The sequence below is a fragment of the Subsaximicrobium wynnwilliamsii genome, assembly GCF_007997225.1.
In the GTDB taxonomy this organism is placed as follows: Bacteria; Bacteroidota; Bacteroidia; order Flavobacteriales; family Flavobacteriaceae; genus Psychroserpens; species Psychroserpens wynnwilliamsii.
In genome coordinates this window covers 1-57,671 of the sequence record NZ_VORM01000019.1, presented here as the reverse complement: position 1 = coordinate 57,671, position 57,671 = coordinate 1, and the positions used below count along the sequence as shown (strand labels likewise).

The window sequence follows — 57,671 nt, the reverse complement described above, 5'->3', positions numbered from 1 at the left end:
GCATCTTTTGAGATTCAAGATATTCCATTGATAGAATATGCTGCTTCAAAAGGGAAACCTATCATTATATCCACAGGGATTGCACAAGAGGAAGATATAAAATTAGCTGTGGAAACCTGCAGGAATGCTGGCAACAAGGAAATAATTTTATTAAAGTGCACCTCATCTTATCCTGCACCGTTGGAATTGGCCAATTTAAATACCATTCCAGACCTTAAGGAACGTTTTGGCGTAACTGCAGGCTTTAGTGATCACACCTATGGCTCTTTAGCACCAACTGTTGCCACCGCTTTGGGCGCAAAAGTGATAGAAAAGCATTTTATATTAGACAAATCCGTTGGAGGTCCAGATGCTGATTTTTCATTAGATGTCGAAGAATTTACAGAGATGGTAAACAAGGTTAGGGACACTGAAAGACTTTTGGGCCAAGTATCTTACGAGGTTTCAGAGAAAGTGGAAAAAAACAGAAAGTTTGCAAGGTCTCTTTTTGTGGTAAAAGACGCAAAAGCAGGAGAGTCAATAACTAAAGAGAATGTGCGGTCTATTAGACCTGGTTATGGGATGCATCCAAAGCATTTTGAAGCGGTCATTGGAAAGGTTTTTTGTATTGATGTTGAGAAAGGAGCGCCGCTAAGCCACAAAATGATAGAAAAGAGCTAATATGAAATTACTTTTTATAGAAAACAGATATAAAACGTTTCTACTTGATGCAGTGGCAAAAGAGTTGTCGCAAACGCATGATATCTATTGGCTGGTTCAAAATCATTCATTCAAACCGAGTTATGGAGACAGCTATATTCTTCCATACCCTTCTGCTAAGCAACTGAAAAGGGTTCATATTAATTATGATATTGATTATGATCAAATCATCCAATCGGACCGTCAAATAAATTTCTTCGAAAAAACAGATACGAGCTATCTTTACTACTATGCGAATCAAATAGGAGAACAGCTTTTAAAATTAAAACCAGACTTTGTTTTTGGTGAGGCCACTGCCTTTCACGAGCTTTTGACAATAGAATTGTGCAAAAAATTTGACATTCAGTATCTAAATCCTACAACATGTAGATATCCAACCGGACGTTTTTCATTTTATAATTACGCATCCTTAGATCCATACAAAGGCAGCGATGAATCTCTAGAAAGAGCAACTGCTTTAGAGCTTATTAAGTCTATTACAACACGGACTATAAAGCCAGATTACATGAAAAATGCTGCGATTAGTAAGGAGGGAAGCTTCAAGGATAAGCTTAAAATCATGAAATCCTATTATGTAGGAGAACGGTTTAATACGCCATCTCCAATCGTAAAATTGAAGTTGGAACGCTTCCGTAATGACAGTATCAAAAGATGGTACACTTTTGCTAAACCATCCATTGATGCTTCAAAAACTGCTATTCTGTTTCCAATGCACATGCAACCAGAATCTAACATCGATGTTTGGGGTAGAGACTATAGAGATCAATTTGATACGGTAAAGCAAATTCATTCAAACTTATTGAACGGTCAAATTTTGTATGTAAAACCAAATCCAAAATCCAAATACGAGCTTTCCACTGAGTTAATGGATTTTATAGAAGCTCATGAAAATGTAACCGCATTAAGACATGATGTATCTATGGTCGAAATTTTTGAGGATATTGATCTGGTAACAACGATTACCGGTACCATAGCCATTGAATGTATTTTAGCAAATAAGCCGGTTGTGACCTTTGTGCGTACTATTAACAACAAGGCAGCGAATTGTTTGTATATTGAAAGCTTTGATGATTTAAAAGCTGTTTTTAAACTTATAGAGACTAAGAGTTTTCCAAGTATATGTGAAGATGAAAAAATAGAATTTTTAAACATGCTTAATAGGCTTAGTTTTGCCGGTGTGATTTCAGATCCTTATCATAACCCGAATTGTGTTTCTCAAGAAAATATTAATAGTATTAAAAATGCTTTCGAGTCTGTAATTAGTATTGCTTAGATGAAAAAAATCCTAACAGGCATTATAACTTTTTTTTGCCCAAGCTTCTTAATGCGTTTTTTATTAAGATGTATGGGTCATAAGATTGGTAAAAACGTTAAAGTAGGATTCAGTTTTTTAGTAATCAAAAAAATTGAATTGGGCGATCACGTGCGCATTGGTCATTTTAATTTGTTTCTAAATGACCGTATAACGTTGCAATCCAATGTGATTATAGGGTATTTAAACATCTTTAAAGGCCCCTTTGGTTTGATACTAAGTGAAAAAGCTGCCATTGGGAATAAAAACTATTTAACCAGAGCCAGGCTAGGGATTACTTATGGAGAGAGTAATTTGAGCTTAGGCGAGCTTACAAAAGTAACCACAGGTCATCATTTAGATTTGACGAGGTCTATACGTTTTGGCGATTTTTCGATTTTAGCGGGCATTAGATCACAACTATGGACGCATGGTTATTATCATGCAGACCAGGGTAAAGATCGTGTGAGAATTGATGGGCAAATTAATATTGGCCACAATGTTTACATAGGCTCTGGATGTATTTTTAATCCTGGAGTTAACGTGGCGAATGCCGTGCACATTGGTGGCGGTTCAGTAATATCAAAAGATTTAGATCAACCTGGGATGTATGTTGGTCAAGGGTTGAGGTATTTAGAAAACAATTTAGAAACTATAAAACTTAAATTAGATAGAATAGAAGATAGCGATTTGATAGAGGAGGTTTATTCCAAAAAAGCAAATCCCAAATGATTAAAAAAAGGATATCAGTAGAGGCTTTTTCTGATGGTTTTGGAAAAATAGCGATTTTGTTGATTCTCTTAGGTTTCTATTTATCGTTTCTAGTCGAAGGATATACAGGAAACACGAGTTTTAGAAACATTATGATGCTTTGCAGTTTTGTGTTTTTTTTTATCAAAATAGCGCTCTATCCTCGACTTAAAATAAGAAGTGATTTTTTTGCTTACATTCTTTGCGGTCTCATTGTTGCTGGAATATCCTGTTGGTTTTGGTATTCGCTTGCAGAAATTAATGTTTACTTTACTTTAGTAACATTATCATTGGTTATCATTTCAGGATTTGAGTTTTTTAAAAAAGGTCTCAAATGGCTCATCCTGATAATTTTGATTATTGCGCTTTATGAGTACATTACTAAGACTTATTTATTTATCGTTTACCGCAATACAGAATGGGGTTTATTGCCAATGGACCCAAAATTCTTTGGAGGTTATGCTAAAATTATTAGGGCCAAAGGCCTTTTTGAAGGGCCATTGGCACTGGCACAATTTGCGATTGGCTGTGCATTAATTTTTAGAAAGGATCTCAAAATCTTAATTCTAACTTTTCTACTTGCGATTTTGGCAAATGGTAGGTTAGGCATCATTATTTGCGCTTCAGTTTTAATATTTCACTTTATTGAAAAGTATAGTCTTCTTAAGTTTCTTTTTAGTGCAAAAGGATTAAAGTTTTTACTCTTAGGATTTGTATCCCTAATTTTAGCTTTCAACTATTTTGTTACCGAAAAGTCTATAAAACGTTTTAAAGATATCTTTGATACAACCGGAGATTCAGGAAATAGTGCACGATTAGATTATTGGGCTCAAGCTGTTGACGTTTATTGGAATTATGATATCATTCACAAGATTTTTGGCGATAGTGGATTATATAGACATATTACTGGAAATAGTGCGGAAAATGGCTGGTTAATGCTATTGTTAAATAATGGCCTGTTGGGTTTTTTATACTATTTTATTCCAATAGTTTTGATTTTTGTTATGAGTATAACGAAAAAAACAGGACATTACTTATTCGTTTTGCTCATTATTTTTGCGATGTTCATTCAAACCTTTCATCTCGGTGCATCGGCCAATTTATTATATTGGGTCATAATTTATACGTTTTACTTAGAATTAAATCAAACAAATAATGCTTAGGATCTTCTTTCTTCTAGTTTTCGTTTTTCAGAGTTCTTGTCAAACCGGAGATGGCAAAGTATCCGTAAAGAAAAATAATAAGATTGCTAAATGTGAAAAGGATATTGCACTAAACTTGGAATTTAAAGTTGGAGATTCACGACGGTATGGGATTTTCCCAGATTCTCTCAATAACCGCTTAAACCCAAAAACCAATAAGCCTTTATTAACGAGTTTATTGGATTGTGCAGAGAAAAATCAATTTGAAATTGAGTTTATTGAAGGTTTTTATGACTTAAATTTAATTCTGGATTCAAGAAAAAACTTAAGTTTCAAATTTAATAATTCAGAATTTAAGCTTGCCCATATCACTAATGAAAAGGGGGCAAGATCTGAACATATCAATTTTAAAGGTAAATTGATTCTTAGTGATAGTTTTGGCAGTTATTATAGCGACCATATTACTGTAGATAGCTTGATTATTAAAACAAGCACAAGGAAGAGCCTTGAAGGAAGAAAGAGTAGAGGTTGTCATATCTATAAAGGAACCAATAATTTGCACATCAATTATTTAAAGATTCAAAATTTAGCTTCAGGATCAGAGGTTTATGAAAATAATCATGCTGCTCTCGCTATTGACGGTTTAAGAGAAAACCCTACCTATATTACTATTGACGAAGCAATAATTGAGTCTTCAGATAGACATGGTGTTTATATTACAGGAAGTCAGAATAGCATCAAGAAACTGAAAATTAATTCCTACGGACAAGGCACCACAGTTTACATGTCTGGAATGCAAGATTCAGATCGTGGGGAAGAACGTGTTTTATCTGGTCTATGGATTAATAGATGTAACGATTGCCAGTTTGATGAGGTTGAAATTCACACTAAAAACTCTAAAGGGTTTCCTTTGAAACTCGATGAAGGAGATGCAAGTCGTCCAACATTTATCAAGCTATTAAAAATGGATGTTCCCTATAAAGATGAGCTTATTCTAGATGATATCTTAACTAACGTATTGGTCAAAAAAATAGAACTTGTTGATTAAACTTTTTTTTAAATATAGAGAGCACGTTTATAGCACATTGATACTTTTGCTTCTCATTAGCTTTTTGGTGTCTTTCGCGATAAGTTCAATTTGTGTGTTTTTATTCTTTCTATTCTTTTTTTTAGATAGACCCACCAACATAAAACGCAAGCTAAATTCGTTAAAATCTAATAAAATCGTCATCTTATATTTTCTTTTTTTTTTAATCCAATGTATAAGTTTGGCCTATTCCGAAAATTTGGTATTTGGACTAAAAAGAATAAATGTTTTTCTACCAGTTAGTTTCTTGCCAGCCGTAATCCTTTCTGAAAAATTAAATAATAAAATGATACAAAGCGTCCTCAATATTCTTAAATATTGGGTTATTGCAGTATTCTCTTATTATATCATTTTACATGTTTTTATAGATGAAAGAGTGTTAAGCACTTTTGTTCCTTACGTAATGAATGATAGATTGGGAATTAGCCAATTTTACATACTGTTTATTGTTTTGATTCCATTTCTTAAAAGTATTAATGATATTTTCCAAAGAAAACGATTGATTTTGAATATAGCATGTTGTTGTTTTTTTACGTTTTGCATCCTCTTATTGGCCAATAAAACTGCATTAGTGATATTGTTGGCATTTACTATATTCAAAACTTTTAACGCTTTAAAACAATACAATAAAATAACAGTGTCTCTCAGTGCAGTTGCAATTATTACAATTCTTGTTGGTGTAATCTACATGACGCCAAACTTGAAAAAGAGAATCGATGTCATGATCAAAACTGTTGACTTCGATATTGAAACCATTATTACTAAAAATAGCGTAACCTTTACCAAAAACACACTGGAGCATCGCTTATTAATTAATTATATTGCTATAAGCGAGATTAAAAAAAGCTTCCCTTTTGGTGTGGGTATTGGCGATACTCAAGATGTTTTATTTTCAAACTACAAGAAAATTAATTTCAAACAAGGCATTAGGAATAATTTCAACAATCATAATCAATACATAGACGAGTTTCTAAAATCGGGAATTTTTGGAGGGTTCTATTTTTTATTTCTCATGTTTAGCCTTATTAAACTAGGCTCTGTTAGGGATCAATTTTATTCTTTTATAACAATTTTCTTTGCCTTTTCTTGTCTTTTTGAATCCTATTTATTTAGGCAGCACGGGATTATTATTTTCAGTTTCATGATTCCTCTATTTTTAAAGTATGATGAGCAGCTGAGAGTATCAAAAGAACCGATAAGCAATGAGCTAGATATTAGTTAGCTTTTATTGAGTCGAAAATATGTTTCAAGCGGTTACAAAGAGAAAACTTTTAATTACGTAGATTCTAAAGATGTAGATGTATCTCTGTCAATAAGAATTTATAATTTGCGATTTTTAGATTAATTTGGAAAGAGAACTTATTGAATTCGAGTGTACATAAAGAATGTACTTATATGATACAAAAACTTACGCTATATACTAAAAAGTACGCCATCTTTGGCATGGTGTTTTCGTTAGCGAAAGCGACTGTGTATTTTGTACCGTTGTTGCTAGCGGATGTGTTGTCAAAATCTGATTTTGGAATCTTAGAATATGCCTTGGCAGGATTGGGAATGATTGTAAATACGCTCATCAATCTTGGTGTGCCAGGAGCCTATCCTTATTTTGTGTTAAAAGATAGTCAGGATCATTTAACCCCAACTTTTAGACTTCACGCGATTGTACTTATAATACCGTTAGTGATCAACCAAATTCTGTTTTTTGGTTTTGGACTGGATGCTTCGTTCTACCTAGCCTTCAACGTATCTTATATCATCGCTAACCAAGTATTTTACTCCACACAGTTAAAATCTCATGAGCGGTCTACGGTTGCTGTAATTATAGATTCTGGAATTTATTTTTTTTTACTCTTCTATTATATCGCTTATCAACTCAAAATAATAACTTCGAGTTTGGAGTTGATCAATAAGTTCATCTTGGCTTATGCGATTATCTATGTCTTTTTTGCGATACAGAGGTACTTAAAACATAAGACTGAAGTTTCCTTTCAGCATTATAAAACCATATTAAAATTTAGTATACACCTACTAATATCTACCTTCTTAATCTATTTAATTACAAGTTCCGGACGTATTTTGGTAGAACTCTTTTTTGATTTTGAATCGGTTGGGATCTATGCCTTCTATTTTAGGCTAGCAGCTATTGTGGTTATGATCCATCAGGTGATCAATATTGCGTTTTTTAAAAAAATCTATACGTTCGAACCAAAAATATTAGATAAATACTATTTCTTGTTTTTCATTTTCATTTTCTGTCTTTCTATAATTATCTATTTTATAGCGCCTTTTGTAGTTGGACATTTCTCTGGATATTTCAACGAAACCTTTAAAGAACATAAAGCCATTTACTTTATTCTATCTGCCCAAATGGTCATGTGGATAGCTTCAGCATTAAATTCAAATATCATAGACAGAGAAAATTTGGCCTCGAAAAACAATAGCAAGTTTCTCGTCTTAGTCGTCGTAGGCGCGGGTGTGTTATATACTATAAAATCATCAATTACGCTTTCTATGCTGACCTATGTTGTCTATTCAATTATCTTTCTAGCCTGCATGATTCAGTATTTTAGTTTAAGCCGAAAAAGTATCTATTTTCAAAAGTCAGCCTTATCTTTAGCTGTCATTTATATGCTGACTAGCATTTATTATTTTATCAATTTCTAATTAATGATATATTTAAAAAATCATGCACTTTTCTTTGGAAGCCTTGGGTTTGGGATTCTAATTTGGATTTTGAGCTATGTTTGTCTTCCATTTTATGTGAATGAACCTTTCCATGCCGAAACAATCTTTTTCGTTATCTCATCCTACGGAATGCTAATCCTAGGGTTTAGCGTACTTAAACCAAGACTAAACTCAAAGGAGCTGATGGTTGGCCATGTACACAAGATTCTAAACATTTTGATAGGGATTATAATTATAAGTTATTTATTTCGGTGGATTGATCTTTTTTACCTCAGAGACCTCTCTTTTACAAACGAGCCAAAATACAACAGAGCGCTTAACGAAATGAATTCTGCTAATAGCAATCTCTTACTTATTTTGCTATCTGTACTTAAGAGCTTGTATTTTTTTCCTTATGTGATTTCTATAAAGACGAAGCAACACCGGCAGCGAATTACAACTATTTTAGCTTATTTATGTTTGTTTTTGCCACTTTTAGAAGCGGTATTAAAGGGCACAAGAAAACCATTATTTGAAATATTTTTCATAATCCTTTTGACGACACTGGTTTACAACAGGAAAATAATCACCAAACTCAGAATTGCCATTACTGCTGTTATTGTTATACTATTAATGAGTATATCAATGCTAGTTGTTTTCCAAAGAGAAAATTTATCACACGCCTTTGATACTGTTTTTTATGAGAAATTATTAGAGAGCAGATATAATGAAATTTTGGAGCCAAAACCGTCAGTCATCAGTTTTTTTGAAGATAAGCAAACCTCTCAGGTCACAAAATTTTACGCAATGGCGGCCATGCAAATAGGACAATACATTGCACACGGTGTTTTTGAGTTTAATCATATCATTAAGTTTAAAGCACTTCCTATTACTTATGGAGGTTATAGTTTTTCACCTGTAACTAGGTTCTTTAATAAAATAGGCATTTTGAATAATACCAAAATTGAAAACCCCTCACCTAGAGAATACGTTTATTTATCTTCTTTTGGAGCCATGTACATAGATTTTAGATGGTTTACCTTAATGTTTATGTTCCTTTTAGGTTGCCTTCAAAAATTTGTAACCTTTAAATCAAGAGAGAACGTCTTTTACGCGCCCATTTTAATCTACTTTTCTATAATTAATGTATTTTTGCCCATACTAAATTACATTGGAGGCTCAGGTATTTATGCTATTTTAAGTGCAGCTGTGTTGCTCCTCATATTAAAGTTGTTAGGAAAGGCGTTAAATGAAAAAAGCATTAGTACATGATTGGTATTATATTAGTGGTGGTGCAGAAAAGGTAATCCATTCTTTCAATAGTGTGTACGACGATTTTGAGCACTATGCCTTGGTTGATTTTTTAGATGAAAAGGACAGGCAATTCATTTTAAACGGAGCTTCGGTTCATACCAGTTTTATACAAAATTTACCAACAGCAAAGTCCAATCACAGAAAATTTTTGCAGTTATTCCCATATGCCATAGAGCAATTTGATCTGCAAGACTATGATTTAGTGTTGTCTTCTTCAGCTTCCATTGCCAAAGGTGTTTTGACAACCCAAGACCAGCTGCATATCTGTTATTGCCATTCGCCTATGCGTTATGCCTGGGATCTATACCATCAGTATCTGGAAGATTCCAACCTTAAAAAAGGACTTAAAGGCTTTTACGCCAAGCAAGTATTGCATAAAATGAGACAGTGGGATATTTCTACTGTAAATCGCGTTGATTTTTTTGTCGCTAATTCAAAATATATCGCCAGGCGCATTAAAAAGATCTATAATAGAGAGAGTACAGTGATTTACCCTCCTGTTGATGTCAATAGATTCACACTACAGGAAACTAAAAAAGAGTATTACCTCACTGTATCGAGAATGGTACCCTACAAAAAGTTAAAACTTATTGTTGAGACCTTTAATGAAATGCCAAATAAAAAACTCATTGTTTTAGGTGATGGGCCAGATTATAAGCATATTAAAAAAATTGCTAAGTCCAATATTGAGTTAAAGGGATTTATGGAAGCGGACGATTTAAAAGTATATATGCAGGAAGCAAAAGCTTTTGTTTTCGCTGCGAAGGAAGACTTCGGAATTGTCCCAGTCGAGGCCCAAGCCTGCGGAACTCCCGTTATCGGCTATAATGCAGGTGGCTTAAGAGAAACCGTAAAGGATGGTGAAACAGGGGTGTTTTTCGATTCTCAAACAACGGAAGCCATAAAGGCGGCCGTAGAGAAGTTTGAGTCTTTAACCTTTGACGCCAACACTATAAGAGAAAATGCCTTACGCTTTTCTACGGAAAGATTTGAACGTGAGATGAAAGCGTTTATAGAAACCAAATACAAAGAATTTAAAGAACTATAATACATAGTAATCCATGAAAACAGCAGTAATCGGCACCGGCTAGGGAAATTTGGTCACAGTAGCAGCTTTGGCAGAAACTGGCAACGAAGTGCTTTGCATCGCTATTGAAGAGCAAAAGGTCAAAAATACAAACGAAGGATCAATCGATGAGCCACACTTGCATCTTTTGTCCGCAAGAACTATTAAAGCTGGCCGATTAAAATTGTCCACCTCGTTTAATGAAGGTTTAGAGCATGCTGAAATCATTTTCTTTGCGCTACCCAGACCTGAAGCTAGAGATGGCTCTGCTAACCACAAGTCATTTTTAATGTGAGAAAATTATACAGAACTACTTATATTAGTGGTGAAGGATTTTGTTACAGCAGCATTGAGAAAGCGGTCGCGAGTTAAGTGGCCTGCCTAACTTCAAAACGATTTCCTCTAAAAGTGAGCTGTTTTTTATGTGGAGACGAAACTAATGGCTATTTTGTGTTATACTAATCAAACAATTACAAAGCAAAACATTGAGTTTATTTAAACAAGGCCGGTATTCAGGATATTTAAGACCCATTTCATACTTAATCGATTTAAGTATCTTGAATGGGTTTGCCATTCTATATTTTTTCAAAACCATAGATCCTGTGGTGTTTATTGCATTCGCTTCTATCTCTTGGATCATCTTGTCCATCTACTCCAGTTTTTACGAGGTGTATCGCTTTACAAGGGAGATAAAGATCTTATCTCTCACATTTAGGCAAATGATACTCTTTGCGCTCATTATTTTTGCGTTTTCAGGTTTCTACCAAGAGCTTAATATTTATCCGGTCACGGTGCTCAAGTACATTCTGCTGGTCTTCGTGTTGATTTCATTTTTCAAGTTCGCGGTGTATTATCTGCTTCAAAAATATCGGGTATCCTTCGGCGGAAATTACAGAAGAACCGTCATTTTTGGAGTCAATAAAAAAACAATGGCACTTGAGCATTTTTTCAATAAAAATCCAGAATACGGCTATGTGCATAGCAAAACTTTCAATTTCAAGGAGAAAAAATTGGTCAATCTACAGGAATGTTTTCGGTTTATAAAAGAAAATGACGTGGATGAGATTTACTGTTCCATTTCAGAATTGACCAACCTGCAGATTAGTGAGATCGTTAGTTTTGCCGATAACAATTTAAAGATTCTCAAGTTCTTGCCAGACAATAAGGAAATCTATTCCAAAAAGCTCAAGTATGAGTATTACGATTATATCCCAATTTTATCTTTGCGCAATATCGCTTTGGAAGATTCCTTCAACATGGTGATCAAACGCAGTTTTGACATCTTTTTTGCCAGTATGGTCATTGTCTTTATACTTTCATGGCTCACACCTATCATTGCCATTTTCATAAAGCTGGAATCCAAAGGGCCTGTGTTTTTTAAGCAATCCAGAAATGGATTCAATTTTAGGGAGTTTGACTGTTATAAGTTTCGGTCCATGATGCCTAACAAAGACGCGCATTTATATCAAGCCACACGAGGCGATCAACGCATTACCAAGATAGGTGGGTTTATTAGAAAGACCAGTATTGATGAGCTGCCACAGTTTTACAACGTACTGTTTGGCGACATGTCGGTTGTTGGTCCAAGACCACACATGGTAAGCCATACCAACATCTACGCCAAGAGAATCGATAAATTCATGGTAAGGCATTTTGTAAAACCGGGCATTACCGGTCTGGCACAAATTAGTGGCTTTAGAGGAGAGATAGAAACCGATAAAGACATCATAGGTCGGGTTAAATACGATATTTTTTACGTTGAAAACTGGTCGCTATTTCTAGATCTCAAAATCATTACAAGAACCTTCCTAAGCGCAGTAAAAGGCGATGATAAAGCGTATTAATCACGCAAGATGCTCGTTTTTAGTATAGATTTCAAGCGCAATCAAAAACTGAATGTTTTCAAATAAGTCCTGTGAATCCCTAATAAATTATTGAACTGCCAATCTCTTGGTCACAATCAAGTCTCTGTTCTTGATTCTTGGTTCTTGATGCTTTTTTCTAAAATCACACGTTCAAGCTCAAGCAACTGTTTATCAAAATCAAAATGAATGCGCGCTGTCTCTTGGATTTCTGTTCTCATTTGACCAGTAATCTGCTCTTTTTGTATTGTTGAAATCACAGTGTTTAAATGGGCATAGTTTCCTGCCTTCGCAACCCAACCCAATTCATGTTTTTTGATGAGCGTTTCGCCCTCACCACCTCCAAAATAGAGCATGGGCAATCCCAATCTGGCGTATTCGAAGATTTTGGAAGGTACTGAGCCATAGATACGGTTGAGCAATGGGATCACGGTTACGTCGTAGGCTTGTAGCACACGATGCAATTCCTGCCTCGAAACTTGCCCGTGATACACGATTGGGAGATAGGCGTGATCGGCGATAAATGCTTCTAATTTTGACTGTTCGGCGCCAGAGCCATAAATGTGCAACTCAATGCCTTCAAAGTTCAATTGTTCACACATACTGTAAATACCTTGTGCAATGCCTAAAAGACCTGCATAGACTATGCTAAGTTTTCGGGTTTCAGAATGCTGTTTGGGCAATTCGGGTAAATTGAAATTTGGGAAATTCCGATAAAGAAACAGGGCTTTCTTGGGGCAAATTGAGCCAATGTGCTCTAAGATTTCCATACTTTGACCCATGGCCAAATCGGCATTGGCGTAATTGAATTTCTCAATACGCTCTAAAATACGATAGCTAAAATTCTTTTTAAAAGCACCCAGTTCCAAGCCTGCAATTGGCCACAGGTCGCTTACATTTAGGATGAGTTTTCGTTTTTTGGAGCGTAAAAACAGCATACAGGTAAAAGCGACCAAAAGCGGAGGCGATTGTACAATAACGGTTTTGGGTAATTTGTTCCAAAGAAAAAACCAGATTAAACTGAAACTGTAAGACAGCATGGCAAATAGCCGAAAGAACTTATTTTTGGAGTTACTTGCAAAGATCCACAAGCGATGTATTGTGACCCCGTTTTCTTCGGAAACTTGTTTGAAACGGCTTCGATAACCCTCAAAAATGCGACCTGTTGGATAATTGGGCAAAGGGGTTATCACTGAAACCTTATAGTCCAAATGCTGCAACCCTTCGGCAAGATGATGGATTCGATTGGATGCAGCGCCCGGCTCTGGTGGAAAGTAACTGGTAATGATGGCAATTTCTTTCATGCCTTATCTTGATTTAACAACGAAGTGAATTGCTTCAGTTTGCCACTTTTGCTGCGTTGTAATTGTTCTTGTCGCTCAAATATCACGGTCAAACCAGGTTCTAGGTAGCGCGTCATGGCTTTGATGATGTTTTGTTGTTGTGCTTCGGAAAGTATTTCGGTGCCCACATAAGCTACCTTAAATTGATCAATTTGATGTTGTTCAATCACAAATTCCTTTACTTTTCCGTCGTTTTCAATAATGCTCTTGGTAATGTAATAAAAGGTAAGGCCGGCAGCCTGCTTTCCGCTAGGCAATAGCACAATGTCGTTGCTGCGACCCACTAATTTTTGGAGGATTGGTTTTTTGGTACTGCTATCTTTTGAGAGGCTTCCTAGGTCTCCAATGTCATAGCGTATAAAAGGATGTGCTTTGTTATAAAGTGAGCTAATCACGATGCGCCCTTCTTCGCCGTAGGGTAACACCTGATTATTGGGGTCTAGGATCTCGACAAACAGACTTTCACTGTTGACCTGCCATTGGTCATTGGGGTTTTGAAAGGCAATCAGGTCCAATTCCGAAGCACCGTATTCATTGACAATGGGGAGTCCCAATTGGGATTCTAAAAGTATTTTGTCCTGTTCGAAAAGCATTTCCGAAGTGACCACACACACGTTCAAACTCGGGCATAGATCTTTCAAAATGATGTCTCTTCGCTGTAAATACTTAGCAAATTGTACAATAGCGCTTGTGTAGCCATTGATGTAGTCAAATGCAGTGGTTCTAAATTGGTGCAGACATTTTTCAAAAGCCGCATCACTCAAATCAAATACCGAAAACCGAAACCTATTGCCAAAATAATCCTTGATACGTTCCTTATAATAGCCTTTTTTATCTAGGGGAATTCCATAGAAGCGCGCTTGTTTGGAGTGATTGAAATCCAGCCCATACCAACTAAAACGGTCTTGAATCACAGCCCAAGTCAACGCATGGCAAAATTTATCCTTGGCAAACACAAATGGATCTCCAGAGGAGCCAGAGGTTTTATTGACGTAAACCGATGCTGTGGAATAACCCTCGGAAAGTCGCTGCTTTAAAGGGACTTGCAGATCGCGTTTGGTCATCACGGGAAGTTGTTCCCAAGTCGAAACATTTGCATCGCTCACAAAATCTCTATAGTAGGCATTGTATTTCAAGTGATGTGCAAGGATTGCTTTTTTTTTGGCTTTAAGCGATGCTGCAAAATCGATCTCATTTTTTTGGTGTATGGCAACAAGGGCTTCTTTCGCTGCCTTGAGCGGAAAACCATTGAGTTTTAAAGTGAGGTCAAAAAGGTTCAAAAAATAAAAAGTCTATAAAATGAGTTGTAAAGTAAAGAAAAAAAAGTCGCCTCACGAACTTTCCTTAGCCACTTAAAACGACTATTTTTACACAAATTAAATAACTAGCATGACCATTCTTATTCTTGGTTCCGGCGGAAGGGAGCACACTTTCGCTTGGAAAATCGTTCAAAGCACAAGCTGTGAAAAACTATATGTTGCCCCGGGAAACTCAGGTACTGCACAAATTGCGACCAATGTGGATCTCAAGGTGACCGATTTTGAAGCCATAAAAAAACTGGTCATCGAGAAACAGATCAACATGGTGGTTGTTGGTCCAGAAGATCCTTTGGTACAAGGAATCCACGATTTTTTTCTCAACGATGAGCAACTCAAAAATGTGGCGGTTATTGGTCCGCAAAAAGCTGCAGCCCAGTTGGAAGGCAGTAAGGAATTTGCCAAAGAGTTTTTGATCAAACATAAAATCCCAACAGCAGCTTATCAAAGTTTTGATGCCAGCACAGTTGCCAATGGCTATGAGTTTCTGGAAACGCTTAAGCCACCTTATGTTTTAAAAGCCGATGGTTTGGCAGGCGGAAAGGGCGTTTTAATACTTCAGGATCTTGAAGAAGCCAAAGTAGAACTCAAAAACATGCTAGTGGATGCCAAGTTTGGCGCCGCGAGCTCAAAAGTGGTTATTGAAGAATTTCTTGATGGTATTGAATTGAGTTGCTTTGTGCTTACTGATGGCGAACACTATAAAATTCTTCCTACGGCCAAAGATTATAAGCGTATTGGCGAAGGTGACACCGGATTGAACACCGGCGGAATGGGTGCCATCTCACCAGTGCCTTTTGCGACGGAATCGTTTTTGAATAAAATTGAAGAACGCATTGTTAAACCCACAGTTCTAGGTTTACAAAAAGACAATTTGCCTTATAAAGGATTTATTTTTATCGGCATCATCAAAGTTGGCGATGAGCCGAAGGTGATTGAATACAACGTAAGAATGGGCGATCCAGAGACCGAAGTGGTGCTGCCTAGACTTAAAAATGATTTGGTTGAGATTTTTGAAGCCATTGCAAATGAACGTCTCCATGAGATTGAGCTTCAAATTGATGAACGCACTGCCGCAACGGTGATGCTGGTTTCTGGTGGTTATCCTGAAGCTTATGAAAAAGATAAGGAAATCACAGGATTGGATGAGCTATCAGGTTCTATCGCTTTTCATGCAGGAGCCAACTCAAAGGAGGGCAAGATTGTAACCGCTGGAGGGCGCGTTATGGCGATAACTTCTTTTGGAGACAGTTACCAGGCGGCCATAAAAAAATCTTATCAAAATATAGAAAAACTACATTTTGATAAGATGTATTACCGCAAAGATATTGGTTTTGACCTTTAGCAGGCCAAACCCGAACCCTTATTTATAGGTATGAATGTGAAGTGATGCTCTTGTTTTCCTCACCACTATCTGTGTATTTTTTAAGCTGTAACATCCAATAGACAAAAGCTGCAAAACCAACAAGGATAAAAAGCCAAGAAAAAATGTTGGCCAACCACCAACTGTCCAATTGTAAAGCTCTAAGCCAATCATAAGGTGCAAAAAGTACGTTAACGAACAAGTCTTCAATACCGTAAAAAAAATCTGTCATGATCATATTATTTTAGAAAGCAATAATCGCTTCACGGGTATAACCCTATATTTACAGCACAAATTTACATAAATTTTTGCTTTTTTATTGTAAATATTAGATGAAACACCCCAAATGAACCATTTGTTTTTGAGCCGAATAATAAAAACCAATTTTTGAATTAAACATGCTTTCCAATTTTTTCAGTAAATCAAAACCCATTCATTACCTAATTCTAGGGTTCTCGCTGTTGTTTATTTTTGCAGCGGCCAAGTTTAGCGTGCTTGAGCCCAACCTTAGCTTGCTAATGGTATCAAAACAATTGGGCTTATTTCTGGTGTGCTTGGGATCGGTTTTCATTTTCGACTTTTTTGTGACCAAAAACAAACTCACACAGAAAAATAGTTTTAAGATGCTATTATTTGTGCTGTTTATCGCTGTTTTGCCAGAGACGATCTTAAATACCAGAATCTTACTGGCTAATTTTTTCTTGATTTTGGCCTTGCGTCGCATGTTGAGTTTGAGAACGCACAAAATGGTCAAAAAAAAATTGTTTGATGCTGCATTTTGGATTGCAGTGGCCACCTTGTTTTATTTCTGGTGTATTCTGTTTTTTATATTGCTGTTTACCGCACTTTTGGTTTATAGTTTCACAGATATTAAGAACTACATCATTCCCCTAACAGGTATCGCCACCGTAGCGATTTTAGCTGTTTCTTATCAGCTTGTTTTGGGTTACGATTTGAGTGCGTATTATGAAAGTCAAACCGACTTCAGTTTTGATTTTACAGCCTTAAATTCCAAGCGCCTAATTATTGGAGCCACCCTTTTGTTCTCTTTCGGCCTATGGTCCTTGTTCTATTATTTGAGAAATATCAAATCGAAAACGAAAAGTTACAGGCCCACCTTTAAATTGATTGTGGTTACCGCGTTGTTGGCTGTGGTCATCATCGTTTTGGCGCCTTCAAAGGATGGCAGTGAGTTTATATTCCTGTTTGCGCCTTTGGCCATTATCATGACGAACTATTTGGAGCTTATTTCAGAAAAATGGTTTAAGGAAACCTTTCTATGGATTTTGGTGCTCACACCAATTTTTATCTCACTGTTGTAACTTATTCCCAAACGCCAAATCCCCAGCGTCGCCCAAACCAGGGACGATATACCCTTTGTCGCTCAAGTCTTCATCCACTGCGGCGATCCATAAATGAGTGTCTTGGGAAAAATGCTTACTTATCAAATCAACACCAGGCTGTGCGCCAATAACACTTACTATATGAATGTTCTTGGGCTTCCCAAAGGGTCTTAAGGCTTCAAAGGTGGCCACCATAGATTGGCCTGTGGCTAACATTGGGTCTGCCAAAATCAAGGTTTTGCCTTCCAAACTTGGGCAGGCCAAATATTCTACAATGATTTCGAAGGTTTCAGGGGTTTGTTTGTGATGTCTATATGCTGAAATAAAGGCGTTTTCGGCATCGTCAAAATAATTGAGCAACCCATTGTGTAAAGGCACCCCAGCTCTTAAGATGGAACAAAGCACAATTTCGTTTTGATATAGGGAAGTTTGCTTTTCTCCCAAAGGGCTCACAACGGTTTTGTCTTTGTACTGAAGCGTTTTGCTCATCTCATAACCCAACACCTCACCAATGCGTTCTATGTTGCGTCTAAAGCGCATGCGGTCTTTCTGGATGTTGACGTCTCTAAGGTCGGCAATGAAAGAGTTAAGTATGGAATTGTGTTTTGATAGATCGTGAATGTGCATCTGTGGACTTGCTTTTGTAGATGCTAAAGTTAAACTTTTTCAGACTTAATTCCTTAAAGCGAGCCTTGGTTTTATGGTTTTTGTTGCGCTTTGCAATTTGGTCCTAAGTTTCAGCCATTGAAATTTTACACTTCCCCGTCTTTGCCTCAATCTGTTTTATTTATTCCCACTATATTTGTGATACAAAATTTAGAAATTATGTTTTCAGACAAAGCCAATACCATTTTTCAAGACGTTATTTTAACCTATCATAAATTGAACAATGTAGGGCAACCCTTTACTAATTTATATGACAAGGATAAGCAATTGATTGAACATTTACTCTACAGAAAATCTTGGATCGATACCGTGCAATGGCATTACGAGGATATTATTCGCGATCCACAAATTGATCCTGACGCCGCTCTAAAACTGAAACGCCAAATAGACGCCTCCAACCAAGACCGTACAGATATGGTTGAGTATATTGACAGCTATTTTCTTGAAAAATATAAAGATGTTACCCCAAAACCAGATGCCACGATCAATACGGAAAGCCCGGCTTGGGGCATCGATCGCCTTTCAATTTTGGCACTCAAGATTTACCACATGAATGATGAGGCCATTCGTGAGGATGCTTCTGATGCACACCGCACTGCTTGTAAAACAAAATTGGACATTTTGTTGGAGCAACGCAAAGATTTATCCACAGCAATTGATACCTTATTGGAAGATATTGGTAAAGGTGATAAGTACATGAAAGTCTATAAGCAAATGAAGATGTACAACGACGATGAACTCAATCCTGTCTTGCGGTCGGGGAAATAGACAGCATTTTTTTTAAATACCGGTTTGTACGGATGCATAACAGTTTAAATAGAATTGTTTTTAGCAGTCTTAGATAAATAATGCCAACTCAAAAAAAACACATCCTCATCATCCGTCTCTCTGCCATGGGAGACGTCGCCATGACCGTACCTGTGTTGCGGGCATTGGTGGCACAATATCCCGAAGTGAGACTAAGCGTTTTGACCAGGGCATTTTTTAAACCCTTTTTTAGGGATCTGCCAAATGTGAGCGTTTTTGAAGCCGATTTAAAAGGAAGGCACAAAGGCCTCTTTGGTCTCTGGAAACTCTCACAAGAACTCAGGGCTTTGGGTTTTGATGCAGTTGCCGATTTACACAACGTTTTGCGAACCAAGATTCTGAAATGTTTTTTCTTCGGAAGGAAGGTCGTGCAAATAGATAAAGGCAGAGCCGAAAAAAAGGCGCTGGTTACTGGCCAAAAATTTGAACAGTTAAAAACAACGCACGAACGCTATGCCGATGTTTTTGAAAAACTAGGGTTTCCACTGGATCTCTCGAATCCAAGTTTTCCTGAACGGGCAAGATTAAGTCCCGAACTATTAGAAATTCTCGGCACGGATACCAAAAAATGGATTGGGATCGCCCCTTTTGCCGCATTTTCAGGCAAGATGTATCCCATAGATCTTATTGAAAAAGTGATTGAAATACTTTCCAAAACTTATAAAGTGATTCTTTTTGGTGCAGGAAAGGATGAAATCTTGCTCATAAAAAAACTTCTCAAAGGCAAAGCAAACAGCATAAATCTTGCGGGCCAATTGGCTTTTAGTGAAGAATTGGATGTGATCTCAAATTTAGACGTCATGCTTGCGATGGACTCTGGAAACGCACATATCGCGGCCATGTTGGGCGTTGAGGTGGTTACTATTTGGGGCGTCACACACCCGTTTGCGGGCTTTTATCCTTTTAATCAAAGTAAAAACAACGCCATTTTAGCCGATCGAAAACAGTTTCCGCAGATTCCTACCTCCATTTATGGCAAGGACTATCCTAAAGGCTACGATAAGGCCATGAGAAACATCTCGCCAGAGCAGGTGGTTTCGAAAATCAATTCTATTTTAGAGAACTCAGCTTTCAAATAGCGCGGTTAAAAAAAAAGGGTTTTAAAAATTGGGGACTCATCCAACTTCATGAGTACAAAGTCTTCATTTAGCAAAAAAACCCTTCAGTTTAAAACAGGCAATTAGATCTTCGTTGTATGATTTAAGTAGAAGAGCACTTAAAAAAAACCAGTAAATATAATTGCAATGCGAATGATTCTTGCGAATATAAATTAACCCACAACCCACAACCCACAACCCACAACCCACAACCCACAACCCACAACTCCCAACCTCACACGTCATCATAATCCACCGTGATCGTCTCTGTAGTGGGTTGCGCTTGGCAAGTCAAAATAAGGCCTTCCTTCAACTCGGCATCGGTAAGTATGTTGTTTTGGCGCATGGTAGCTTCACCTTCAGTAATTCGGGCGATGCAACTGCTGCAAATGCCACCTTGGCAAGAGTAGGGTGCATCAAGATCCTCATCTAAGGCAGCCTCCAAAATGGTTTGATTTTGCGACATTTCGAAATCAAAAGTCTCATCGTCTAACATTACTTTGACCTTGGTTTTGCCATCGGTTATGCCTGTATCATTGGTTTCGATGGGTTTCGCCGCTTTGAAGAGTTCAAAATGTACGCGATTCTCGTCCACATCGTTGGCGAGCAAAACATCTTTCACTGCGAAAATCATGCCTTCGGGACCGCAGAGATAGTAGGCATCCACATCAATATGCTTGTGCTTGTTCTTCATCACATAATTGACGGTGCTCTTTTCAATACGTCCAAAAATGGCGTTGTCTTCATCGGCCTGGCTAAATACAAACTGTATGGAAAACCGCTCGTGATATTGTTTTTGCAACGCTAAAAGCGATTTCAAGAACATGGTATCTTCGGTCGTTTTATTGCCATAAACCAAGATGACTTTACTGAGCACTTCTTCTTCCAAAGCACATTTGATGATGCTCAAGATTGGAGTAATCCCGCTTCCAGCTGCAAAGAGTGCTATATTTTTCGTTTTATTGTCATTGGGCTCAAATACAAACCTACCTTTAGGCGGTGCCACCTCCAATTCATCTCCTACTTGCAGGTGCGTATTGGCATGTGCAGAGAATATACCTTCGGCCACTTCTTTAACAGCAACCTGCAGGAGGCCGCTTTTTGGCGAAGAGCACAGCGAATAATCACGTCTTACTTCAATGCCATTGATATGGGTTTTTAGTGTGATGTATTGTCCGGCTTTATAGGCATAGTCTGCTTTTAAATGGGCAGGTACGTCAAAATTTAGGGTTACTGCATTGGAGGTTTCGCGAGTGACTTTCGCTATGGAAAGCTTATGGAAATGTGACATGTAAATTAATTTTATGTAAAAATAAGGAAGATGTTGGTTTCTACTTTTATTTCTGCGGAAAAATTACTGCGAAAAACACCATGCCTAAGAATTTTATGTATATTTGATTTATGGCGAACTCTAAATTGTATAAGGGAAGTTTGGTGACCATCATTTTGCGTTTGTTAAAAGAGAACGAAAAAATGTATGGTTACGAAATTACGCAAAAAGTGAAGCAAATCACACAAGGCGAGTTGCAAATCACGGAAGGCGCGCTATATCCTGCACTTCATAAATTGGAAGCCCAAGGCTTATTGGATGTTGATGTACAAAAAGTGGGTAACCGCCTGCGAAAATACTACAAATTGACCCCACAAGGCCAGAAAGAAACACACAGCAAACTGCAAGAGCTGCAAGCGTATATCAAAACCATGCAAGTATTGGTAAACCCTAAATGGAGTTTGGAATCATGAGGACAGTAAACCCCCAAGAGATCGCACAACTTTACCAATTCACAAGAGCCCATTTTGTGGAATATTATGATTTACAGACCGAGTTGGTGGACCATCTGGCGAATGATATGGAGGTGATCTGGCAAAAACAGCCAAAGCTTAGTTTTGAGCAGGCGCGAGACGCTTCCTTTAAAAAATTTGGTGTTTTTGGCTTTATGGATGTGGTGGGAGAACGTCAAAAGGCGATGACAAAACGGTACATGACCTATCTTTGGCAAGAATTTAGACAATGGCTTACACTACCAAAATTAGCCATAACGCTATGCCTATTTTTGGTATTCTATACCGCATTTTCTTCTCCTTTTGTCCCATTATTTTTGGTGCTTGTGTTTGGATATCACGCTGTATGGAGCATTTACAAATCGGTGATTTTGAGAAAACGGTTTAAGAGTCGTCGAGAAAATACGTCTAAAAAATGGATGCTGGAGGAAATGATCTTCAAGCAAGCTGGCGGTGCTGCATTGCTCTTAATGTCACAATTACCAACTTGGTATAATTTATCAGGTGCTTACCTGTCAAATCCCACGCTCGTAATAGGGATATCTTTATTTACTACCGTTTTCAGTATTTATATGTACGTAAGTTTTGAGCTTCTTCCAAATAAAGCAGAAGAACTCCTAAATCAAACCTATCCAGAATACAGTATGTAACAATTCTTTATATTTGCCTACTAACATTTCAAATAACCTAAAAACACTTAACATGAAAAAACTATTAGTTGCCATTGCTTTTGTTTGTGCCTTCTCGGTTCAGGCGCAGGAAGAAAATTCCGTATTCAAAAACCAAACCATTGAGTTTATCAAGTTAACCGGTACCGCCGATGCGTTTGATAATGCCATTGCCCAAATTGGCGCCCAGGTGCCAGAAGCTAAAATGGCTGACTTTAAAAAAGAAGCGAACGGTACACTTGATGAATTGTACTCTAAAATCGCCGATTTGTACATGAAGGAATTCACCGAAGAGGATATCGCAGAGTTGGTGGTTTTCTACAAAACAGATTTAGGAGAAAAATTAGCATCCAAACAAACCACATTGACCCAATCGGCGATGATGGTTGGCCAAACTTGGGGCATGAAAGTGGGACAAATTGCCCAAAAGTACGCTAATTAATCACTACCAAATCTCAAAGGAACATGACTCTAAAACAGTTTTTAAACCTAGAATGGAAACAATATTTTAGATCGTCTTATTGGCAAAAAAGTATTGCGATCAACATTTTATTGGTGTTTTTTGCACTGTATTTTATAGTCATGTTCTTATTTTTAGGGATTGCCCTCTATCCTGGCTTAAAAGAGGCTTTTCCCGATCAGGATCCGCTCAATATTGTCAACAGCTACATGTTTTATTACATCCTTATTGACCTTGTTCTGCGCTTCTTTTTTCAAAAATTACCGGTAATGAGTGTTAAGCCCTTGCTTACGCTACCCGTAAAACGAAGCCGGGTTGTGCATTATGTGTTGCGTAAATCGGTTTTCTCATTTTTCAATTTTTTGCCTTTGTTCGCTTTTGTGCCCTTTAGCATCATGTTATTGGTTAATGGATATCCGACGGGCTCGGTATTAGCTTGGTTTTTTCTCACGATTTTGATGAGTTTGACCATTAACTTTCTCAATTTTATCATTGAAAGTTTTTCTTCGGAAACAGAGCTGTCTTTTTTGCCCATTATTGTAATAGCGGGAGGTTTATATGCCTTGGATTTTTTTAACATAGTTTCCATTTCCGGATTGGTGGCGGAAGCTTATGCATCCATCTTCAACAATCCCATTTTTCTATTAGTACCCTTGGCGCTTTTGATAGGCGTTTACCTGCTAAATCATCGCTTGCTCAAGAGCAAACTTTATTTAGACAGTTCTTTAAAAAGCAAGGTTGAGACCGTAAATGCTTCAGCAATGGAATGGACCAAACGTTTTGGCGACATTGCACCTTTTTTGCAGCTGGATCTTAAATTGATATGGCGTAACAAACGTACCAAATCCTCTGTTTGGATGTTGGTTCTGGGGCTGCTGTACGGCCTGTTTTTTTATCCGCAAGAACAAATGAGCTCACCCCCATTTTATGCTTTTGTTGGTATTTTCGTGACGGGTATTTTCTTGATAAATTTTGGCCAATTCATCCCAGCTTGGGATAGTGGCTACTACAAAATGCTCATGAGCCAGAACATCAAATATGAGCAGTACTTGAAATCAAAATTCACCTTAATGGCGATGAGTGTTATTCTGCTTTTTGTGTTGAGTATTCCATACGTGTATTTTGGATGGGAAATTCTAGTGGCGCATTTTGCGGCAGCCATTTATAATATTGGTGTCAATACCCATGTGATTTTAATTGGAGGTTCCTATAACCGAAAAAAGATAGACCTTAACCAGAGGGCTGCTTTTAATTATCAGGGTACCGGTGCGGTGCAGTGGTTGATTGGGATTCCGCTGATGCTGTTGCCATTGGCTATTTTTGCTGGTGTCTATTACCTGGCGAATTTTGAGTTTGCCTGCGCAACATTGGCTGCCTTCGGCATTATAGGCATTGTATTGCATCCCAAATTAATGACTTACATCACCCAAAGATATACCAACTCCAAATACAAAATGATTGACGCTTTTAGTCAAGACACTTAATAAACTCACCATGATTCAAACCACAGCACTTTCTAAATCTTACGGTTCAAAAACCGTGTTAACAATCAATGAGCTTCACATCCCAAAAGGACAAAGTTTTGGATTGGTTGGAAACAACGGAGCGGGAAAAACCACTTATTTCAGTCTCTTGTTGGATTTAATAAAACCTACAACCGGTCAAATTACCAACAATGGCATCATTGTAAGTGAAAGCGAAGATTGGAAACCCTTTACATCGGCATTTATAGATGAAAGTTTCTTGATTGGCTATTTAACACCTGAGGAGTACTTCTATTTTATTGGTGAATTGCGCAATCAAAACAAAGCCGATGTTGACGCTTTGGTGGCACAGTTTGCCGATTTTTTCCACGGAGAGATTTTAAACCAGAAAAAATATTTGCGTGACTTGAGTAAAGGCAACCAGAAAAAGGTGGGCATCGTTGCCGCTTTGATTGGTAATCCTGAAGTCATCATTCTCGATGAGCCATTTGCCAACCTCGACCCCACCACCCAAATAAGACTTAAAGGCATTATCAAGGATCTAGCCGAAAAACAAGGGGTAACTGTCTTGGTTTCCAGCCACGACTTACTCCACGTAACCGATGTTTGCGAGCGCATCGTCGTCTTGGAAAAAGGAGAAGTCATAAAGGATTTAGCAACCAACGAAGCCACCCTAAAAGAATTGGAAGTGCATTTCTCAGGCGAGACGCTTGTTTGATTTTCAGTCCTCAGTCCTCAGTTGGTAGTGGGTAGTAGGTAGTAGGTAGTTTGAAATTAGGAATTGGGCGCTGCCCCCCTGCCTGCCCTTGGGTAGGTTTGTGAGGAGCTATGCTCCAATCATTGATCTTTGCGACTTTGCGAGAAAACATTAAGGCAATCCTAGGTCTCTGCCCCCCTGCCCGCCGTTGGGTAGGTTTGTGAGGAGCAATGCTCCAATCATTGATCTTTGCGTCTTTGCGAGAAAACATTAAAGCAATCCAAGGTCTCTGCCCCTCTGCCTGCCGTTAGGCAGGTTTGTGTCCCTACCTATCGGCAGGCAGGTCTGTGAGAAAATTAAACACAAGCATTCGTGAATTCGTGGCATAACCCCAGAAATCCCCAAAAACCGACCTTAAATTCAAAAAGATGCTTATTTTTACAGCATTACATAATAAATTCAGTCTGTTTTAGTTTAGGTATTACAAAATCCCAATCCTTGAAAACCACTTTAAAACCCATACTATCATTTTGTTGCGTCGCGATTTTATTGGCGAGTTGCTCCCGTAAAAAGGACACCTTCATCAATAGAAATTTCCATGCAATGGGCACCTATTACAACATTCTCTACAACGGTAACATCGCTTTAGAAAATGGTCGAGAAACCGTTGACAATGCCGCTACAGACAACTATTGGGAACTGCTTCCCATAGAGCGCATGCAGGTTAAGGAGGATGCCTTTATGCCAGGACAAGCCAAAAATCAGGATTTTGAGCGCGCTGAGGAAAAGGCCATAAAAGCGGTACAAAAACACGGGATGAATATCAAGGGCAAAGAGTTCAATCCGCAAATTGATGAAGCTTACTTGCTTTTGGGTAAATCCCGCTATTTTGACCAGCGTTTCGTGCCTGCCTTAGAGGCTTTCAACTACATTCTTTATAAATATCCAGCCAGCGACAAGATCAATACTGCAAAAGTTTGGCGTGAAAAAACCAATATTCGCTTAGAAAATAATGCACTAGCCATTCAAAATCTTAAAGAGCTTATTGAAGACGAGGTGCTGGAAGATCAGGATATGGCAGATGCCAATGCCATTTTGGCCCAAGCTTACATCAATACAAAATCTAAGGATAGTGCCCTAACCAAATTGGTGATTGCCGCAGAATTTACCAAGAAAAACAGAGAACAGGCACGGTTTAATTACATCATTGGGCAACTCTACAATGAGTTTGGAAAAATCGATAGTGCCAATATCGCTTTTGACAAAATCATTGATATGCACCGTAAAATCCCAAGACCATATTATATCAATGCCCATTTGGCAAAAGCCGCCAATTTTGACACCATCGGTGGCGATAGAATGGCGTTTGAGGAGTACCTCGCCGATTTGGAAGAAGATCGTGAGAACCGTCCGTTTTTGGATAAAATCTTTTACCGCATTGCCGAATACCACAGAGGCAACAAACACGATTCCCTTGCGGTTGCTTATTACAATAAATCCTTACGCACCAATTTGGGGGATAAAGAGCTTAGATCCAGAGATTACGAAACTTTGGGCAATATGAATTTTGACATAGCCGAGTACAAGTTGGCAGGTGCCTATTATGATAGCACCATGACCAATTTAACGATAAACTCTAAGCCCTTTCGTGTGATTGAGCGGAAACGTGAAAACCTGGAGGATGTGATTCGCTATGAGGATATTGCAAGAGCTAATGACAGCATTCTCAATCTGGTCAGTTTATCGGAAGCAGATCAGCTCGCTTTTTTTACGGAACACACCAATGAGTTGAAAGCGATAGCAGCAGCTGAAGCCGAAAAAGCGGAAGCCGAAGTACGTCGAAACACCGGCTTGCAGTCTGCTTCAAATACCATCCAAACCGCGAGGATCGAGCCTAGCACAAGGGGAGGAGCACCAGGGAAACAAACCTTTTATTTTTATAATCCCACCACTGTGGCCTATGGCAAAAACGAATTTGTCAAAATTTGGGGCGATCGTGAGTTGAAGGATAATTGGAGATTATCAGATACTAAGAGCAGCACTTTTCAAGCCATTGAAGAGCAAGAAATAACAACCAATGCTTCGGAAGATAAGCGTTTTGACCCCGAATTTTATATAGCGCAGATTCCTTCCGATCAAAAAGTATTGGATAGTTTGGCGAGAGAACGCAATTTTGCCTATTATCAACTAGGTGCCATTTATAAAGAAAAATTCAGTGAATATCAATTGGCAAGGGAAAGGCTTGAGCAATTACTGAAAAATGATCCTGAGGAGCGCTTAATCCTTCCGTCTAAATACAATCTCTATAAAATCTACATGGAACTGGGACTTGCCCAAAAAGCAGAAATGACCAAAACCGACATCATCAATAATTACCCCGATTCAAGATATGCCCAGATATTGCTAAACCCCAATTCTGGTTTAGATCAAGATGAAAACAGCCCCGAACGTTTGTATGATGGGCTCTACAAAAAATTCGGCGATCAAGATTATGAAGAGGTCATCGCAAAAACAGAGGAGTATATCAATCGCTTCGCAGGCGACCCTATGGTTCCAAAATTTGAAATTTTAAAAGCATCGGCCAAAGGCAGGCTTTTTGGATTCGAGGCCTATAAGACAGGGGTCAACTACATTGCCTTGACTTATCCCAATACTGAAGAAGGCAAAAAGGCAGACGAAATTTTAAAAACAGCCATTCCAATCTTGGCAATGAAGGAATTTAAGCCTAATGATGAGGCTAAGCACTTTAATGTGCTTTATCCGTTTTCCAGCGATGAAAAGGAAAACATCCCCGAATTTATCAAAAAGCTTGAAGAGGCTGTGGCTAAGGTTGATTATTTCGACTTGACCACATCAATCGATGTGTATGATCAAAACACAATTTTTGTTGTAGTGCATGGGCTAACAAGCGCCCAAGGTGCTTCGGGTTTTGCAGAATTACTAAAGGAAAATAAACAAAAGATCAAACGTCAATTTTGTGCTATCTCGTCCCCAAACTACGAAATCGTTCAGCGACATAAAAATTTAAGCAACTATTTAGAATTTCAATAAAATTCCAACTTATGTTTTCAGAAAAAAAATCAACAAAAATGGCAGAAAACTCCAACTCTCAACAAAACACCATAGCCAAAGGCACCCAAATCACTGGCGACATCGTTAGTGAAGGGGATTTTAGAATAGAAGGTAAGATCGAAGGCAACATCCAAACCCCTGGTAAAGTGGTAATTGGTAAAACAGGTGTTGTCAACGGGACTTTGAAGGCAGCTAATGCCGATATCGAAGGCTATTTCTCTGGCAAGTTGTTCCTAACAGACACCCTATCCCTAAAAGCCACGGCACATGTTGAAGGCGAAGTGGAAGTTGGTAAAATCGCTGTGGAGCCCGGTGCAAATTTCAACGCGACCTGCCAGATGAAAGGTGCATTGAAAGAATCTAATAGCGCTACTAACAACAACCAAAAAGGAAAAGAGAAAACTGTAGAAAAAGGACAAGTTGTCTAATAAATACATAAAATTTACTTCGGTCGCCATTCAAATGGGCGTTACCATCTGGCTTGGAAACGAGTTGGGGAAATGGCTGGACTTCAAATTTGAAAAAGATTTTTGGGCACCTACCATCACTTTGCTCGCGGTTTTTATAGCCATGTATTTGGTGATATCACAAGTCTTAAAAATGTCAAAGGAAGATGATTAATGCCGTCCTTAAATATGCACTTTACTTTACATTGGCTTTTGCGGTGGTCTACACCTTCCAGAAAATAGTTATGCGCGATAACCCCGAGGCGATGCGCTATGACTATCTTAGCGTAAATGCTTTTTTTGCGCTTACATCTTATGTGATTTGTGTTTTATTCGATGTGCTGTCTGGAAAAAAAATCTTAAAGCAACAGTTGGGCTATGCTTACTTGCCGACCCTTTTTGTTAAGGTGGGTTTATTCTACTTACTATTCAAAAACAGCATTTTTGAGCTGGCGAATTTAACCTTGATTGAGCGTCTCAATCTATTGATTCCGCTATTCCTTTTCCTAATTTTGGAAGTCATTCTAATGGCTAGAATTTTAGCTAAAAACAACAACTAAATTTTAAGCCAAAAAAAGCAATTGTTTATTTTTAAAAATTATGTACTTTTGCACGGAATTTAAAACACTGTTTTTAGACTTTAAATAATGGGAATATTTCAATACAGGTTTAGGTTTTTGTTTTTAGTGTCTTTTTTGCTGTGCGGCAGTGCTTTATTTGCTCAAGATGCTGAGCAGGCAGAAGGCATAGTCGACACTAAAAAAGAGGTGGACGATTACATACAGCACCACATACAGGATTCTCATGATTTCACTATATTCTCTTACAGCAATGATGCCGGTGAGCGTAAGCATTTTGGCTTCCCGTTGCCAGTGATTGTTTGGACTTCGGAAGGTTTGGTGACTTTTATGTCGTCTCAATTTGATCATAATGACAATGGTGAGGTCATCGTTGAAGAAGAGGGCTTGAGCTTTGCAAAGATCCATGGAAGTATTTATGAATTGGAAGGTGGAGCTACCGCAGTTAATCTTGATGAGGAGCAGCACGCTACTAATGGCGATAAAGTCATTGATTTCTCCATTACCAAAAGTGTGGTTGGTATTTTGTTGATTGGCCTGTTGATGTTTGTTTGGTTCTTTGGCTTGGCAAGACAGTATAAAAACAAAAAAATCCCTACGGGTTTTGGTCGTGTTTTAGAACCTTTGGTATTATATGTAAGAGACGAGCTTGCAAGACCAAATATTGGCGAGAAGCATTATAGAAAATTCACAGGCTATTTGCTTACCGTATTTTTCTTTATTTGGTTGCTTAACATGGCAGGCTTAACACCACTAGGTTTTAATGTGACTGGCCAAATCGCCGTAACTGCAGCATTGGCTATCTTTACCTTGATCATTTATACCATAAGTGGTAATAGAGATTACTGGATGCATATTTTATGGATGCCAGGTGTGCCAATTTTGATTCGTCCTATTTTGGCAATTATAGAATTGGTGGGCGCATTCATAATCAAACCTTTTTCGTTAATGGTTCGTTTGTTTGCTAACATTACCGCGGGGCATATCGTGATGATGAGCTTGATAGCGATCATGTTTGTGCTTAGAGCAGAACTGGGTGTTGTTGGATCAAGCGTATTATCTGTCGCTTTGTCTTTATTGTTGTTTTTCATTGAACTTTTAGTGGCCTTTTTGCAGGCTTATATTTTCACTATGTTGAGTGCCTTGTTTATCGGAATGGCGGTTGCAGAGCACGATCATGATCACGATAAAAAAGGTCATGACGGGAGTGATGTGGAAGATGTAAGGGGCGATTTTATATAAAGAGTGTTTTTTTAATTTAATATAAATCTATTTATTATGTACAATTTAATTGGAGCAGGATTAATCGTAATCGGAGCAGGTATTGGACTTGGTCAAATTGGTGGAAAAGCAATGGATGGTATTGCACGTCAACCAGAAGCATCAGGAAAAATCCAAACAGCGATGATTATCGTGGCAGCACTTTTAGAAGGTCTTGCATTTGGTGCATTGATCTTAGGACAAGGTTAATTTGCCTAAATTTTAAAAAAGAAATTGGCTTCTGCAACGGTTGGTTGCAGAGCCATTTTCAAATTAAAAAAACATTTTACTATTTTTAACGATGGGAGATTTATTTAATGACTTTTCGATAGGCCTATTTGCAATACAAACGGTATTACTCATAGTGCTAATATTATTAATGGCCAAGTTCGCTTGGAAACCAATCATGAATTCTTTAACCGAAAGAGAGGAAGGGATTCAAGGTGCATTGGATGCAGCCGACAAGGCTAGAAGAGAAATGGAGAACCTTCAGGCAGATAACCAAAGGTTATTGCAGGAAGCTAGACTAGAGCGTGATACTATGTTTAAGGAAGCGCGCGAGATCAAAGCCAAAATGATTGAAGATGCAAAAGGAGAGGCACAAGAACAAGCCAATAGCATGATCAAACAAGCGCAAGAGGCTATAGAAAGCGAAAAGCGAAATGCCATGGCCGAGCTTAAAAACCAGGTGGCAGTGCTTTCTGTGGATATAGCAGAGAAGGTTATTCGTGAAGAACTATCCAACAAAAGCAAGCAATTGGAATTGGTGGATAAAATGTTGGGAGAAGCAAGGCTCAACTAAGTTGAATTAAAAGACACCCGCTTCCGTGGGCATTATAATGGCAGGAGAAAGAGCAGCAATACGATACGCTAAAGCATTATTGAGTTTGTCTGAGGAGAAAAATGCTTCCGAAGACATCAATAAAGACATGGCCTTGATGGCAGAAACCATCTCTAAAAGTAAGGACTTAAGATTTGTTCTTGAGAGTCCGGTGCTGCAATCGTCCAAAAAACAGGGGGCTATATTAGCGATTTTTAAAGATGCAAATGCACTCACTGTAAATTTGGTTGATATCTTGAATACCAATAAGCGTATTCCGATTCTTGGAGAGGTCGCCAGCCAATACATGCGATTGTATGATGAGCTAAAAGGCATTCAAGTGGCTACAGTGACCACTGCGGTGGCTCTGGATGATGTTATGAGAGCCAAGGTCTTAGCGAAAGTGAAGGAACTTACTGGCAAACAGGCAGAGGTGACAAACAAAATAGACGAGAGTATCCTTGGGGGTTTTATCCTACGTGTGGGTGATACGCAGTATGATGCTAGTGTTGCCAATAAATTGAACAAATTAAAACGAGAGTTTACATTAAATTAAATATACAGATTCAGTAGTTTTTTAATACTGGATATCTAATACTTTTTTGAAAATGGCAGAAGTAAATCCAGCTGAAATTTCAGCAATCTTGAAACAACAACTTTCCGGTTTTGAAGCAGGTGCTTCATTGGATGAAGTTGGAACAGTATTAACAGTAGGTGACGGTATTGTGCGCGCTTACGGTCTTTCAAACGTTCAATACGGAGAATTGGTGGAGTTTGACGGCGGTCTTGAAGGCATCGTACTCAACTTGGAAGAAGACAACGTTGGTATCGTTTTGCTAGGCACCTCTGTAGGTGTGCAAGAAGGCTCAACAGTTAAGCGTACTGGCCGTATCGCCTCCGTGAATGTTGGTGAAGGTATTGTTGGTCGTGTTGTGGATACTTTGGGGAACCCCATTGATGGCAAAGGTGCCATAGCAGGAGAAACTTATCGCATGCCATTGGAGCGTAAAGCACCGGGTGTTATTTATAGAGAGCCAGTTACCGAGCCATTGCAAACAGGGATTAAGGCAATTGATGCCATGATTCCCGTGGGAAGAGGGCAACGTGAATTGGTCATTGGTGACCGTCAAACTGGTAAAACGACGGTTTGTATTGATGCCATCTTAAATCAGAAAGAATTTTACGATGCAGGTAACCCTGTATATTGTATTTATGTTGCAATTGGCCAAAAGGCTTCAACCGTAGCGAATATCGCAAAAACATTAGAAGAGAAAGGCGCTTTGGCCTATACAGTCATCGTCGCTGCAAACGCATCAGATCCTGCTGCAATGCAGGTTTATGCGCCTTTTACAGGGGCTTCGATTGGTGAGTACTTTAGAGATACTGGTCGTCCTGCATTGATTGTATTTGATGATTTATCAAAACAAGCGGTCGCGTATCGTGAGGTGTCTTTGTTATTGCGTCGTCCACCAGGACGTGAGGCCTATCCAGGTGACGTTTTTTACTTGCACTCCAGATTGTTGGAGCGTTCTGCTAAAATAATCAACAACGATGCGATTGCGAGAGAAATGAATGATTTGCCAGACATTCTAAAACCCATGGTAAAAGGAGGTGGTTCTTTAACCGCTTTGCCAATCATTGAAACGCAGGCGGGCGATGTTTCGGCATATATCCCAACCAACGTGATTTCCATTACAGATGGACAGATTTTCTTGGATGGTGATTTGTTCAATTCTGGTGTTCGCCCAGCAATCAACGTTGGTATTTCTGTATCTCGTGTTGGTGGTAACGCTCAAATCAAGTCGATGAAGAAAGTTGCAGGTACCTTGAAATTGGATCAAGCCCAGTTTCGTGAATTGGAAGCCTTCGCCAAGTTTGGTTCCGATTTGGATGCCGTAACCTTGAATGTGATTGAAAAGGGTAGACGTAACGTTGAAATACTAAAACAAGCCCAAAATGATCCATACCCTGTCGAAGATCAAGTGGCTATCATTTATGCAGGTTCTAAAAACTTGTTGAGAGATGTTCCTGTGAATAAAGTCAAGGAATTTGAGCAAGAATATTTAGAGTTTCTTAGAACTAAGCACGGTGATGTATTGAGTACTTTGAAAGCTGGAAAATTAACAGATGAGGTGACCGATACCTTGACCGATGTGGCTAAGGATCTTTCAGCGAAATATAGAAATAAAATTTAGTACGAAGTTTTGAGTATAACGCATTAAGAGCTATTGCTAATCAACCTTAATACACAAAGCTTAAAACTTAATACCAAAACAAGATGGCAAATCTAAAAGAAATACGTAATAGAATATCATCGGTGTCTTCAACGATGCAGATTACCAGTGCCATGAAAATGGTATCGGCTGCAAAACTGAAAAAAGCCCAAGATGCTATTACGGCAATGCGACCTTATTCAGATAAGCTTACAGAACTTTTGCAAAACCTGAGCGCAACTTTAAAAGAAGATGCAGGTAGCGAGTTGGCAGAACAGCGTGAGGTCAATAAAGTATTGTTGGTTGCCATTACCTCAAATAGAGGATTGTGTGGTGCTTTTAATTCCAACATCATCAAAGCAGTTTCCAAGCGGGCTACCACAGCATACGCCAATCAAGAAGTGTCGTATGTGGCGATTGGCAAAAAAGCCTACGACGCGTTTAAGAAAACCAAACAGGTTATCGCGAATAAGAGTGAGGTTTACGATGATTTAACTTTTGATCACGTTGCTGAAATTGCTGAAATGCTCATGGAAAAATTCGTCTCTGGCGAATATGATAGAGTCGAAATCATTTACAACAGCTTTAAGAACGCTGCAACGCAAGAGTTAATGATCGAGCAATTTTTGCCGATTGTTCCTTTGGAAGGCGATGCCAATTTATCTACAGATTACATTTTTGAACCATCAAAACTGGAGATCGTTGAGGAATTGATTCCCAAATCCTTAAAAACACAACTCTACAAGGCCATAAGAGATAGTTTTGCATCAGAACATGGTGCAAGAATGACGGCGATGCACAAAGCAACCGACAACGCTACCGAGCTTCGTGATCAATTGAAACTCACTTACAACAAAGCCCGTCAAGCATCCATTACCAACGAGATTTTAGAAATTGTAGGAGGCGCAGATGCGCTGAGTGATTAGGCGCAGCGGGAGCGGAGCCAAATTTCTAAACCGCGCAGATGCGCTGAGTGATTAGGCGCAGCGGGAGCGGAGCCAAATTTCTCAACCGCGCAGATGCGCTGAGTGATTAGGCGCAGCGGGAGCGGAGCCAAATTTCTAAACCGCGCAGATGCGCTGAGTGATTAGGCGCAGCGGGAGCGGAGCCAAATTTCTCAACCGCGCAGATGCGCTGAGTGATTGGGCGCAGCGTGAGCGGAGCCAAATTTCTCAACCGCGCAGATGCGCTGAGTGATTGGGCGCAGCGTGAGCGGAGCCAAATTTCTCAACCGCGCAGATGCGCTGAGTGATTAGGCGCAGCGTGAGCGGAGCCAAATTTCTCAACCGCGCAGATGCGTTGAGTGATTAGGCGCAGCGGGAGCGGAGCCAAATTTCTCAACCGCGCAGATGCGACAATTGGCTAAGAGCAAATTTTTCAATCGCAGCAACAGCCGCTCTGATCAATATTTGAAAAGAGATACGTAAAAAAACCAAATAAATACCTGACGCAAAATTGTCAGGTATTTTTTTGTTTCCGTAGGAAAACATCGATGAACTGTTAATTTTATCGATTGGTAGCGCTATTTGGTTTTTTTTCATATATTTACAGTCCAAATCTTAACCTACATATTATGAAATTAATCACAAGGACGTTTTACGTCACGGTTTTTGCCATTGGATTGTTAGGTCTATGTCAAACTTCACATGCCCAGAGCAGTATGTCACTGCAAGCACAATCTGCCATTAAATTTGATTCAGTCTATTTCCAGGAATGGTTTGCTGGCATCAAAGTTGGCGGTACAGGTTTTAATATTTTCTTTCCAAACGTTGACAAAGATGATCGTATCGAACTTCAGGACGTTTACTTCAGAAATCTCAAAGGGAAGCTTTCTAAAGTAAAAGATAAATATGTGGCGACCTTAAAAAATCCTTCGAAACATTATACATTCAAAAAAGCCGATAAGCCAGAAGGCTATCCTTTTGATCTAAAGGACTCTGAATGTGTCATCAGCTACAATGAAAACGGCCAGACCAAATTCATGAAAGTTAAAGTGCTTGATGAGCGTGCGGGCACCTATTATGAAAACGGGCCACCGTCCATATACCAATATGATGCAACCACCCGTATGGCTACTGTTGATGAGACCGATTAGTATCAAACCAACCATCATAATCAATAAAGTCCTTGCAATAGCATAGGGCTTTTTTTATTTCGTTCAATTTGAAGTCGTAACTTGAAGGCTCAAATCGCTTCAAATGAAACTAGAGTTCTCAACAGTCGCTTGTTTTTTTATGACCATCATCCTGATCAGTTTGTCTGCCTGTACCAGCGCCCAAAAACTTCAGGAGAACGCACCTACCAATTTCGGTAAGGTCTATTTCCAAAAATGGAACTCTGGTGTACAAGGTGGCGGATCGGGGCTTCATATTTATATTCCTGTGGAAGAGGCTTCGGTAACATTGGACAGCGTTTATTTTAGAGGTCAAGTTTCAGCATTGAAACAAAATCCAAATAACGAATTGCTTTTCATTGGTTCCTTCAAAACGGCAATCAATGCGCCCAAAGACCTCATTATGAGTGATGATCCTAATAAGGAGCGCGAGAACAAACTCCCATCGGCCGCAATGAATTCGCGGTTTAAATTGGACGATGATCAATGTGTGGTAAGCTATAAAAAGGAATCCAAAACCGTATATTACAAAATCTCGAACCTTGAGGAAGCGCAACAAATCAACTACCCAAGTACCGCACCAAATAACTGATGACGGCAAAATCTCAGTAATTCGTTTTTTTTGGGAATCACGCAATAAAGTGTACTTTTGAGCCTTTAAAAACAACTTCTTGAGCGTACTAAAATCTCTTTTCAAACAGACTTTCTTTTACGGTTTGGCTACGGTCTTGCCAAGAATGTTGAGTTTCTTTTTGGTTCCACTTTACACTACAAAGGGCGTGCTATCCTCGGTGGCGGAATATGGCAAGGTCAACATCATATTCTCGTATTTTGTAATGTTCAACGTCATTTTAGCCTACGGTATGGAAACCGCCTTTTTCAGGTTTTTCAATAAGGAGGATGATGAGGCCAAGGTTTTGGGAACCTCCAGCATTTCCTTATTGGTATCCTCTTTCGGCTTTTTTGCACTGGGCTTAGTGTTTCAAAATCAAATCGCCAATTTCATTTCCATAGATGCCAAGTATATCAACTTAGTCATTTGGATTTTGTTGTTGGATGCCTTGGTCATCATCCCATTTGCTTGGTTGCGGGCTACCCAAAAACCCATGCGTTACGCGGTTATCAAGATTATAAACGTATGCATCAATATTGGTTTGAACTTATTCTTTTTACTGAGCCTAAAAAAAATCGCGCATCAAAATGTTGTTTTTGAGGCCATCTACAAGCCCAATTTTGAGGTCAGCTATATTTTTATCGCGAATTTAGTCGCAAGTGCGGTCACCTTACTTTTGCTCGTTCCATTTTATACCAAGCTCAAGTTTAAGTTTGACAAGCTGCTTTGGAAAAAAATGCTGCGCTATGCTTTACCGGTTTTGGTCGCTGGGGTTGCATTTTCCATAAACGAGACTTTTGACCGTATTTTATTGGATTACCTGCTGCCACCCGATGTTGCTGAAACGCAGATTGGTATGTATTCGGCCTGTTATAAGTTGGCCTTGTTCATGACGCTTTTTGCAACCGCTTATCGCTTAGGGATAGAGCCTTTTTTCTTCAGCCATTCCAAAAGCGAGAATCCGCAGAAAAATTATGCACTTATTTTGGAGTTTTTCGTGGCCTTTGGATCGGTCATTCTTTTATCGGTTGTAGTATTTGCCGATGTCATCAAGCCGTTTATCATTCGTAGTGAAGACTATTGGGAGGCCATGTGGATTGTACCAATTATTTTGATCGCTAATTTCTGTTTGGGCATTTACCACAACTTATCGGTGTGGTATAAAATAACCGATCGCACTAAATTTGGAGCTTATATTTCGGTTTTTGGAGCTGTGGTTACACTCGCCATTAATTTTATGTTTATCAAGTCTTATGGTTATAGAGCTTCCGCAATAGCGACATTGGTGGCTTATGCTTTAATGATGTTCCTGTCTTATTACTTCGGAAGAAAATACTACCCCATTCCATACAACCTTAAAAAAATTGGCTTGTATTTAACGCTGTCTATTAGCTTATCAGTCATTTCCTTTTATTATTTTAGAACTCAAATTTTTGTCGGAATCACTATGTTAATTGTATTTTTGGGCATCGTTGCCTATAATGAAAAGCAGCAAATTCAGCGTTTATTGAGAAAAACTTAAGCGAAGGAAGAACGTTTTTTACTGAGACCTCTAAAAAAATTGAAAATGAAGATCAAAATCATCAACAAGTCCAACCACGAGTTGCCCAAATATGAAACGGCAGCTTCAGCAGGCATGGATTTACGCGCCAACCTATCGGAATCAAGAACATTAAAGCCTTTGGAACGGAGCATTGTAGGTACGGGTTTGTTTATAGAGCTGCCTTTGGGTTACGAGGCCCAAGTAAGACCAAGAAGCGGTTTGGCTGCCAAAAATGGCATTACGGTATTGAATGCTCCAGGCACCATTGATGCCGATTACAGGGGCGAAATTGGCGTGATCTTAGTCAATCTATCCAACGATGCGTTTACCATACAAAATGGCGAGCGTATCGCTCAAATGGTCATCGCAAAACACGAGCGTGCCCAATGGGATAACGTAGATGAATTGTCTGAAACCGATCGTGGCGAGGGTGGTTTTGGGAGTACAGGTCTTTAATTCCTGCGCAGGCAGGAATCTCATAATCGAAAAACCAAAACCTTATCAAATCCATTATCTTAGTAAAAACGGCAAAGCGTGATCCTAATGAATTAGTTAAAATTAGCTTCAGTACATACAGAAAAAATGAGCAATGGTAGGTTTACATTACGACCAATAAAAAACATGACGTTCCCTGCGCAGGCAGGAATCTCATAATCGAAAAACCAAAACCTTATCAAATCCATTAACTTAGCAAAAACGGTAAAGCGTGATCCTAAATTAATTAGTTAAAATTAGCTTCAGTACATACAGAAAAAATGAGCATTGGTAGGTTTACATTACGACCAATAAAAAAACACGGCGTATTGTATACTGGTGTAACAGACGATATAGAGGAACGCGTCAAGGAGCATAAATTAAAGATTTATCCCAAATGCTTTACTGCACATACAATTGCGACAAATTAATTTATTTTGAAGAATTTGAAAAGTGAGATCTAGCCGTAAAGCGTGAGAGAAACCGTAAAGGCTGGAAAAGAGATTGGAAATTGAAATGCATTGAAGATATGAATCCAAATTGGTTTGATTTAAGCACCAATTGGAATTTAAATCTCAATACCATAAGAAAATAAGTATAACATCAAAAGATACCACGCTCAAGGCGTGGCATAAAAGAATGAAAATAATTGTACCCATGGCGGGTCGGGGTTCTCGATTGCGTCCACATAGTTTGACCGTGCCAAAACCACTGATTCCAGTGGCTGGCGAACCCATTGTGAATAGATTGGTCAAAGACATTGCAAAAGTATTAAAGCAACCTATCGAAGAGATTGCCTTTATTTTAGGCGATCCTGCTTGGTTTGGAGACGATGTGGTTGAAAATCTTAAAGCATTAGCACGAAGCTTGGGTGCCAAGCCTTCCATTTACCGCCAAGATCAACCTTTGGGAACCGGTCATGCCATTATGTGTGCCGAGCCGTCCTTATCTGGGCCTGCGGTGGTCGCTTATGCTGATACCTTGATTCGAGCAGAATTTGACCTGGACCCAGAGGCCGACAGTGTGATCTGGACCAAGAATGTCAAAAACCCTGAGGCTTACGGTGTCGTGAAACTCAATGACAAACAAGAAATTGTTGAATTGGTTGAAAAGCCTGAAAGCTTTGTGAGTGATCAAGCAGTGATTGGGATTTATTATTTCAAGGATATTGAAGTCCTGAAAAATAAATTACAGGAGGTCTTGGATGAAAACGTCATGAACGGTGGTGAGTATCAAATCAACGATGGCATCAAACGTATGATGGCGGAAGGCAAGGTCTTCAAAACCGGTACGGTTGATGAATGGATGGACTGTGGCAACAAAGCCGTTACCCTGGACACCAATGCAAAAATGTTGGGCTTTTTGAAGGCTGATGGCGAGGAGCAGTTGATTTCTGATTCGGTTACTTTGAATAATTCAACAATCATTGAACCTTGTTTTGTAGGGGATAATGTGGTTTTGAACAATACAACCCTCGGTCCAAACGTTTCCGTAGGTAAGCACTGTGTGATTGAAAATTGTACTATTAAAAACAGCTTGATCCAAACCCATACCACAATTAAAAATGCGCATTTAGATCAGGCCATGATTGGCAACCACGTGCGTTATGATGGTAATTTCAAAGCGGTAAGTATTGGCGATTATTCAGTTTTGGAGTAAAATTCCTGTGCACTTGCCTAACAATGGTTTGGGGCAGGAATGGCATTGGTCTTAGTTGCAGATTTTTTAGGACTGCACAAGAACTGTTGCTAAAGAAGGCTATCAAACTATCTAAAATTCCCTTTTTAAAGGGAAATGATTATGAAGATTAGAGGATACATGTTGCTATTGCTCTTCGGAAGTATTTGCCTTCCGCAGAGCACTCATGCGCAAGTGGATTTCAATAAACGCCCAACGGATGATTTGGGTAACGTTGAGGATCAATTTCAGGAATATTTCTTTGAAGCCCTAAAGCAGAAAGGCATTGAAAATTATCAAAAATCTGTAGATGCATTATTAAAATGCATTGATTTGGATGATACTAAGGCCGTGCTTTATTACGAACTGGGAAAAAACTACATGCAACTCAAAAATTTTGGGGCTGCCGAAGAAGCTTTTGACGAAGCCGTTTCCATGGAACCTGAAAACGAGTGGTTTTTAGACGAGCTGTATGGTGTTTACATTCAGCAGGATGATATAAGAAGGGCACTCAAAACGGTAAAGCAACTGGTGCAATTCCATCCAGATTATAAGCAGGATCTCGCTTCGCTCTATATTCGTATGGAAAAGTATAAAGATGCTTTGAAAATTCTAGATGACATGGATAAAAACTTCGGATTCAATGAAGATCGCGATTACATGCGCAACCAAATCTATAATCTCACTGGAAACGACGAAGACCGCATTGAAAATTTGGAAGAGCGCGTTAAAACCAATCCCGAAAACGAAGCCAATTACCTTCGGCTTATTTATAGATATTCTGAACTTGGGGAAAGCAAGAAGGCCTTTGATGCCGCAAATCGCTTGCAAACATTAAATCCAGAGTCGCAAATGGTGCACTTGGCACTCTATAAATTTTATCTGGATGACAATCAAGTGCAAGATGCCATCGCCTCCATGAAGATCGTTTTAACGAGCCCAATAATAAAGCCTGAAAGCAAAGCGAAAGTACTCAATGATTTTGTGAAATTCGTGGCAGTACATCAAGAGTATGAGACCGATTTAATTGAAATTACAGCAATGATCAGCGAGGAGAAAAGTGTCAAGACCTTGTTGGAGCTTGGCCAATATCATTTGCAGGCCAAAGAAAAAGCCAAGGCGCTCCCGTATTTTTTGGAAGCCCTGAAACAAGAGCCTAAAAATTATGCCATCATCAAGGATGTGCTGTTGCTGAAAGTCGATTTGGATAAAAACGAGGAAGCCGTGCAAATGAGTGAAGAAGCGATTGATTTGTTCCCCGCCCAACCCATCTTGTATTTAGTCAATGCTGTGGCCAACAATAAGCTCAAAAACCCGAAAAAGGCGATTGAGAGCTTGGAAACAGGCATCGATTACGTGATTGAAAACCCAAACATGCTCAGAGATTTTTACCTTCAATTGAGTGAGGCCTATGAGCAAACCAACAATGTGAGCAAGTCCAAAAGCTTTGCACAAAAAGCAGAGGCGCTATCTACAGGCGAATAAAGTATATGAAAAAAAACAAAATCTTAAGTTTAGGTATATTGATGATGATGCTTGTAGCCTGTAAGTCTCCAAGTCTAGTCAGCGGTGATGGTAAGGTCAATCCTGAGATTACCGCTAAACAACTCATCAAAGAAAATGGCAGGCAGGAAGCTAAATTCAACACGCTACAAGCGAAGGTTAAAATCAATATTATAGATAATCTCAACGAATCTGGTTATACCGTAAATCTCAGAATCGAAAAGGATAAAACCATTTGGATCAATGCGTCATTGGGCTTGGCAAGAGCGATGATTACACCTAATAAGGTTCAGTTTTACGACCGTCTCAACAACCAATATTTTGATGGTGATTACGCCTTATTGAGCGATTTATTGGGTGTGGAACTCAATTTCGAAAAAGTACAGAATCTATTGTTAGGCCAACCTCTATTTAATTTGAAGAATGATACTTGGGAAATTTCAAATAACGAGAGTTCCTATATCCTTCAGCCCAAATCACAAGATCCTTTGTTAGAGCTGTTTTTGCTGTTTAACCCTTCGCATTTCAAAATGGATTCTCAGCAACTGGCACAAAAACTTAAAAAGCGTATCCTGCAAATTGATTATACCGATTATCAAAAGGTGGACAAGGAAACCCTTCCGCAGCAGATCAAAATCTATGCGGTGGAAGACACTGAGGAGTTGATCATTGAATTGGAGTATAAATCAGTTTCAGTAAATGAGGAAGTCAGGTTTCCGTTCAATATCCCTTCTGGGTTCAAAGAAATCAATTTAGACGATGTTAAATAACACGAGACTTTTGTTTATCATGGTTTGCCTACTGGCAAGTACTTGTATTGTGAACGCCCAAAGCCCAAAACAACAAGCCTTGGAGGCCAAGCGTCTCAAGTTCAAAAAGGAATTGGCACAATTGAACACTTTGCTGTTTACCGATAAGAAAAAAGAGAAGTCGATGCTTTCTTCGGTTGAGGATCTCAACTACAAAGTGAGTGTGCGACGTAACTTGATAAGAGTGACCAACGATCAAGCCAATTTGCTGACTCGTGAAATCAACGCCAATCAAAATGAGATCTCCAGCTTACGGGATCAATTGAAAGAGCTTAAAGCGACCTATGCCGCCATGGTGGTCAAATCGTATAAGAGCAAATCTGAGCAGAGTAAAGTGATGTTTCTCTTATCGTCCGATAATTTTAAGCAGGCCTACAAACGTTTGCAATACATTAAGCAGTACGCCAATTACCAAAAGGAACAGGGCGAACTCATCAAAGTAAAAACAGTAAAGCTACAAGAGCTCAACACCGACCTATTGCGCCAAAAAAAGGATAAGGATCAATTGATTGTTGAAAACAGAACGGCGAAGGCAGAATTGGAAATAGAACTCAAGCAGCAGGAAAAACTCATGGCTTCCATTAGAAAAAACATGAGTTCCTATGCCTCAAAAATCAAGAAAACCCAACAGGAAATCGATAAGATCGACCAGGAAATAGATCGCATTATTAAGGAAGCCATTGCCGAATCTAACAAAAAAGCTGGGAAATCGACTACTTCGAGCGCTTTTGCCTTGACGCCAGAAGCCAAATTGGTAGCCCAGAAATTTGAGGCCAATAAAGGCAATTTACCTTGGCCAGTAGAAAAAGGAGTGGTTAAGTTAGGCTATGGCACGCAACCCTCGCCGATTGACCCAACGGTAAAAATCAAAAATAACGGCGTAAGGATCGCTACCGAAAAAAATGCTAAAGTGCGTGCGGTCTTCAAAGGGGAGGTGTCTAAAATCATCCTCATTAAAAACTCAAATCCCATTGTGATGCTGAGACATGGTAACTATTTGACCATTTATAAAAACCTGTCAAAAATTTATGTCAAGCAAGGGGATATCGTAGAGACCAATCAAGAAATTGGCGAGGTCTTTACAGACAGCAATGGCGAGAGCATGTTAGGTTTCGGGATTTATAAAGATTCCAATTCTCAAAATCCGGCGTATTGGATTTATAAGATGTGATTGTGCTACATTAAATTAAGTGGATGAGTGAGAAGTGATTTGTATTTGTTTCTGCGGAAGTGATAAAACACTAAAATTGAGCTTATTCGATAAATTTGAGCGAAGTACCGATTTCTACACGTTTATTCTGAAAAGTTCTAGAAAGCCGATGTTGGTGTTTTCCACCAACAGCCCGAATTTGATGATACCCGATGGACTTAAACTATTATTACAAAAGCTGGATAAAACGCGTTTCAGTTTGAGCTTCAGCCTTACTCGAACGTGATTGTTGGTGGAAAACACCAACAATGGCAGTTTAGTTGATCGATAAAAATCCAATAGAATTAGGGATTACCGACTCGCTTTTTTGCGTCTGCGTGATTCTGAAAAGATCCAGAATGCCGATGCTGTGTTTTCCACCAACAGCTTCGAATTTGATGATATCCGGCTTACCTTTTGCGTCTGCATTATTCTGAAAAGTTCCAGAATGCCGATGTTGGTGTTTTCCACCAACAGCCCAAATTTGATGATATCCGCTGGGCATAGGTTCACTTTCCAAAGCCGATTGAAAACACGTTTCAGCTTGAGCTTCAGTCTTACTCGAGCGTGATTGTTGGTGAAAAACACCAACAATGGCAGTTTAGTTGATCGAGTAAAATCCAATAGGGTTAAGGGATTGCCGACTCGCGTTTTTGCATCTGCGTGATTCTGAAAAGTTCCAGAAAGCCGATGTTGGTGTTTTCCACCAACAGCTTCGAATGTGATGATACCCGATAAACTTAAGTTATTATTAAAAAAGCCCATTGAAAACGCGTTTCAGCTTGAGCTTCAGCCTAACTCGAACGTGATTGTTGGTGGAAAACACCAACAATGGCAGTTCAATTCATCCATTAAAATCCAATAGAGTTAGGGGATTGCCGACTCACTTTTTTGCATCTGCGTTATTCTGAAAAGTTCCAGAATGCCGATGTTGGTGTTTTCCACCAACAGCCCAAATTTGATGATATCCGCTGGGCATAGGTTCACTTTCCAAAGCCGATTGAAAACACGTTTCAGCTTGAGCTTCAGTCTTACTCGAGCGTGATTGTTGGTGGAAAACACCAACAATGGCAGCTCATTCATCGATAAAATCCAATAGAATTAGGGATTACCGACTCGCTTTTTTGCGTCTGCATTATTCTGAAAAGTTCCAGAATGCCGATGTTGGTGTTTTCCACCAACAGCTTCGAATTTGATGATATCTGATGGACTTAAGCTATTAACGTAAAAGCTGGTTGAAAACATGCTTCAGTTTGAGCTCAGCCTTACTCGGGCGTGATTGTTGGTGGAAAACACCAACAATGGCAGTTCAATTCATCCATTAAAATCCAATAGAATTAGGGGATTGCCGACTCGCGTTTTTGCATCTGCGTGATTCTGAAAAGTTCTAGAAAGCCGATGTTGGTGTTTTCCACCAACAGCTTCGAATTTGATGATATCTGATGGACTTAAGCTATTAACGCAAAAGCTGGATAAAAACGAGCTTCAGTTTGAGCTTCAGCCTAACTCGAACGTGATTGTTGGTGAAAAACACCAACAATGGCAGTTTAGTTGATCGAGTAAAATCCAATAGAATTAGGGGATTGCCGACTCACTTTTTTGCATCTGCGTTATTCTGAAAAGTTCCAGAATGCCGATGTTGGTGTTTTCCACCAACAGCCCGAATTTGATGATATCCGCTGGGCATAGGTTCACTTTCCAAAGCCGATTGAAAACACGTTTTAGCTTGAGCTTCAGCCTAACTCGCAAGTCATTGTTGGTAAAAAACACCAACAATGACAGTGCATTCAACGATAAGAATTCAATAGAATTAGGGATTACCGACTCGCTTTTTTGCGTCTACATTATTCTGCAAACTGCCAGAAGGCCGATGTTAGTGTTTTCCACCAACAGCTTCGAATGTGATGATACCCGATTAACTTAAGTTATTATTAAAAAAGCCCATTGAAAACACGTTTTAGCTTGAGCTTCAGCCTAACTCGCAAGTCATTGTTGGTAAAAAACACCAACAATGACAGTGCATTCAACGATAAGAATTCAATAGAATTAGGGATTACCGACTCGCTTTTTTGCGTCTGCGTTATTCTGCAAACTGCCAGAAGGCCGATGTTAGTGTTTTCCACCAACAGCCCGAATGTGATGATATCCGATGGGCATAGGTTCACTTTCCAAAGCCGATTGAAAACACGTTTCAGTTTGAGCTTCAGCCTAACTCGCAAGTCATTGTTGGTAAAAAACACCAACAATGACAATTTAGTTCATCCATTAAAATCCAATAGAATTAGGAGATTGCCGTCTCGCTTTTTTGCATCTGCGTTATTCTGAAAAGATCCAGAATGCCGATGTTGGTGTTTTCCACCAACAGCCCGAATTTGATGATATCCGATGGAGATAGGTTTCTCTTCTTAAAGCCGATTGAAAACGCGTTTCAGCTTGAGCTTCAGCCTAACTCGAACGTGATTGTTGGTGGAAAACACCAACAATGGCATAATTACAAAAGCTGGATAAAACGCGTTTCAGCTTGAGCTTCAGTCTTACTCGAACGTGATTGTTGGTGGAAAACACCAACACTGGAAATAGTCTTTGTTCTTAATTCTAAAAGCTCAGCAGTCTTAATACTAACGGTCTTAATTCTAAAACCCAGAATTTACTCAAACAAGGCCTTCAATTCCGTAGCTTCAGAAGGTTTCATTTTACCCGCCAACACCAAGCTCAACTGCTTGCGTCGCAATGCGGCTTCGTAGCGTTGTTTCTCTAGCTCCGTCTCAGGAAGCAAATCTGGCACTTTCACAGGTCTTCCGGTATCATCAACCGCCACAAAGGTGTAGATGGCCTCGTTGGCCTTGATGCACTCTCCAGACTCGCGGTCTTCTATCCAAACATCCATATACACTTCCATAGAACTCGTGAAGGCCCGAGAGACTTTCGCCTCAATGGTCACCACACTGCCTAAGGGCACTGAGCGGTTAAACGCCACGTGATTTACAGAGGCGGTCACCACAATACGTCGGCTATGGCGTCTCGCAGCAATACTGGCAGCTCGATCCATACGCGCCAATAACTCACCACCAAAAAGGTTGTTGATCGGGTTGGTTTCACTAGGCAAGACCATATCGGTCATGATGGTTTTGGATTGAAATGCAGTTCTTGGTTCCATCAAATGGGTTTTTGTGTTCCGTAAAAAACGGAATGCTGATTTAAGGCTGCAAAGATAAGCGTAATTTCAGATTAGACCATCCTTTCCCATTTGAAATCGTAAGTAGGTCTACTGAAGAAAATTTTAGAAAATTTGGAATTACTTCCGAAGAAAAAACTCAATCCAAAGCTTTTACCAACAACCATGCGGCAGCATTGTGCTCGCGTTTGATGGCTCTCAAGGCTTGTAGTGCTTCAATCCGGTCTGTATAACTGGCATAGACCACTTCGTGGAGGCCGTAACGGTTACTGCCAATCTTTCGGGCTTTATAGCCTTTTTCCCTGAGTTGCTCCACTTTTTTATCGGAGTTGGCCTCAACTCTAAAGGCGCCAGCTACAATATGGTAATTGCCAGAAGGTTTTTCAACTTGGAGCGTGGCTGCAGGCAAGGGGTTTTCAATGACAAAGGTTGCTTGCTGTACGCGCGCATCCATTTGATCATTGGCTTCTTCTTGGGCCACTTGGTTTTGGGTCTCAATGCTGTTGAGGTACCAATTTGAACCTGCAAAACCAGTGATGCTTAGTGCAATCAAGGCAATGGCAGCGTATTTTAGGTAAGGTCGTGATTGGCGTCTTTCGGGCGTGATCGCTATGGGCGTTCGCTCCTCAAGGGCTTCCACCGTTGCTTTGTGTGTGGTTCTTGAAACGGCGGCACTGGTAAATTGCGACAAGCCAAAAGCATCGGTCAAATAGTTGATATGCTCTGAAGGCTCAAAAGAGATATGGCCTTCAGCATTGAGCGTCAAATCCCCAATGTTATTCAAGGCAATGGTTTCGCCCTGAGTGAGATATGATTTTATGGTCTTAATTTTCTTTGCAATTTTCTCGACAGCAACCTGATATGGGATTTTCTCAACTTCAGCAATGTAATTGGCTAAGAGTCCGTCGTTTTGTTGGAGTTGCTCATTAAAAGAGACCTTCTTTTTTGGCGGATGAAAGGAATGGGTGGTTTCATGCACTTGCGCAGAGATGCGCTGTGCCAAAAAAGCCCCAAATTGTGGTACGATCACACAATCGTATCTGTATAGTAAATCGCTGATGTAAGTTTCTAATTGCATAAAAACAAAGTTAAAATTTTTTTAATGCGAATATTTATTTGATGAGACTATTTATTAACAGCGGAAAATTCGTTTCTTGTAGTCTCAAAACCAATGCAGTGGAATGACCGAACGGGAGTTGCTTTATACTTTAGCCTTGCAGCACGTTCCCAAGATTGGGGATGTGACTGCCAAAAAACTCATTTCCCATTGTGGTTCTGCGGAAGGCGTGCTGACCGAACGGAAAAACAATCTACTAAAGATCGATGGTATTGGATCCACAATTCTTCAAAATCTTTTTGATAGGAAGCACCTCAAAGACGCGGAACAGGAGCTGCAGTTCATCAAGGAAAACGATATCAAATGTCTTTATTTTACTGCGCCCGACTATCCCGAACGTTTAAAACAGTGCATTGATAGTCCCATCCTTATTTTTCAAGCCGGGAAAGTCAACCTCAATAATAAGCGCATCATCAGTATTGTGGGCACTCGTAAAATAACCACCTCTGGCGTGGCCTTTTGCGAAAAGCTCATTGAGCAACTGGCGATTTTTGACCCCATCATTGTTTCGGGATTTGCTTATGGCACCGATATTACCGCCCATAAAGCAGCCATCAAACACAAGTTGCAAACTATTGGGTGTTTGGCGCATGGGCTGGACCAAATCTACCCAAAAACGCACAAAAAATACATGGTAGAAGTTGAAAAGCACGGTGGCTTTCTAACCGATTTTTGGAGCAGCGATGCCTTTGATCGCAATAATTTTTTAAAACGAAACCGCATTATTGCGGGCATGAGTGAGGCCACGATTGTGATAGAATCTGCCGAAAAGGGCGGAAGCCTCGTCACCGCCGATATTGCAAATTCCTACGATAGGGATGTATTTGCCGTGCCAGGTCGCGTGACCGATAGCCAAAGCACGGGTTGCATCAACCTCATCAAAACCCAGCAAGCCCATTTGCTTTCCGACCCCATGGATGTGCCTTACATTTTGAACTGGCAATTGGAGAACGCCCAAAAACCTGCCATTCAAAAACAGTTGTTCGTAGAATTGAACCCTGATGAAACCCGCATCTACAACTTCCTCAAAGACAACGAAAAACAATTGCTAGACGTCATCGCCATAGCCTGTGAACTTCCCACCTTTAAGGTCGCTGGTTTATTGCTCACTATGGAGTTGAAAGGCATTGCCAGACCACTTCCCGGAAAACTGTTTGAGTTGGTGTAAATTTTGAATTGGATTGTCAATTCAATAAAACCGAAGCAATGGCTCAAATCCAAAATGAATCATGGTAAAACTTGATCCTGTCCTACAACATTCAAGCCTATAATCTCAGCTTAAGCTGAGCGGTATCACAACTTAATTTCGATAAACAGCAGCAAATCGCATTATAGCTTGGGTAATTTGTAATAAAATACTGATAAGCAGCGGTTTAAAAAAGTGATTTAGCGTTGATACCCCACCTATGGACTAATATTTTTCTTAAGATGCTATTTTTTCTGCATCTTAGATAGGCTCCACAAAATTTACTATCAATTTACTTCAAGCCACGTACAGCTTACTGCGCGTGGCCATGGGATTAATTTAAAATCTTTAATTATGAAGTTAAAAATTACACAGCCCATGCTATGTTTGGGTCTTTTTTTAGTCTCAACTAGTCTTTTTGCACAAATTGTTGTTAGTAGCGTATTTCCTAGAAGAGTTACAACCAAAACGGAGGTAACCATAACTGGTGGCACGAGTTTTACTAATGCTACAAATGTCATACTTTCTGAGATTGATTTTGGCTCTAAAACAGCAAGCAATGGAGGCACCCAACTTACTTTTGAAATAACTCGCACTAATACAAGTGCAACTGGCGATGTAGCACCTACACCACTGATGATTGGATCTCAATTGGTTTATACGGGCTTTTTTAGTCCTGATAATCAAGTGTTTATCGAATACATTGGGCCTACGGATAGAACATTACAAGCCAGTGGAGGGACTAATCCAGTAACGCGAATTACAGAGGTATTTACCAATTGGGATTATAATGGAAATGGATATTACAAATCATCTTGGTATTCATCAGGTACTACTAGCACTTGGCCAAATGACCGACATGATTTATTGGCCTATACTTACAACGGTACAACCTATTCTACTGGAGTTGATGATCAGTTATTGACTGATAAAGGCATACCATTTACGCCACAGACTTTCAAGGCTTATTCCACTAATGGGATAAAAGGGAATCCTCATGGTGCTAATTTTCTGGCAATGGCAGATAAGATTGATGGTGTTCTGGGTTCACGAATTTTAAATGATCTTGTCAAAGCAACGGTTTATGATGTCATTATAGATGGCTCCAATGATAATGGTTTGGATTTGGGTACAGGGATTACTAACTTCAATAGAAATGCTAATATTCGTTTTTTTAGTGGTAATGCGATAGTAGGCGCATTAGGGGATGCGATTCCTGACTTGTTATTAACTCAAATCGCTCAAGCAGGAGGCTCTGACATATATTATTACGCCGATATAGAAGGTAATGTTGTGGGAAGACCCATTAATTTGTCAATCCCCGAAGAATCCAACACGATTCTTTATAAATGGTTTTTAGATTTATATCGTATGGATCTATCATTGCCTTACGATCAATCCTTGCCAAACCAACTTTCTTTTGGAAATAATGAAAATCGACCTTTTAGAATGATAGCTTTAGAATTAGATGAATTTGAAATTGTGGCCACTCCAATTACTAGTCCTAACTATATTGGCAAAATCAACAACATCAACATGCAGGCAGGAGGTACGGCAGATCTTGCCTTTATGGCTTATAATCGTGCTGCCTTCGATATAAAATCCCCGAAAGTCGATCAATTCCCTGTCTCTAGAAATGTGTGTAAAGTTCCCAATACAGACGGGATTACCTTCAATGCTGCAGCCTCTATTGATGGAGGCGGGACCGGCGCAAGTGGTGAAACTCTTCAATATCAATGGTACAAAAACTTTGCTGCTATCACAGGTGCAACTTCAGATTCATATAACTTAGCTGCCATCAATGGAGGCTCTTTGGGCACTTATAAAGTGAGAATATTTAATGATTTTGGTGCTGTGGATTTGCCTGTGACTTTGGCAGAAGGAGGTACTCCTACTTTTTGGGATGGCGCTAACTGGGTACTTCCTGCAGCGCTAACCGCAGCTGGCGTGAACGTTTCAGATGCTGATAGAAACTTGATTTTTAGTGAAGATTATAGTGAAAACTCAAATTTAGAAGGCTGTGATTGCCGGGTTGTTGCCGGTAGAACAGTAACGATTCCAATGGGTCAAACACTTAAATTATATAATACTATTACAGTTGAACCTGAAATCCTTGCTGTGCCCTTAGTAAATCCCTATATTCCAGCAGGGCAATTTACACTTGCAAATAACGCCAGTTTGATTCAAACAAAAGACCTAAGCTTAATCGGAAATGAAAACAGCGGTTCTATTAGAGTGCAAAGATTAGCCGATAATCTCCACGTAAATGATTATGTGTATTGGTCGTCTCCCGTTGCAGGTTTCAATATCAATGGCATACCTGGGTCTTCAGCCTATGAGTGGGATCCTACCGTAGGGAATCCAGAAGGCTCATCAGGAAATTGGGTATCTGCTTCTGGTCTTATAATGGCTGCAGGTAAAGGCTACATAAAAAAGGTAACTCCTGCTGCAGGAACTGCTACTGCTTTTACAAATACCTTCAGTGGCATACCTAATAATGGTCCAGTAACTGCTGTGGTGAGAATGTCCAACGGAACTCTGCCAGCTGCGGATGATCAACATTGGAATTTGATTGGTAATCCATATCCGTCGGCCATCAATGCTGTAAAATTCTTAAACCTAACTGAAAACAACAGTATAGAAGGCGCGATATATCTCTGGACGCACCATGCCGCTATCAGCAGCATTCCAAACCCTGCAGATAGTCCGTTTTATCAAGACTTCGTCTATAATTATGGGGATCAATATTTGACTTTTAATGAATTGGGCGAAACACCTTCAGCGCCAACGGGAGAGACATTCAATGGAAACATTGCAGCCGGTCAGGGCTTTTTTGTCAGAGCCGTTTCCGATGGGAATGTGACCTTCAAAAATGAGCTGCGTCATGACACCAACGAAGATAGTTATGACAATACCAATTTTTTCAGAACAGATTCAGAACACAATACAGCTGATAACACTGAAAAGCAACTCATTTGGCTAAGTTTGGTTGCAGACAATGCAGTGGCGGTAAGCACGCTTTTAGGTTATGCAGAAAACGCAACCTACGCAAGAGATCGCATGTTTGACGCCCAAACCAATAGTGACGATTTTTCAATCTATTCCATGATCGCCAATGATAAAATGAGCATTCAAGGCCGTCCCTTACCCTTTGAAACCAGTGATACTGTACCTCTAGGAATTGAGATCCCACAAAATGGTATCTACAAAATAGGTATCGATAACCTTCAAGGCAGCGTGTTTGTAGATCAAGCCCAGGCGATATATCTGGAAGACACCTACCTCAACCTTGTTCATGACCTGAGAGCAACACCTTATGGATTTACGGCGGTTACAGGTGCAGTCAACGATAGGTTTGTACTTCGTTACACACAAGATGAGACCCTAGCGGTCAATGAAAGTATCGCTTCGGAAACTTTTGCATTCATCAAGAACAATGAGTTGCAAGTAAGATCATCCCAAAATATTGAATCCATCCAGATTTACGATCTCAACGGAAAACAGATTGCAACTTATGAGCTCAAAGGAAACAACAGCGCATTCAATGCAAATTTCCAATTTGCAAGAGGCGTTTATTTGGCCGTGATCACTTTGGATACTGATTTGCTGGTCAAAAAGAAGTTGATAAATTAGCAGCTATAGAACTCAAGTCCATTTGTTGATTTGTACTCCCAAATGGTTTTTTGGATTGCAATTGAATCTTAAAAAATTTAAAACACATTAGACCTCACAGGTTTTCAAAACCTGTGAGGTCTTTTTAATTGCATTGCCGACGTTCGTTGCCGTTGTTGGTGTTTTCCACCAACAACTTAGTGCAATGTCTATGCGTTCCCACTATTCAGGGATTTTGCCGTTGTCGGTGTTCTCCACCAACAACCTAGCGCGATGTTGAAGCGTTCCCACTATTCAGGAATTTTGCCGTTGTTGGTGTTTTCCACCAACAACCTATCGCAATGTCTATGCGTTCACGCTATTCAGGGATTTTGCCCTTGTTGGTGTTTTCCACCAACAACCTAGTGTAATGTTGAAGCGGTCCCACTATTCAGGAATTTTGCCGTTGTTGGTGTTTTCCACCAACAACCTAGCGCAATGTTGAAGCGCTTACGATATTCGGGATTTATGCCCTTGTTGGTGTTTTCCACCAACAACTTAGCACGATGTTTAAGCGTTCACGGCATTGTGGGTATTGCACCAACCATCCAGTTAAAATCTTCTTGACCGAAATCTAAAGACCAAATAGCCCTATCCTTTCAAATACGACAATTGGACCAACTGTTAGGAAGCGGCATCAACAGTTTTCGTAACATATAAGGCTGTTGAAAAAGCACCAACAGTGGCATTTCAGTTTTTTCGGGCATGTCCGGACGCAGTCCCATTTTAAATCGACACGATGTTGTTTTTTGCACAAAGGATTGAGGTTTCAAAACCGTACATGCTCACATTTACAGGAACAAGCCTTTGTCTCACAAGCATTTAAAAAAGCATTTTAGCGATGATAAACCACCAATGGACTAATATTTTTTTCATGTAGGAATTTAGTGATTATTTTGCAGCGCACTCGTCCAAATTTACTATTGCATGCTGAATAGCTTAACGCAATCTAAAGCGCGAAGCAAGGCGATTAACCGAATAACTTGTACTTATGAATGTGAAAATTACTCCAAGGTTTCTAAAATTAAATCCGCTTTATTTTTCTTTTTTTGCAGTGTTTCTGTTGGCTAGCGCTTCGCTTGCTGCGCAAACGGTTACTGATATTTTCCCGACCCGTGTTACGACAAAAAGTGTAATTACCATTACTGGTAGTGGGTTTACAACAACTACCAAAGATAATATTAGATTAACAGGAATAGATATTACCAAGCAAACTCTAGTGACTCCTGAAGTAATGACTTTTGAAATAAGTGAAGATAATGGGGCTGACATTACAGAGTCGCTTACTTTTAATGGTGGGGCTGTTACATTTGCCACAGGAGCTGATAATAATATCAATTACATAGCACCTAAACCCGAGTCCTTAACAAACTCAAAATCTTACTTTGTTGAAGAGATATATACAAATTGGGATTTTGACGGAGACGGAACTCATTTTTGGAGATCTGACGATTACAACTCCAGTATAAAAAACACATGGCCAAATGACAAACACGAACTATTAGGATTCAAAATGCATGATGGCCCCATTTTTTCAACAGGTGTAGATGATGAAGAGTTAACCGCTAATTTAGAAGATGCAGATAAAAATGGTCCTGATGGATATGTTCTATCGCGATTTAAAGCCTATTCTACCAATGGCGTTGAGGGGAAAACAAATGGAGGCCATTACATATTGACGGGAGATTTAATTGATGGGAAAGTAGGGTCTGATGAGGATGATACGGATAATGATCTCGCAACTTTGACTGAAATAGCAGGACTTACTATTTTTGATGTCATCATTGACGGTATAAATGGTTTAGAGTTGGGCACAGGCATTTCGAATTTTAACAGAGACAACAGTGTAAAATTTTATAGTGGTAATGGTAAGCAAGGAACTTTTAATGATATCGAACCAGATTTATTAATTACTCAGATCGCTCAAGCGGGCGGTACGGATATTTATTTCTATGCGGATGAATTTGGCAATGTCGTTGGAACGCCTATAAAATTATCGATTGCAGAGTCCAATAGTACCAAAATAGCTGAATGGCGATTGGATCTTTTTAGATTTCCTGGATCTCAACCAATCGTGTCAACAAAGCCGAATAAAAGGGGTTTCACGAGTAACGATAATGAAGATAGACCCATAAGAATGATTGCGTTCAAACTAGAAGATTTTGATATAAACGATGATCCCTCTAGTACTGGGTATATTGAAGATATTATTAATATAAATTTATTGGCGGGAGGAACTGCAGATATGGCTTTTCTAGCATACAATGCAGGTACCTTTGATATTAAATCACCAGTGGCAAACCCATTGCTTTCAAGATTTGTATGTAAAATTGATGGTTCATCTGATGTCTTATTTGAGGTAAACGCGGGTGTAGATAATGGGAGTGGAGGAATTGCTACGCCAGCTACCGGAGCTGATCCAAATGAAATTCTATCATATGAATGGCTGAAGTATAATTTACCTGAACCTGCTAACACAAATGCTTCTTTTCTGGTTGAAGATGTTATAGACGAGGACTTAGCTACTTACAAGGTTAAGATTTCTAATGATGGTGGGACTATAATCTTACCTGTAACTCTATCTCAAGGAGGTACACCGTATACTTGGAATGGTAGTGGTTGGAGCTCATCATATGGCACTGTTGCTGTCGAGGAACGAGGATTAGTTTTCGCTTCCGATTACAATGATGATCTATTAGCTTTAGATGCGAATATTGATTTGGAAGCTTGTGATTGTCAGGTGGCCTCAGGAGTAAGCGTGACTATTCCACCAGAAAAAACGTTGAAACTTTATGGTTCGCTTACCGTTGGTGCTGCAATTGCAGAAGATGTAGCTGCAGGAATATCAGCTCTCCCGGCCGGAACATTCACTCTAGAAGACAGCGCAAGTTTAATCCAAACTAAAACAGTTACATCCAATCAAAACACTGATGCTATTATAGTGAAAAGAATAGCTGATGATCTTGCTGCAAATGATTACGTCTATTGGTCTTCTCCAGTAGTTGGCGGTACACTTGGATCCATCCCTGGCAACGCGACCTATTTGTGGAATCCGACCCTTGTGAATACTAATTCTACCGTGGGTAATTGGGTGTCCGCTTCGGGTATTATGACGCAAGGAAAGGGCTATATAAAGCGCGTTGGCTCTAGCTCAGTTCCTAATGATAGGGCAATTTTTACTGGTATACCAACCAATGGGCCTATATCAATACCTATTAAACTTACTTCTGAAACTGGGTCTTCAGCTATGACCGAAGGCGATAAACATTGGAATTTAATAGGCAATCCTTATCCATCAGCCATAAGTGCAGAGAAATTTTTACTTGCTAATGTTGGCATTGTTCAAGAAAATACTAATCCGAATAATGCTGCAATTGAAGGAGGTGTATACTTATGGTCACACAAATCCTCTGCTGCTTCTGCAAACAATAATCCATTTTACGAAAATTTCGGTTATAATTATAATGCTGCCGATTATGAGGTAACCAATGGTCTAACATCAACTGATGATAATTTCAACGGAAATATCGCCTCAGGTCAAGGGTTTTTCGTGAAAGCGCTCGATGATGATGATGTGATATTCAACAATGCGATGCGTCATAAAGGTGCAGAGGGATCTGAGGAAGCTTACGAAAACACAGATTTTTATAGAACAACCAACGAGGAGGTAGCTTCGGTTTCTGCCGATACTGAAAAACAATTGCTTTGGTTGGCACTAACCAATGAGGCCAATGTGGCTACTGTCGCCGTAATTGGATATGCTGAAGGGGCCACTTATGGAAAAGACATATTATACGATGCGCCGCACATGGGCAATAACGACTTTTGTTTATATACCAAACTCGCCGATCAGAGAATTGTTATACAAGGCCGTCCGTTACCATTTGATACAGAAGATACGGTTGCCCTAGGTATTGCAGTCCCACAAAACGGCATTTATAAAATCGCCATTGATAATCTAAAAGGCAACGTGTTTGTGGATCAAGCCCAAGCCATTTATTTGGAAGATACCTACCTCAACCTGGTTCATGATCTTAGAGCGGCGCCTTATGGCTTTACCGCAGTTACAGGGGCAGTCAACGATAGGTTTGTGCTGCGTTATACGCCAAGCGAGACGCTTGCAGTCAATGAAAATATCGCTTCGGAAACTTTTGCGTTTATCAAGAACAGTGAGTTGCAAGTAAGATCATCACAAGCTATCTCAGGCATCCAAATTTATGATCTGAATGGAAAACAGATTGCAACTTATGAGCCCAACACAAACAACAGGGCATTCAATGCCAATTTCCAATTTGCAAGAGGCGTTTATTTGGCCGTGATTACTTTGGATAATGACTTGGTGGTCAAGACCAAATTGATGAACTAAACAGCGAGAATATCAAAAAATATTGGGAAATTGCTTTTCCCACTTGCTCATTGGAACTCAATAGCCGTTGCAGTTTAAAGCCCAAAATAAATCAGACCTCACAGGTTTCCAAAACCTGTGAGGTCTTTTTGTTATCTACGATCAAGCCAATTAAGAAATGGGAAATTGAATGATTAAATAGTTCAAGTGAATCAAATATTGGGCAGTAAAAGCGTCAGGTTTTCGTAAAACGAGAAGATGTTGGTGGAAAACACCAACATCGGCGTCGCGAATCAAATAGTCTGAAGTAAATTATCGAGTTTCCATAAAACAAGAAGCTGTTGGGGAAAACAACAGCAGCGGCGGTTAGACATAACAATATTGGTATTGCCATTTTTATTGAAGTGTCATGTCTACCAACAGATGGCAATGCTATTTTTTCAGCTCTTTAGGCTTACCACCAACAATCTACGACCTGTTACATCAGCGTCATCAGCGTTCAATTTTTTTTGGAACACAGATGACACAGATTTTGCTGATACCCGCAGATTGAAACGGGTTTCCGTTATCATAAAACTGCGCAGATCTGTTACATCAGCGTCATCAGCGTTCAATTTTTTTTTGGAACACAGATGACACAGATTTTGCTGATTCCCGCAGATTGAAACGGAGTGCCGCTCTCATAAAACCGCGCAAATCTGTTACATCAGCGTTATCAGCGTTCAATATTTTGGAACACAGATGACACAGATTTTGCGGATACCCGCAGATTAAAAACGGGTTGCCGTTACCATAAAACCGCGCAAATCAGTTACATCAGACCTCACAGGTTTCCAAAACCTGTGAGGTCTTTTTGCTATCTACGATCAAGCCAGTTGGGATATGGGAAATTGAATTATCAAATAGTTTAAGTGAATCAAATATTGGGAAGTAAAAGCGTCAGGTTTTCGTAAAACGAGAAGATGTTGGTGGAAAACACCAACATC

51 protein-coding genes (1 of these 51 running past the window's edge) are annotated in these 57,671 nt (G+C 39.4%); 41 read left to right on the top strand and 10 right to left on the bottom strand.

Annotated features, from left to right (window positions below; genetic code table 11):
- The 5 genes in view from pseI to ESY88_RS14950 are tightly spaced (at most 1 nt apart) and all read left to right on the top strand, a layout consistent with a single transcriptional unit that may run on beyond the window.
- Nucleotides 1-660, top strand: partial view of a pseudaminic acid synthase gene (pseI, locus tag ESY88_RS14970; RefSeq protein ID WP_147086054.1) — the 3' portion only. It extends 387 nt beyond the left edge of the window; the window shows 660 of its 1,047 coding nt (coding positions 388-1,047); its start codon lies beyond the left edge, outside the window; it ends in the stop codon at nucleotides 658-660.
- Between the two features lies 1 nt (nucleotide 661).
- Nucleotides 662-1,972 (top strand): hypothetical protein, encoded by a 1,311-nt coding sequence (locus ESY88_RS14965; RefSeq protein WP_147086053.1) that lies wholly within the window; start codon nucleotides 662-664, stop codon nucleotides 1,970-1,972.
- Nucleotides 1,973-2,722 (top strand): acyltransferase, encoded by a 750-nt coding sequence (locus tag ESY88_RS14960; RefSeq protein ID WP_147086052.1) that lies wholly within the window; start codon nucleotides 1,973-1,975, stop codon nucleotides 2,720-2,722.
- Complete coding sequence (locus tag ESY88_RS14955) at nucleotides 2,719-3,903, top strand: hypothetical protein (protein ID WP_147086051.1); 1,185 nt, start codon at nucleotides 2,719-2,721, stop codon at nucleotides 3,901-3,903. Before ESY88_RS14960 ends, ESY88_RS14955 begins: the two co-directional genes overlap by 4 nt.
- Nucleotides 3,896-4,930, top strand: coding sequence for a hypothetical protein (locus tag ESY88_RS14950; RefSeq protein WP_147086050.1), 1,035 nt, complete (start codon nucleotides 3,896-3,898; stop codon nucleotides 4,928-4,930). The genes ESY88_RS14955 and ESY88_RS14950 overlap by 8 nt, the downstream gene beginning before the upstream one ends.
- A 27-nt stretch (nucleotides 4,931-4,957) precedes the next feature.
- Here the strand turns inward: ESY88_RS14950 and ESY88_RS21110 are convergent, their stop codons facing one another.
- A complete protein-coding gene (locus ESY88_RS21110) occupies nucleotides 4,958-5,113 on the bottom strand; it encodes a hypothetical protein (protein WP_189702614.1) in 156 nt (51 codons plus the stop codon).
- A gap of 37 nt (nucleotides 5,114-5,150) precedes the next feature.
- On the opposite strand from ESY88_RS21110, the gene ESY88_RS14945 reads away from it, so the two are divergent.
- The 6 genes from ESY88_RS14945 (at nucleotide 5,151) to ESY88_RS14920 (ending at nucleotide 11,857) form a co-directional block, all read left to right on the top strand.
- A complete protein-coding gene (locus ESY88_RS14945) occupies nucleotides 5,151-6,191 on the top strand; it encodes an O-antigen ligase family protein (protein WP_147086049.1) in 1,041 nt (346 codons plus the stop codon).
- Nucleotides 6,192-6,364: 173 nt separating this feature from the next.
- A complete protein-coding gene (locus ESY88_RS14940; protein WP_147086048.1) occupies nucleotides 6,365-7,633 on the top strand; it encodes a lipopolysaccharide biosynthesis protein in 1,269 nt (422 codons plus the stop codon).
- A 3-nt stretch (nucleotides 7,634-7,636) separates the two neighbouring features.
- On the top strand, nucleotides 7,637-8,905 hold the full coding sequence (locus tag ESY88_RS14935; protein WP_147086047.1) for a hypothetical protein: 1,269 nt from the start codon (nucleotides 7,637-7,639) through the stop codon (nucleotides 8,903-8,905).
- On the top strand, nucleotides 8,883-9,995 hold the full coding sequence (locus ESY88_RS14930) for a glycosyltransferase (RefSeq protein ID WP_147086046.1): 1,113 nt from the start codon (nucleotides 8,883-8,885) through the stop codon (nucleotides 9,993-9,995). The genes ESY88_RS14935 and ESY88_RS14930 overlap by 23 nt, the downstream gene beginning before the upstream one ends.
- Before the next feature lie 49 nt (nucleotides 9,996-10,044).
- Nucleotides 10,045-10,308 (top strand): hypothetical protein, encoded by a 264-nt coding sequence (locus tag ESY88_RS14925; protein ID WP_147086045.1) that lies wholly within the window; start codon nucleotides 10,045-10,047, stop codon nucleotides 10,306-10,308.
- 190 nt (nucleotides 10,309-10,498) lie between these two features.
- Nucleotides 10,499-11,857 (top strand): exopolysaccharide biosynthesis polyprenyl glycosylphosphotransferase, encoded by a 1,359-nt coding sequence (locus ESY88_RS14920; protein ID WP_147086044.1) that lies wholly within the window; start codon nucleotides 10,499-10,501, stop codon nucleotides 11,855-11,857.
- Nucleotides 11,858-11,973: 116 nt separating this feature from the next.
- Here ESY88_RS14920 and ESY88_RS14915 read toward each other — a convergent pair whose 3' ends face one another.
- Together ESY88_RS14915 and ESY88_RS14910 are read right to left on the bottom strand one after the other, a co-directional pair.
- Entirely contained in the window at nucleotides 11,974-13,179 is a 1,206-nt protein-coding gene (locus tag ESY88_RS14915; RefSeq protein WP_147086043.1) for a glycosyltransferase family 4 protein, read from the bottom strand.
- A complete protein-coding gene (locus ESY88_RS14910; RefSeq protein WP_147086042.1) occupies nucleotides 13,176-14,498 on the bottom strand; it encodes a phenylacetate--CoA ligase family protein in 1,323 nt (440 codons plus the stop codon). Before ESY88_RS14910 ends, ESY88_RS14915 begins: the two co-directional genes overlap by 4 nt.
- A gap of 109 nt (nucleotides 14,499-14,607) precedes the next feature.
- Between ESY88_RS14910 and purD the strand changes: the two genes are divergently transcribed.
- Nucleotides 14,608-15,879: a phosphoribosylamine--glycine ligase gene (gene purD, locus ESY88_RS14905; RefSeq protein ID WP_147086041.1), complete on the top strand. Its 1,272-nt coding sequence runs from the start codon at nucleotides 14,608-14,610 to the stop codon at nucleotides 15,877-15,879.
- Between the two features lie 22 nt (nucleotides 15,880-15,901).
- Here the strand turns inward: purD and ESY88_RS14900 are convergent, their stop codons facing one another.
- Complete coding sequence (locus ESY88_RS14900) at nucleotides 15,902-16,129, bottom strand: DUF6341 family protein (protein WP_147086040.1); 228 nt, start codon at nucleotides 16,127-16,129, stop codon at nucleotides 15,902-15,904.
- 166 nt (nucleotides 16,130-16,295) lie between these two features.
- Between ESY88_RS14900 and ESY88_RS14895 the strand changes: the two genes are divergently transcribed.
- Complete coding sequence (locus tag ESY88_RS14895; protein ID WP_147086039.1) at nucleotides 16,296-17,219, top strand: DUF6427 family protein; 924 nt, start codon at nucleotides 16,296-16,298, stop codon at nucleotides 17,217-17,219.
- Here the strand turns inward: ESY88_RS14895 and upp are convergent.
- Nucleotides 17,208-17,867, bottom strand: a complete 660-nt coding sequence (gene upp, locus ESY88_RS14890; RefSeq protein WP_147086038.1) for a uracil phosphoribosyltransferase — start codon at nucleotides 17,865-17,867, stop codon at nucleotides 17,208-17,210. The two genes, ESY88_RS14895 and upp, sit on opposite strands and share 12 nt — an antisense overlap.
- Before the next feature lie 198 nt (nucleotides 17,868-18,065).
- Between upp and ESY88_RS14885 the strand changes: the two genes are divergently transcribed.
- Both ESY88_RS14885 and ESY88_RS14880 read left to right on the top strand, forming a co-directional pair.
- On the top strand, nucleotides 18,066-18,674 hold the full coding sequence (locus ESY88_RS14885) for a DUF4254 domain-containing protein (RefSeq protein WP_147086037.1): 609 nt from the start codon (nucleotides 18,066-18,068) through the stop codon (nucleotides 18,672-18,674).
- Between the two features lie 80 nt (nucleotides 18,675-18,754).
- Nucleotides 18,755-19,792 (top strand): glycosyltransferase family 9 protein, encoded by a 1,038-nt coding sequence (locus ESY88_RS14880; RefSeq protein ID WP_223270846.1) that lies wholly within the window; start codon nucleotides 18,755-18,757, stop codon nucleotides 19,790-19,792.
- A gap of 253 nt (nucleotides 19,793-20,045) precedes the next feature.
- Here ESY88_RS14880 and ESY88_RS14875 read toward each other — a convergent pair whose 3' ends face one another.
- Entirely contained in the window at nucleotides 20,046-21,101 is a 1,056-nt protein-coding gene (locus ESY88_RS14875) for a ferredoxin--NADP reductase (protein ID WP_147086036.1), read from the bottom strand.
- A gap of 110 nt (nucleotides 21,102-21,211) precedes the next feature.
- On the opposite strand from ESY88_RS14875, the gene ESY88_RS14870 reads away from it, so the two are divergent.
- From ESY88_RS14870 to atpG, 15 genes are all read left to right on the top strand, one after another.
- On the top strand, nucleotides 21,212-21,553 hold the full coding sequence (locus ESY88_RS14870; RefSeq protein WP_147086035.1) for a PadR family transcriptional regulator: 342 nt from the start codon (nucleotides 21,212-21,214) through the stop codon (nucleotides 21,551-21,553).
- Nucleotides 21,550-22,242 (top strand): hypothetical protein, encoded by a 693-nt coding sequence (locus ESY88_RS14865; protein ID WP_147086034.1) that lies wholly within the window; start codon nucleotides 21,550-21,552, stop codon nucleotides 22,240-22,242. The genes ESY88_RS14870 and ESY88_RS14865 overlap by 4 nt, the downstream gene beginning before the upstream one ends.
- 52 nt (nucleotides 22,243-22,294) lie before the next feature.
- Nucleotides 22,295-22,702, top strand: a complete 408-nt coding sequence (locus ESY88_RS14860; RefSeq protein ID WP_147086033.1) for a DUF2059 domain-containing protein — start codon at nucleotides 22,295-22,297, stop codon at nucleotides 22,700-22,702.
- 23 nt (nucleotides 22,703-22,725) lie between these two features.
- The gene (locus ESY88_RS14855; RefSeq protein WP_147086032.1) at nucleotides 22,726-24,204 is read left to right on the top strand and encodes a DUF5687 family protein; all 1,479 of its coding nucleotides are present in this window, start codon (nucleotides 22,726-22,728) and stop codon (nucleotides 24,202-24,204) included.
- Between the two features lie 10 nt (nucleotides 24,205-24,214).
- Nucleotides 24,215-24,922, top strand: coding sequence for an ABC transporter ATP-binding protein (locus tag ESY88_RS14850; RefSeq protein ID WP_147086031.1), 708 nt, complete (start codon nucleotides 24,215-24,217; stop codon nucleotides 24,920-24,922).
- A gap of 477 nt (nucleotides 24,923-25,399) precedes the next feature.
- A complete protein-coding gene (gene porW, locus ESY88_RS14845; protein ID WP_189702613.1) occupies nucleotides 25,400-27,952 on the top strand; it encodes a type IX secretion system periplasmic lipoprotein PorW/SprE in 2,553 nt (850 codons plus the stop codon).
- An 11-nt stretch (nucleotides 27,953-27,963) separates the two neighbouring features.
- Nucleotides 27,964-28,401: a bactofilin family protein gene (locus tag ESY88_RS14840; RefSeq protein WP_147086030.1), complete on the top strand. Its 438-nt coding sequence runs from the start codon at nucleotides 27,964-27,966 to the stop codon at nucleotides 28,399-28,401.
- Nucleotides 28,394-28,594 carry an AtpZ/AtpI family protein gene (locus ESY88_RS14835; RefSeq protein ID WP_223270845.1) on the top strand — a complete coding sequence of 67 codons (201 nt, stop codon included), beginning with the start codon at nucleotides 28,394-28,396 and terminating at the stop codon, nucleotides 28,592-28,594. The genes ESY88_RS14840 and ESY88_RS14835 overlap by 8 nt, the downstream gene beginning before the upstream one ends.
- Entirely contained in the window at nucleotides 28,587-28,979 is a 393-nt protein-coding gene (locus tag ESY88_RS14830; RefSeq protein ID WP_147086029.1) for a DUF6168 family protein, read from the top strand. Before ESY88_RS14835 ends, ESY88_RS14830 begins: the two co-directional genes overlap by 8 nt.
- 87 nt (nucleotides 28,980-29,066) lie before the next feature.
- Nucleotides 29,067-30,239: a F0F1 ATP synthase subunit A gene (gene atpB / locus ESY88_RS14825; protein WP_147086028.1), complete on the top strand. Its 1,173-nt coding sequence runs from the start codon at nucleotides 29,067-29,069 to the stop codon at nucleotides 30,237-30,239.
- Nucleotides 30,240-30,275: 36 nt separating this feature from the next.
- Nucleotides 30,276-30,467 carry an ATP synthase F0 subunit C gene (atpE, locus tag ESY88_RS14820; protein ID WP_147086027.1) on the top strand — a complete coding sequence of 64 codons (192 nt, stop codon included), beginning with the start codon at nucleotides 30,276-30,278 and terminating at the stop codon, nucleotides 30,465-30,467.
- A 91-nt stretch (nucleotides 30,468-30,558) separates the two neighbouring features.
- The gene (locus ESY88_RS14815; RefSeq protein WP_147086026.1) at nucleotides 30,559-31,059 is read left to right on the top strand and encodes a F0F1 ATP synthase subunit B; all 501 of its coding nucleotides are present in this window, start codon (nucleotides 30,559-30,561) and stop codon (nucleotides 31,057-31,059) included.
- A gap of 25 nt (nucleotides 31,060-31,084) precedes the next feature.
- Nucleotides 31,085-31,633 (top strand): ATP synthase F1 subunit delta, encoded by a 549-nt coding sequence (gene atpH, locus ESY88_RS14810; RefSeq protein WP_317128687.1) that lies wholly within the window; start codon nucleotides 31,085-31,087, stop codon nucleotides 31,631-31,633.
- Nucleotides 31,634-31,685: 52 nt separating this feature from the next.
- Nucleotides 31,686-33,272 (top strand): F0F1 ATP synthase subunit alpha, encoded by a 1,587-nt coding sequence (gene atpA, locus ESY88_RS14805; protein ID WP_147086025.1) that lies wholly within the window; start codon nucleotides 31,686-31,688, stop codon nucleotides 33,270-33,272.
- Nucleotides 33,273-33,355: 83 nt separating this feature from the next.
- Nucleotides 33,356-34,216 (top strand): ATP synthase F1 subunit gamma, encoded by an 861-nt coding sequence (gene atpG, locus ESY88_RS14800; RefSeq protein WP_147086024.1) that lies wholly within the window; start codon nucleotides 33,356-33,358, stop codon nucleotides 34,214-34,216.
- A 411-nt stretch (nucleotides 34,217-34,627) separates the two neighbouring features.
- Here the strand turns inward: atpG and ESY88_RS14795 are convergent, their stop codons facing one another.
- A complete protein-coding gene (locus ESY88_RS14795) occupies nucleotides 34,628-34,831 on the bottom strand; it encodes a hypothetical protein (RefSeq protein WP_147086023.1) in 204 nt (67 codons plus the stop codon).
- Nucleotides 34,832-34,863: 32 nt separating this feature from the next.
- On the opposite strand from ESY88_RS14795, the gene ESY88_RS14790 reads away from it, so the two are divergent.
- The 8 genes from ESY88_RS14790 (at nucleotide 34,864) to ESY88_RS14750 (ending at nucleotide 43,193) form a co-directional block, all read left to right on the top strand.
- Nucleotides 34,864-35,385: a hypothetical protein gene (locus ESY88_RS14790; protein WP_147086022.1), complete on the top strand. Its 522-nt coding sequence runs from the start codon at nucleotides 34,864-34,866 to the stop codon at nucleotides 35,383-35,385.
- Nucleotides 35,386-35,488: 103 nt separating this feature from the next.
- Nucleotides 35,489-35,995, top strand: a complete 507-nt coding sequence (locus ESY88_RS14785; RefSeq protein WP_147086021.1) for a hypothetical protein — start codon at nucleotides 35,489-35,491, stop codon at nucleotides 35,993-35,995.
- A gap of 79 nt (nucleotides 35,996-36,074) precedes the next feature.
- Nucleotides 36,075-37,538, top strand: coding sequence for an oligosaccharide flippase family protein (locus tag ESY88_RS14780; RefSeq protein ID WP_147086020.1), 1,464 nt, complete (start codon nucleotides 36,075-36,077; stop codon nucleotides 37,536-37,538).
- A gap of 45 nt (nucleotides 37,539-37,583) precedes the next feature.
- Nucleotides 37,584-38,015 carry a dUTP diphosphatase gene (gene dut, locus ESY88_RS14775; protein WP_147086019.1) on the top strand — a complete coding sequence of 144 codons (432 nt, stop codon included), beginning with the start codon at nucleotides 37,584-37,586 and terminating at the stop codon, nucleotides 38,013-38,015.
- Between the two features lie 657 nt (nucleotides 38,016-38,672).
- Nucleotides 38,673-39,692 (top strand): sugar phosphate nucleotidyltransferase, encoded by a 1,020-nt coding sequence (locus ESY88_RS14765; RefSeq protein WP_147086018.1) that lies wholly within the window; start codon nucleotides 38,673-38,675, stop codon nucleotides 39,690-39,692.
- A gap of 141 nt (nucleotides 39,693-39,833) precedes the next feature.
- Nucleotides 39,834-41,195 carry a tetratricopeptide repeat protein gene (locus ESY88_RS14760; RefSeq protein ID WP_147086017.1) on the top strand — a complete coding sequence of 454 codons (1,362 nt, stop codon included), beginning with the start codon at nucleotides 39,834-39,836 and terminating at the stop codon, nucleotides 41,193-41,195.
- Nucleotides 41,196-41,200: 5 nt separating this feature from the next.
- Nucleotides 41,201-41,983: a DUF4292 domain-containing protein gene (locus ESY88_RS14755; RefSeq protein WP_147086016.1), complete on the top strand. Its 783-nt coding sequence runs from the start codon at nucleotides 41,201-41,203 to the stop codon at nucleotides 41,981-41,983.
- On the top strand, nucleotides 41,973-43,193 hold the full coding sequence (locus ESY88_RS14750) for a murein hydrolase activator EnvC family protein (protein ID WP_147086015.1): 1,221 nt from the start codon (nucleotides 41,973-41,975) through the stop codon (nucleotides 43,191-43,193). Before ESY88_RS14755 ends, ESY88_RS14750 begins: the two co-directional genes overlap by 11 nt.
- A gap of 330 nt (nucleotides 43,194-43,523) precedes the next feature.
- On the opposite strand, the gene ESY88_RS14745 is transcribed toward ESY88_RS14750, so the two are convergent.
- From ESY88_RS14745 to ESY88_RS14735, 3 genes are all read right to left on the bottom strand, one after another.
- A complete protein-coding gene (locus ESY88_RS14745; protein ID WP_147086014.1) occupies nucleotides 43,524-43,976 on the bottom strand; it encodes a hypothetical protein in 453 nt (150 codons plus the stop codon).
- Between the two features lie 1,882 nt (nucleotides 43,977-45,858).
- Nucleotides 45,859-46,368 (bottom strand): acyl-CoA thioesterase, encoded by a 510-nt coding sequence (locus ESY88_RS14740; RefSeq protein WP_147086013.1) that lies wholly within the window; start codon nucleotides 46,366-46,368, stop codon nucleotides 45,859-45,861.
- A gap of 157 nt (nucleotides 46,369-46,525) precedes the next feature.
- Complete coding sequence (locus ESY88_RS14735; RefSeq protein WP_147086012.1) at nucleotides 46,526-47,464, bottom strand: HU domain-containing protein; 939 nt, start codon at nucleotides 47,462-47,464, stop codon at nucleotides 46,526-46,528.
- A gap of 103 nt (nucleotides 47,465-47,567) precedes the next feature.
- Here ESY88_RS14735 and dprA point away from each other — a divergent pair, with 103 nt between their 5' ends.
- The 3 genes from dprA to ESY88_RS14720 all read left to right on the top strand — a co-directional run bounded on the left by dprA (nucleotide 47,568) and on the right by ESY88_RS14720 (nucleotide 56,706).
- Entirely contained in the window at nucleotides 47,568-48,671 is a 1,104-nt protein-coding gene (dprA, locus tag ESY88_RS14730) for a DNA-processing protein DprA (RefSeq protein ID WP_147086011.1), read from the top strand.
- Between the two features lie 372 nt (nucleotides 48,672-49,043).
- On the top strand, nucleotides 49,044-52,322 hold the full coding sequence (locus ESY88_RS14725) for a T9SS type A sorting domain-containing protein (protein ID WP_147086010.1): 3,279 nt from the start codon (nucleotides 49,044-49,046) through the stop codon (nucleotides 52,320-52,322).
- Nucleotides 52,323-53,331: 1,009 nt separating this feature from the next.
- Nucleotides 53,332-56,706 carry a T9SS type A sorting domain-containing protein gene (locus ESY88_RS14720; protein WP_147086009.1) on the top strand — a complete coding sequence of 1,125 codons (3,375 nt, stop codon included), beginning with the start codon at nucleotides 53,332-53,334 and terminating at the stop codon, nucleotides 56,704-56,706.
- Nucleotides 56,707-57,671: the final 965 nt, after the last annotated feature.

Coding starts and splice junctions, on each gene's coding strand:
- ESY88_RS14965 (WP_147086053.1), top strand. CDS start 662: ATGAAATTACTTTTTATAGAAAACAGATATAAAACGTTTCTACTTGAT.
- ESY88_RS14960 (WP_147086052.1), top strand. CDS start 1,973: ATGAAAAAAATCCTAACAGGCATTATAACTTTTTTTTGCCCAAGCTTC.
- ESY88_RS14955 (WP_147086051.1), top strand. CDS start 2,719: ATGATTAAAAAAAGGATATCAGTAGAGGCTTTTTCTGATGGTTTTGGA.
- ESY88_RS14950 (WP_147086050.1), top strand. CDS start 3,896: ATGCTTAGGATCTTCTTTCTTCTAGTTTTCGTTTTTCAGAGTTCTTGT.
- ESY88_RS21110 (WP_189702614.1), bottom strand. CDS start 5,113: ATGACGATTTTATTAGATTTTAACGAATTTAGCTTGCGTTTTATGTTG.
- ESY88_RS14940 (WP_147086048.1), top strand. CDS start 6,365: ATGATACAAAAACTTACGCTATATACTAAAAAGTACGCCATCTTTGGC.
- ESY88_RS14935 (WP_147086047.1), top strand. CDS start 7,637: ATGATATATTTAAAAAATCATGCACTTTTCTTTGGAAGCCTTGGGTTT.
- ESY88_RS14930 (WP_147086046.1), top strand. CDS start 8,883: ATGAAAAAAGCATTAGTACATGATTGGTATTATATTAGTGGTGGTGCA.
- ESY88_RS14915 (WP_147086043.1), bottom strand. CDS start 13,179: ATGAAAGAAATTGCCATCATTACCAGTTACTTTCCACCAGAGCCGGGC.
- purD (WP_147086041.1), top strand. CDS start 14,608: ATGACCATTCTTATTCTTGGTTCCGGCGGAAGGGAGCACACTTTCGCT.
- ESY88_RS14900 (WP_147086040.1), bottom strand. CDS start 16,129: ATGACAGATTTTTTTTACGGTATTGAAGACTTGTTCGTTAACGTACTT.
- ESY88_RS14895 (WP_147086039.1), top strand. CDS start 16,296: ATGCTTTCCAATTTTTTCAGTAAATCAAAACCCATTCATTACCTAATT.
- upp (WP_147086038.1), bottom strand. CDS start 17,867: ATGCACATTCACGATCTATCAAAACACAATTCCATACTTAACTCTTTC.
- ESY88_RS14885 (WP_147086037.1), top strand. CDS start 18,066: ATGTTTTCAGACAAAGCCAATACCATTTTTCAAGACGTTATTTTAACC.
- ESY88_RS14880 (WP_223270846.1), top strand. CDS start 18,755: ATGCCAACTCAAAAAAAACACATCCTCATCATCCGTCTCTCTGCCATG.
- ESY88_RS14875 (WP_147086036.1), bottom strand. CDS start 21,101: ATGTCACATTTCCATAAGCTTTCCATAGCGAAAGTCACTCGCGAAACC.
- ESY88_RS14870 (WP_147086035.1), top strand. CDS start 21,212: ATGGCGAACTCTAAATTGTATAAGGGAAGTTTGGTGACCATCATTTTG.
- ESY88_RS14865 (WP_147086034.1), top strand. CDS start 21,550: ATGAGGACAGTAAACCCCCAAGAGATCGCACAACTTTACCAATTCACA.
- ESY88_RS14860 (WP_147086033.1), top strand. CDS start 22,295: ATGAAAAAACTATTAGTTGCCATTGCTTTTGTTTGTGCCTTCTCGGTT.
- ESY88_RS14855 (WP_147086032.1), top strand. CDS start 22,726: ATGACTCTAAAACAGTTTTTAAACCTAGAATGGAAACAATATTTTAGA.
- ESY88_RS14850 (WP_147086031.1), top strand. CDS start 24,215: ATGATTCAAACCACAGCACTTTCTAAATCTTACGGTTCAAAAACCGTG.
- ESY88_RS14840 (WP_147086030.1), top strand. CDS start 27,964: ATGTTTTCAGAAAAAAAATCAACAAAAATGGCAGAAAACTCCAACTCT.
- ESY88_RS14830 (WP_147086029.1), top strand. CDS start 28,587: ATGATTAATGCCGTCCTTAAATATGCACTTTACTTTACATTGGCTTTT.
- atpB (WP_147086028.1), top strand. CDS start 29,067: ATGGGAATATTTCAATACAGGTTTAGGTTTTTGTTTTTAGTGTCTTTT.
- atpE (WP_147086027.1), top strand. CDS start 30,276: ATGTACAATTTAATTGGAGCAGGATTAATCGTAATCGGAGCAGGTATT.
- ESY88_RS14815 (WP_147086026.1), top strand. CDS start 30,559: ATGGGAGATTTATTTAATGACTTTTCGATAGGCCTATTTGCAATACAA.
- atpA (WP_147086025.1), top strand. CDS start 31,686: ATGGCAGAAGTAAATCCAGCTGAAATTTCAGCAATCTTGAAACAACAA.
- atpG (WP_147086024.1), top strand. CDS start 33,356: ATGGCAAATCTAAAAGAAATACGTAATAGAATATCATCGGTGTCTTCA.
- ESY88_RS14795 (WP_147086023.1), bottom strand. CDS start 34,831: ATGAAAAAAAACCAAATAGCGCTACCAATCGATAAAATTAACAGTTCA.
- ESY88_RS14790 (WP_147086022.1), top strand. CDS start 34,864: ATGAAATTAATCACAAGGACGTTTTACGTCACGGTTTTTGCCATTGGA.
- ESY88_RS14785 (WP_147086021.1), top strand. CDS start 35,489: ATGAAACTAGAGTTCTCAACAGTCGCTTGTTTTTTTATGACCATCATC.
- dut (WP_147086019.1), top strand. CDS start 37,584: ATGAAGATCAAAATCATCAACAAGTCCAACCACGAGTTGCCCAAATAT.
- ESY88_RS14765 (WP_147086018.1), top strand. CDS start 38,673: ATGAAAATAATTGTACCCATGGCGGGTCGGGGTTCTCGATTGCGTCCA.
- ESY88_RS14760 (WP_147086017.1), top strand. CDS start 39,834: ATGAAGATTAGAGGATACATGTTGCTATTGCTCTTCGGAAGTATTTGC.
- ESY88_RS14755 (WP_147086016.1), top strand. CDS start 41,201: ATGAAAAAAAACAAAATCTTAAGTTTAGGTATATTGATGATGATGCTT.
- ESY88_RS14750 (WP_147086015.1), top strand. CDS start 41,973: ATGTTAAATAACACGAGACTTTTGTTTATCATGGTTTGCCTACTGGCA.
- ESY88_RS14745 (WP_147086014.1), bottom strand. CDS start 43,976: ATGGGCTTTTTTAATAATAACTTAAGTTTATCGGGTATCATCACATTC.
- ESY88_RS14740 (WP_147086013.1), bottom strand. CDS start 46,368: ATGGAACCAAGAACTGCATTTCAATCCAAAACCATCATGACCGATATG.
- ESY88_RS14735 (WP_147086012.1), bottom strand. CDS start 47,464: ATGCAATTAGAAACTTACATCAGCGATTTACTATACAGATACGATTGT.
- dprA (WP_147086011.1), top strand. CDS start 47,568: ATGACCGAACGGGAGTTGCTTTATACTTTAGCCTTGCAGCACGTTCCC.
- ESY88_RS14725 (WP_147086010.1), top strand. CDS start 49,044: ATGAAGTTAAAAATTACACAGCCCATGCTATGTTTGGGTCTTTTTTTA.
- ESY88_RS14720 (WP_147086009.1), top strand. CDS start 53,332: ATGAATGTGAAAATTACTCCAAGGTTTCTAAAATTAAATCCGCTTTAT.